The organism is Rhodococcus sp. NyZ502 (genome assembly GCF_041464245.1).
Taxonomy (GTDB): Bacteria; Actinomycetota; Actinomycetes; order Mycobacteriales; family Mycobacteriaceae; genus Rhodococcus_F; species Rhodococcus_F qingshengii.
In genome coordinates, this window is record NZ_CP167155.1 from 4,230,001 (window position 1) to 4,287,671 (window position 57,671).

44 protein-coding genes and 1 rRNA gene (2 of these 45 only partly in view) are annotated in these 57,671 nt (G+C 63.3%); 19 read left to right on the forward strand and 26 right to left on the reverse strand.

Annotated elements, in window-relative coordinates:
- Positions 1-174, reverse strand: a 16S ribosomal RNA gene (locus tag ACBG85_RS19325); it reaches 1,344 nt to the left of the window's first position.
- A gap of 637 nt (positions 175-811) precedes the next feature.
- Between ACBG85_RS19325 and ACBG85_RS19330 the strand changes: the two genes are divergently transcribed.
- Positions 812-1,222 (forward strand): VOC family protein, encoded by a 411-nt coding sequence (locus tag ACBG85_RS19330; RefSeq protein ID WP_042923411.1) that lies wholly within the window; start codon positions 812-814, stop codon positions 1,220-1,222.
- A gap of 92 nt (positions 1,223-1,314) precedes the next feature.
- Here ACBG85_RS19330 and ACBG85_RS19335 read toward each other — a convergent pair whose 3' ends face one another.
- Both ACBG85_RS19335 and ACBG85_RS19340 read right to left on the reverse strand, forming a co-directional pair.
- Positions 1,315-2,289 carry a sigma-70 family RNA polymerase sigma factor gene (locus ACBG85_RS19335; RefSeq protein ID WP_003945115.1) on the reverse strand — a complete coding sequence of 325 codons (975 nt, stop codon included), beginning with the start codon at positions 2,287-2,289 and terminating at the stop codon, positions 1,315-1,317.
- 53 nt (positions 2,290-2,342) lie between these two features.
- Positions 2,343-3,074 (reverse strand): GNAT family N-acetyltransferase, encoded by a 732-nt coding sequence (locus tag ACBG85_RS19340; protein WP_003945124.1) that lies wholly within the window; start codon positions 3,072-3,074, stop codon positions 2,343-2,345.
- 215 nt (positions 3,075-3,289) lie between these two features.
- On the opposite strand from ACBG85_RS19340, the gene ACBG85_RS19345 reads away from it, so the two are divergent.
- Both ACBG85_RS19345 and ACBG85_RS19350 read left to right on the forward strand, forming a co-directional pair.
- On the forward strand, positions 3,290-4,063 hold the full coding sequence (locus tag ACBG85_RS19345; RefSeq protein ID WP_242430627.1) for a hypothetical protein: 774 nt from the start codon (positions 3,290-3,292) through the stop codon (positions 4,061-4,063).
- Between the two features lie 542 nt (positions 4,064-4,605).
- Positions 4,606-10,089, forward strand: a complete 5,484-nt coding sequence (locus ACBG85_RS19350; protein WP_081558839.1) for a carboxyl transferase domain-containing protein — start codon at positions 4,606-4,608, stop codon at positions 10,087-10,089.
- Between the two features lie 69 nt (positions 10,090-10,158).
- Here ACBG85_RS19350 and ACBG85_RS19355 read toward each other — a convergent pair whose 3' ends face one another.
- The 3 genes from ACBG85_RS19355 to ACBG85_RS19365 are packed head-to-tail and all read right to left on the reverse strand — an operon-like array spanning position 10,159 to position 14,980.
- Complete coding sequence (locus tag ACBG85_RS19355) at positions 10,159-10,440, reverse strand: hypothetical protein (RefSeq protein ID WP_165639647.1); 282 nt, start codon at positions 10,438-10,440, stop codon at positions 10,159-10,161.
- 11 nt (positions 10,441-10,451) lie between these two features.
- The gene (locus ACBG85_RS19360) at positions 10,452-14,555 is read right to left on the reverse strand and encodes a cation-translocating P-type ATPase (RefSeq protein ID WP_165639646.1); all 4,104 of its coding nucleotides are present in this window, start codon (positions 14,553-14,555) and stop codon (positions 10,452-10,454) included.
- Positions 14,555-14,980 (reverse strand): hypothetical protein, encoded by a 426-nt coding sequence (locus ACBG85_RS19365; protein WP_064075510.1) that lies wholly within the window; start codon positions 14,978-14,980, stop codon positions 14,555-14,557. The genes ACBG85_RS19360 and ACBG85_RS19365 overlap by 1 nt, the downstream gene beginning before the upstream one ends.
- Before the next feature lie 183 nt (positions 14,981-15,163).
- On the opposite strand from ACBG85_RS19365, the gene ACBG85_RS19370 reads away from it, so the two are divergent.
- A complete protein-coding gene (locus ACBG85_RS19370; RefSeq protein ID WP_007732210.1) occupies positions 15,164-16,111 on the forward strand; it encodes an aldo/keto reductase in 948 nt (315 codons plus the stop codon).
- Between the two features lie 2 nt (positions 16,112-16,113).
- Here ACBG85_RS19370 and ACBG85_RS19375 read toward each other — a convergent pair whose 3' ends face one another.
- Together ACBG85_RS19375 and ACBG85_RS19380 are read right to left on the reverse strand one after the other, a co-directional pair.
- The gene (locus tag ACBG85_RS19375; RefSeq protein WP_003945109.1) at positions 16,114-16,884 is read right to left on the reverse strand and encodes a hypothetical protein; all 771 of its coding nucleotides are present in this window, start codon (positions 16,882-16,884) and stop codon (positions 16,114-16,116) included.
- 136 nt (positions 16,885-17,020) lie between these two features.
- Positions 17,021-18,232: a hypothetical protein gene (locus tag ACBG85_RS19380; protein ID WP_209447794.1), complete on the reverse strand. Its 1,212-nt coding sequence runs from the start codon at positions 18,230-18,232 to the stop codon at positions 17,021-17,023.
- Positions 18,233-18,336: 104 nt separating this feature from the next.
- Here ACBG85_RS19380 and ACBG85_RS19385 point away from each other — a divergent pair, with 104 nt between their 5' ends.
- Positions 18,337-19,683, forward strand: a complete 1,347-nt coding sequence (locus tag ACBG85_RS19385; protein ID WP_021344957.1) for a DUF5691 domain-containing protein — start codon at positions 18,337-18,339, stop codon at positions 19,681-19,683.
- 58 nt (positions 19,684-19,741) lie between these two features.
- Here ACBG85_RS19385 and ACBG85_RS19390 read toward each other — a convergent pair whose 3' ends face one another.
- From ACBG85_RS19390 to ACBG85_RS19410, 5 genes are all read right to left on the reverse strand, one after another.
- Positions 19,742-20,872, reverse strand: coding sequence for an acyl-CoA dehydrogenase family protein (locus tag ACBG85_RS19390; protein ID WP_030536908.1), 1,131 nt, complete (start codon positions 20,870-20,872; stop codon positions 19,742-19,744).
- Between the two features lie 8 nt (positions 20,873-20,880).
- On the reverse strand, positions 20,881-22,056 hold the full coding sequence (locus tag ACBG85_RS19395; RefSeq protein ID WP_007736177.1) for an acyl-CoA dehydrogenase family protein: 1,176 nt from the start codon (positions 22,054-22,056) through the stop codon (positions 20,881-20,883).
- A gap of 107 nt (positions 22,057-22,163) precedes the next feature.
- Entirely contained in the window at positions 22,164-22,610 is a 447-nt protein-coding gene (locus ACBG85_RS19400; protein WP_007736175.1) for a hypothetical protein, read from the reverse strand.
- A gap of 67 nt (positions 22,611-22,677) precedes the next feature.
- Positions 22,678-25,212 (reverse strand): ABC transporter permease, encoded by a 2,535-nt coding sequence (locus ACBG85_RS19405; RefSeq protein ID WP_019749299.1) that lies wholly within the window; start codon positions 25,210-25,212, stop codon positions 22,678-22,680.
- A 4-nt stretch (positions 25,213-25,216) separates the two neighbouring features.
- Positions 25,217-25,990: an ABC transporter ATP-binding protein gene (locus tag ACBG85_RS19410; protein ID WP_003945134.1), complete on the reverse strand. Its 774-nt coding sequence runs from the start codon at positions 25,988-25,990 to the stop codon at positions 25,217-25,219.
- 262 nt (positions 25,991-26,252) lie between these two features.
- Here ACBG85_RS19410 and ACBG85_RS19415 point away from each other — a divergent pair, with 262 nt between their 5' ends.
- The 4 genes from ACBG85_RS19415 to ACBG85_RS19430 all read left to right on the forward strand — a co-directional run bounded on the left by ACBG85_RS19415 (position 26,253) and on the right by ACBG85_RS19430 (position 30,892).
- Entirely contained in the window at positions 26,253-27,815 is a 1,563-nt protein-coding gene (locus ACBG85_RS19415; RefSeq protein WP_312639370.1) for a long-chain-fatty-acid--CoA ligase, read from the forward strand.
- 22 nt (positions 27,816-27,837) lie between these two features.
- Positions 27,838-28,248, forward strand: coding sequence for a YchJ family metal-binding protein (locus ACBG85_RS19420; protein WP_312639369.1), 411 nt, complete (start codon positions 27,838-27,840; stop codon positions 28,246-28,248).
- Between the two features lie 56 nt (positions 28,249-28,304).
- Complete coding sequence (locus ACBG85_RS19425) at positions 28,305-28,901, forward strand: hypothetical protein (RefSeq protein ID WP_007736169.1); 597 nt, start codon at positions 28,305-28,307, stop codon at positions 28,899-28,901.
- A 92-nt stretch (positions 28,902-28,993) separates the two neighbouring features.
- The gene (locus ACBG85_RS19430; RefSeq protein WP_019749303.1) at positions 28,994-30,892 is read left to right on the forward strand and encodes an ABC transporter ATP-binding protein; all 1,899 of its coding nucleotides are present in this window, start codon (positions 28,994-28,996) and stop codon (positions 30,890-30,892) included.
- Between the two features lie 123 nt (positions 30,893-31,015).
- Here the strand turns inward: ACBG85_RS19430 and ACBG85_RS19435 are convergent, their stop codons facing one another.
- A complete protein-coding gene (locus tag ACBG85_RS19435; RefSeq protein WP_003945121.1) occupies positions 31,016-32,791 on the reverse strand; it encodes a DEAD/DEAH box helicase in 1,776 nt (591 codons plus the stop codon).
- A 102-nt stretch (positions 32,792-32,893) separates the two neighbouring features.
- Here ACBG85_RS19435 and ACBG85_RS19440 point away from each other — a divergent pair, with 102 nt between their 5' ends.
- The 4 genes from ACBG85_RS19440 (at position 32,894) to ACBG85_RS19455 (ending at position 37,155) form a co-directional block, all read left to right on the forward strand.
- Positions 32,894-33,721, forward strand: a complete 828-nt coding sequence (locus tag ACBG85_RS19440; RefSeq protein WP_064444040.1) for a carbon-nitrogen hydrolase family protein — start codon at positions 32,894-32,896, stop codon at positions 33,719-33,721.
- 55 nt (positions 33,722-33,776) lie between these two features.
- Entirely contained in the window at positions 33,777-34,403 is a 627-nt protein-coding gene (locus ACBG85_RS19445) for a phosphoribosyltransferase (protein ID WP_007736162.1), read from the forward strand.
- 126 nt (positions 34,404-34,529) lie between these two features.
- A complete protein-coding gene (locus ACBG85_RS19450) occupies positions 34,530-35,228 on the forward strand; it encodes a hypothetical protein (protein ID WP_030536916.1) in 699 nt (232 codons plus the stop codon).
- Positions 35,229-35,367: 139 nt separating this feature from the next.
- Positions 35,368-37,155 (forward strand): long-chain fatty acid--CoA ligase, encoded by a 1,788-nt coding sequence (locus tag ACBG85_RS19455; RefSeq protein WP_042450345.1) that lies wholly within the window; start codon positions 35,368-35,370, stop codon positions 37,153-37,155.
- A gap of 56 nt (positions 37,156-37,211) precedes the next feature.
- Here the strand turns inward: ACBG85_RS19455 and ACBG85_RS19460 are convergent, their stop codons facing one another.
- The 3 genes from ACBG85_RS19460 to ACBG85_RS19470 form a co-directional block, all read right to left on the reverse strand.
- On the reverse strand, positions 37,212-38,207 hold the full coding sequence (locus ACBG85_RS19460) for an NAD-dependent epimerase/dehydratase family protein (RefSeq protein WP_082845821.1): 996 nt from the start codon (positions 38,205-38,207) through the stop codon (positions 37,212-37,214).
- 78 nt (positions 38,208-38,285) lie between these two features.
- Entirely contained in the window at positions 38,286-39,656 is a 1,371-nt protein-coding gene (locus ACBG85_RS19465) for an FAD-binding oxidoreductase (protein ID WP_372024435.1), read from the reverse strand.
- Positions 39,653-40,354, reverse strand: a complete 702-nt coding sequence (locus tag ACBG85_RS19470) for a FadR/GntR family transcriptional regulator (protein ID WP_073513009.1) — start codon at positions 40,352-40,354, stop codon at positions 39,653-39,655. The genes ACBG85_RS19465 and ACBG85_RS19470 overlap by 4 nt, the downstream gene beginning before the upstream one ends.
- Before the next feature lie 92 nt (positions 40,355-40,446).
- On the opposite strand from ACBG85_RS19470, the gene ACBG85_RS19475 reads away from it, so the two are divergent.
- Entirely contained in the window at positions 40,447-41,064 is a 618-nt protein-coding gene (locus tag ACBG85_RS19475; RefSeq protein ID WP_030536921.1) for a cysteine hydrolase family protein, read from the forward strand.
- A gap of 5 nt (positions 41,065-41,069) precedes the next feature.
- Here the strand turns inward: ACBG85_RS19475 and ACBG85_RS19480 are convergent, their stop codons facing one another.
- Positions 41,070-41,711, reverse strand: coding sequence for an alpha/beta hydrolase (locus ACBG85_RS19480; protein ID WP_003945142.1), 642 nt, complete (start codon positions 41,709-41,711; stop codon positions 41,070-41,072).
- Between the two features lie 83 nt (positions 41,712-41,794).
- Here ACBG85_RS19480 and ACBG85_RS19485 point away from each other — a divergent pair, with 83 nt between their 5' ends.
- Positions 41,795-45,238 carry a TM0106 family RecB-like putative nuclease gene (locus ACBG85_RS19485; protein ID WP_341513607.1) on the forward strand — a complete coding sequence of 1,148 codons (3,444 nt, stop codon included), beginning with the start codon at positions 41,795-41,797 and terminating at the stop codon, positions 45,236-45,238.
- Positions 45,239-45,266: 28 nt separating this feature from the next.
- Here ACBG85_RS19485 and ACBG85_RS19490 read toward each other — a convergent pair whose 3' ends face one another.
- Both ACBG85_RS19490 and ACBG85_RS19495 read right to left on the reverse strand, forming a co-directional pair.
- On the reverse strand, positions 45,267-46,442 hold the full coding sequence (locus tag ACBG85_RS19490) for an amino acid deaminase/aldolase (RefSeq protein WP_003945107.1): 1,176 nt from the start codon (positions 46,440-46,442) through the stop codon (positions 45,267-45,269).
- A 70-nt stretch (positions 46,443-46,512) separates the two neighbouring features.
- Positions 46,513-47,160: a TetR/AcrR family transcriptional regulator gene (locus ACBG85_RS19495; protein WP_020908434.1), complete on the reverse strand. Its 648-nt coding sequence runs from the start codon at positions 47,158-47,160 to the stop codon at positions 46,513-46,515.
- Between the two features lie 78 nt (positions 47,161-47,238).
- Here ACBG85_RS19495 and ACBG85_RS19500 point away from each other — a divergent pair, with 78 nt between their 5' ends.
- A complete protein-coding gene (locus ACBG85_RS19500; protein WP_341513608.1) occupies positions 47,239-48,552 on the forward strand; it encodes a D-arabinono-1,4-lactone oxidase in 1,314 nt (437 codons plus the stop codon).
- Between the two features lie 3 nt (positions 48,553-48,555).
- Here the strand turns inward: ACBG85_RS19500 and ACBG85_RS19505 are convergent, their stop codons facing one another.
- The 4 genes from ACBG85_RS19505 to ACBG85_RS19520 all read right to left on the reverse strand — a co-directional run bounded on the left by ACBG85_RS19505 (position 48,556) and on the right by ACBG85_RS19520 (position 52,413).
- Positions 48,556-49,521: an adenosine deaminase gene (locus ACBG85_RS19505; protein WP_311093730.1), complete on the reverse strand. Its 966-nt coding sequence runs from the start codon at positions 49,519-49,521 to the stop codon at positions 48,556-48,558.
- A 7-nt stretch (positions 49,522-49,528) separates the two neighbouring features.
- The gene (locus tag ACBG85_RS19510; RefSeq protein ID WP_058037437.1) at positions 49,529-50,290 is read right to left on the reverse strand and encodes a crotonase/enoyl-CoA hydratase family protein; all 762 of its coding nucleotides are present in this window, start codon (positions 50,288-50,290) and stop codon (positions 49,529-49,531) included.
- A gap of 35 nt (positions 50,291-50,325) precedes the next feature.
- The gene (locus tag ACBG85_RS19515; RefSeq protein ID WP_030536925.1) at positions 50,326-51,519 is read right to left on the reverse strand and encodes a class I adenylate-forming enzyme family protein; all 1,194 of its coding nucleotides are present in this window, start codon (positions 51,517-51,519) and stop codon (positions 50,326-50,328) included.
- Between the two features lie 93 nt (positions 51,520-51,612).
- A complete protein-coding gene (locus ACBG85_RS19520; protein WP_007736151.1) occupies positions 51,613-52,413 on the reverse strand; it encodes an enoyl-CoA hydratase/isomerase family protein in 801 nt (266 codons plus the stop codon).
- On the opposite strand from ACBG85_RS19520, the gene ACBG85_RS19525 reads away from it, so the two are divergent.
- Positions 52,412-53,812: an FAD-binding oxidoreductase gene (locus tag ACBG85_RS19525; RefSeq protein ID WP_372024442.1), complete on the forward strand. Its 1,401-nt coding sequence runs from the start codon at positions 52,412-52,414 to the stop codon at positions 53,810-53,812. The two genes, ACBG85_RS19520 and ACBG85_RS19525, sit on opposite strands and share 2 nt — an antisense overlap.
- Here the strand turns inward: ACBG85_RS19525 and ACBG85_RS19530 are convergent.
- Entirely contained in the window at positions 53,772-55,256 is a 1,485-nt protein-coding gene (locus ACBG85_RS19530) for a DHA2 family efflux MFS transporter permease subunit (protein ID WP_003945132.1), read from the reverse strand. The genes ACBG85_RS19525 and ACBG85_RS19530 overlap by 41 nt on opposite strands.
- Positions 55,257-55,258: 2 nt before the next feature.
- Positions 55,259-55,882 carry a PadR family transcriptional regulator gene (locus ACBG85_RS19535; RefSeq protein WP_007736146.1) on the reverse strand — a complete coding sequence of 208 codons (624 nt, stop codon included), beginning with the start codon at positions 55,880-55,882 and terminating at the stop codon, positions 55,259-55,261.
- A 126-nt stretch (positions 55,883-56,008) separates the two neighbouring features.
- Here ACBG85_RS19535 and ACBG85_RS19540 point away from each other — a divergent pair, with 126 nt between their 5' ends.
- Positions 56,009-56,698: a hypothetical protein gene (locus tag ACBG85_RS19540; RefSeq protein WP_007736143.1), complete on the forward strand. Its 690-nt coding sequence runs from the start codon at positions 56,009-56,011 to the stop codon at positions 56,696-56,698.
- Positions 56,699-56,721: 23 nt separating this feature from the next.
- On the forward strand, positions 56,722-57,671 hold the 5' portion of the coding sequence (locus ACBG85_RS19545; protein WP_372024445.1) for a glutathione S-transferase family protein. It continues 85 nt past the right edge of the window; only the first 950 of its 1,035 coding nucleotides appear in the window; its start codon is at positions 56,722-56,724; its stop codon lies beyond the right edge, outside the window.

A 57,671-nucleotide genomic window follows, 5' to 3' on the forward strand; every position in this document is an offset into this window, starting at 1 on the left:
CATATCCGGTATTAGACCCAGTTTCCCAGGCTTATCCCGAAGTGCAGGGCAGATCACCCACGTGTTACTCACCCGTTCGCCGCTCGTGTACCCCGAAAGGCCTTACCGCTCGACTTGCATGTGTTAAGCACGCCGCCAGCGTTCGTCCTGAGCCAGGATCAAACTCTCCGTTGAAGACTCTAGATTTCGCGGGCAAGCCCACTAATCAGTCATAGACAAAAAGAGTCAAATCACTAGCAAAAAACTCAACTAGCAAAAAATGTGTCGGCAACCATTCAGACGGAAGAATGAACAATCACCGACGAAAAATACTCACACCACACACAAACCAACCAAACCCCAAGAGGCGGTTGATCATTCGCGGATGTGAAGTACCAAAAAAATTTTGGCACTGACATTCATCGACACACTGTTGAGTTCTCAAAGAACACGCACACACCATCACCACGACCCTATGGCCGCCGCTCCGGGGCAACTTTTCCAGCCTATCCCAACCAAGTCACCGGCGCAAACCGGAACCCCGTGAAGAAAAACTGGATTGTGTTCGCCAGGCACTTCGTACAACCTCGTGTCACTCACCCTCGCAGGTGGGAGTCGGTGTCCGTGTCGCTCTGACCTGGACAAAGTTACGCGAAGATCAACACAACACCAAATCGCCAGGTCAGAGCACTGACGCCGGTTAACAGGCGATACTTTTCTCGAATTTTTACTTCTCGCGATGACTTTCTGCGCCCACTGCGGTCTGTATGAGCAGGAACCAACAGGAACCGAAGCGTTCAGTAATCAGTCAACCGAGTTCAAGGAGCACCCAATGTCTCGTCTTCTCTTCGTCAACATGCCTGTCAAGGACGTCGTCGCTACCCGTGCATTCTTCAGTGGCCTCGGCTTCGAGTTCAACGACATGTTCAGTGACGAGAACACTGTCTCGATGATCGTCAGCGATTCCGCCACCGTCATGTTCCTGAACGAACCGCGTTTCGGGGACTTCATCGCCGACGACATCTGCGACACGTCGAAAGCTCGTGAAGCACTGATGTGTGTGTCGGCCGACAGCAGGGAGGAAGTCGACACCTTCGTCGACGCGGCGATTGCTGCCGGCGGCAGCAAGTGGATGGAGCCCCAGGATCACGGCTTCATGTACGGACGCGCATTCCGCGACCTCGACAATCACGTCTGGGAGGTCATGTGGATGGACCCGGCTGCGACTGTTCCCCAGCAGTAACGCACAGCAACAGCAGTAACGAGCAGTCGCGCGGGTCCCTCCATACTGGGGGGGCTCGCGCAACTCCTTGCCCCTACAACTCGGCAGGGCCCCTACAGCTCGGCAGGCAATCCGAACCGTGCGAACAGACTCAGATCGAAGAAACACGTCACGTGCGAGATCCCGGACTCGGTGACATCGAGAACGTGCAACTGGAAAGCGCGGTGAACACCATCGGGCTCGCGCATGTAGAGGCCGAACGCCGGCTGTCCGTTCGCAGCGGTCGGAAGCAGGCGCATCGCTCCTGGTCCGTCGGCCGGGCATTTGGTTCCGATGAGTTGCCCGATTGCCTCGGGGCCCTGGTACCAACCCTCGAACGGAGGCATCTCCCAGATGGCTTCGCGCGTGAACAGTTCGACGATGGCCTCGACGTCGTAGCTCTCGAAGCTGTGCACGTAGTCGCGAAGCAACTTCCGGGCAGCCTCGGTAGTCGGTTCCACGAGATCGTCCTCGGTGGGTCCGATGTGATTGATCTGCGCGCGAGCCCGCTGCAGCAGGCTGTTTACCGCAGTGGTTGTGGTGTCCAGCGCCTCCGCAACTTCCGACGCCTTCCACTGGAGAACGTCACGTAGAACCAGAACCGCACGTTGGCGCGCGGACAAGTGCTGCAAAGCGGCAACAAGCGCGAGCCTGACCGAATCGCGATTGACGACCATGACGGCCGGATCATTGACGTCGCCCAACGCAGAATCGGCGATCGGTTCCAACCAGGCAATCTCGTTGCGCTCGATCAAATCGTCGGCCGGGTCCGAACTAGGTGCGCCGAGGCCGGTCGGGAGGGGACGCCTCGATCTCCCCTCCAGCGCGGTCAGGCAGGTATTCGTCGCGATGCGGTAGAGCCAGGTCCTGAGAGATGACTGGCCCTTGTAACCGTCGAACCCGCGCCAAGCCCGGATGAACGTCTCCTGGACCTGGTCTTCGGCGTCGTGAATCGACCCCATCATGCGATAGCAGTGCGCCAGCAACTCGCGGCGGTACGGATCGGCAAGAGTGAGGAAATCACTGTCCAACGCCTGATCGACTGTCATTTGTTCAGACTAGTGGCCGAGCGCCCGAAACACAGGCGTCGGCGAGAATTCGATCAGGCAGGCGCCTGCACCGCAGTCAACCTGGATCTCTTCCGGAGAACGAACCCCAGTGATTCGTAGAGTCTGATCGCATTCGTATTCGATTGCACTGCATGGAGAAATGGCAGCTCGCCGCGCTCGCGAATCCCGGCAGCGACGGCACGGATCAGCGTCGTACCCAGGCCTCGCCCCCGAAAGTCGCTGTCAGTGCACACCGCACTGATTTCCGTCCATCCCGGAGGGTGCAACCGCTCCCCCGCCATGGCAACAAGTCTTCCGTCGACGCGAATGCCGTAGTAACTGCCCATCTCGACGGTACGAGGAAGAAACGGTCCTGGCTTGGTGCGCTCGATCAATGCCAGAATTTCGGGAACGTCGCCCGTTCCGAGAAGTTCGACCGACGGATCAACGGAGACTTCGAGTGCGGATCCGTCCATCTGCACCGAGCCGAACTGATCCACAACGCGCCACCCTTCCGGCGGGCGGTGATCAAATCCTCGCAAACCTACTGTGCCGCCAGGACCTACGAGCGTGAGTAGGTTCTCCCAGTCCTCGGCGTCCAACTCGGGCGGATGACCGACAAACGGCGCGACCGTCGGGTCGTATCGCGCAACTCTCCCTGCCCAGCGAGCGAATTGCGCATGATGTCCGCGAAGTCCTTGTCGCACAGGATCGTCCAGCGGATGGGTGTCGACATCCGTGTCAACTGTCTCGACAAACGACGCCAGGGTCGCCTCCGTGGTCATCGAACCTCTTCCTGCCCTATTTGCCTGTGATGGAGGCGAACGAACCTCCCCGCCCACCTCTATGACAACGCTAGGAACACTTGCTGTCGTAGTCGCCGGATAGAATCAAGATGATTCTGACCTCGACCTGTATTTCCGGCGTCAATCAGGGCTCGATTGCAGATCTGCACCAGGACATTCGTCGCGACGCCTCACCAACCGGAAGGCTATTTGGCATGAGCAACTCCGACCCGATCAGGTCTGCATTCGACCAGTTGCCCCTGAAGGAGATGGACGCTGCAACGCTGGTCTTCGCCATCGAGAGCGCCGTCGACGAGCTGGCGATCTCGGGTGAAACCCTACGGCTCGCCATGGAGGTCGCGACCCTTGCGCACCTCGATCAGTTCAGAAAGAACGGGATCAAGTCCGACGAGGATCCCTACATCGTTCATCCCCTACGAAATGTATTGCGGCTGCTTCGGTACGGGTGCTCCGATGTCGAGATCCTGAGCGCAACCGCGCTTCACGACACGGTCGAAGACCGACCACACGCCGTCATCGCGCTCCTCGGTGGCCAGACTGCAGACGACATGTCCGCATCCGAAGCGCAGGAACGTGCGTCAACACTCATCGCCTCGCGCTTCGGCCACAGAATCTCCGAACTTGTTGAGGCAGTGACCAATCCAATCGACTACCCATGCGACAACACCACCGCCGGATATCAGGATCACGTCATCCGCGCGATAGCGGATCCCGCAGTGTTCCTCGTGAAGTTCAGTGACTTCGTCGACAACGCGGGAAGCGTGAAGTACCTGAGCCAGACCGACAGGCTGAGACTGGTCACGAAATACGAACCACTCGTGGAGCACTTCAAGCGGACTTCACTTGCTCTCGGCAACGGATTGCACCTCCCCCCCTCAGGACTCGACGCGATCGCAAAGCACATCGCAACCATCGAAGGCGATTTCTCGAATACGGTCCGACCGGACATAAAAAATACTCGCCAGTAGTACCGATCAGTAATAATCGAGCAACCCAGAGAATTCTCCGAATATGCGATTTTGTTACCAGTGAGTATTCACTTTCTTGCCGATTTCATTACCATCGTGATCCGTGTCACAAGTCCGAATTCGATTGCACCGCAATGATTTAACGCCATATGTGTAACCGTGGTTCACGTTGACTAATATTCTTCAATTCGCCCAGGTGACATGAGCGTCGACATACTGCATTCTTAGATAAACCAGGGATTCCCTGGAAGCAGACACAATATGTTGCTGATTCGTGATTGGAGCGGTTCTGAGTCCACGCCTGCAGGGTGGCGCACAAGGCACACAGTGTCTCAGCGCACACAGCGCCTCGGTGCACACAGTGCTTCAGCGCAGGGGACTCGACGAACCGGAAGGGCAATCACTTGCCGACGCGCAACCGGGGGAAACACAGCGCATCGCGGCGTAGTTCACGAACCGGGGAATCCGGGTATGTGGGACACGGTCGGCTCATATCGCAACGTACGTGACGAAGAATCTCATCAAGGACGGTGGCAGTGACAATGTTCAAACGAATCGCAGTGGTCAATCGAGGTGAGGCCGCGGTCCGGCTGATCAGGGCTGTACGCGAACTGAACGCCGAACACGACTACGGCATTCGCGTCATTGCACTGCACACCGAGGCCGAGCGCCGCGCCATGTTCGTCCGCCAGGCCGATGAGGGCGTGACCCTGCGCAGCACCGGCACCGGTAGCCCGTACCTCGACTACGCCGAACTCGAGCGAGCACTGCTCGCAGCCAAGGCCGACGCAGTCTGGGTCGGCTGGGGCTTCGTGGCCGAGGATCCCGCCTTCGCGGAGATCGTCGCGAAACTGGGCATCACGTTCATCGGCCCGAGCGCCGACGCGATGCGCCTGCTCGGCGACAAGGTTGCCGCCAAGATCCTGGCCGAGAAGGTCGGCGTACCGGTCGCCCCGTGGAGCGGCGGACCGGTCGAAACGCGCGCCGACGCTCGTCGTCATGCTCAGTCCATCGGATATCCCCTGATCATCAAGGCCCGAAGCGGCGGCGGCGGACGCGGTATCCGCAAGGTCTGGGCCGAAGACGAACTCGAAGTTGCACTCGAGCGCACGCAGGGCGAAGCAGAGCGGTCCTTCGGCGACCCCGTCGTCTTCCTCGAACGCCTTGTCACCGATGCACGCCACGTCGAGGTACAGGTCATCGCCGACAACCACGGCAATGTCTGGGCTCCGGGCGTTCGCGACTGCTCGATTCAGCGTCGCAACCAGAAGGTCATCGAAGAATCCGCCTCCCCCGTCCTGACCGAAGAACAGTCGGACCACCTCAAGAAGGTGTCGGCCGAACTGGTCAAGGCAGCCGGATACCAGGGCGCAGGCACGGTCGAATACCTCTACCAGCCCGAGAACAAGCTCTTCACGTTCCTCGAGGTCAACACCCGTCTGCAGGTCGAGCACCCGATCACCGAGGTCACCACCGGAATCGATCTCGTCAAACTGCAGATTCTGGTCGCCAGTGGTGACGAATTGGTCGGTGACTGCCCGCCCGCATTCGGCCACGCCGTCGAAGCCCGCCTCAATGCCGAGGACGCGGACAACGATTTCGCGCCGGCACCCGGCACCGTTCAACTCCTCAAGTTTCCGCTCGGCTCCGGCATCCGGGTCGACACCGGTATCGCTGCCGGGGACGTCATTCCGCCCGACTACGACTCGATGGTCGCGAAGGTCATCGCCTGGGGCCGCAACCGCTCCGAGGCACTTGCGCGCCTGCGTACCGCCCTTCGTGAAACCACTGTCGTACTCGACGGCGGCACTACCACCAAGTCGTTCCTCCTCGATCTACTCGATCGCGACGAGGTCATCTCGGCATCCGCGGATACCGGCTGGCTCGACCGCACAGGCGCCCTGACCGGCACCACTCGTCGCGCGGACGTCGCACTGATCGCCACCGCCATCGATGCTTACGACGCCGAGGAGTCCCTCGAGCGTGCGGCCTTCCTCGCCTCGGCACGCGGCGGCCGTCCCCGCGCCAACCACGCGATCGGCCGTACCGTCGAGCTCAACTACCAAGGTCAGGCATACAAACTGACCGTCGGGCGTATCGGCCCGCACCGCTACCGCGTCGACGGAGACGCCGGCGACATCGAGGTCGACGTCGATCGTCTCGGCGACTTCGAGTCACGGCTGGTGATCGGTGATCGGCGCTTCCACGTCGTTTCCGTCGTGAGCCCGGCTCGCTATCTCGTCGAGGTCGACGGCATCAGCCACCAGATCAGCCAGGACGACGCCGGAGTGGTCCGCGCGCCGGCTCCCGCCGTCGTGGTGGCTGTACCGGTCGCGGTCGGCGACGACGTCGAAGCCGGCTCCACCCTGGTCGTACTCGAATCCATGAAGATGGAGACCGCCGTTCGCGCACCGTACGCGGGCAAGGTGCGTGAAGTTCTCGCTACCGTCAACTCTCAGGTCGATGCCGGCGCGCCGCTCCTGCGCGTCGACCAGGTCAGCGAGGAAGCTGTCACGGAGAAGGCTCCGCGAGTCCAATTCGATCTTCCGGCGGCAACTTCCGGTTCCGATACCCGCGCAGATGCATTGGCACAGCTGGAAGCACTGACCGCGATGATCAGTGGCTACGACGTCAGCGGTAAGCACGCAAATGCTGTTCTGGCCGAGTACGACGCACTTCGCAGCGCACTCGAATCCGAGGACCGCGAACTGGTACAGGCCGAACTGGCTGTGCTGACCACCTTCGCCGACATCTGCGAACTCTCGCGCAACAAGCCCACCTCGGGTGAGTCCGCGAAGGACGAATCCGTCCACAGCCCCCGCGAGCACTTCCACACCTTCCTGCACTCACTCGACTCCGAGCGCGAAGGTTTGCCGGCGTCGTTCCGCACGAGACTCGAACGGGCACTTCGCCACTACGACGTCACCGATCTGGAAGATCGCCAGGCCGTCGAGGAAGCGGTGTACCGACTCTTCCTGGCTCTGCAGCGCATGGAAGCCCAGATCCCCGTCATTGCAGCACTTCTCGAAGGCTGGCTCGTCGGCGACAAGGCTCCCGGTTGCTCGGCGCAGGAGCTCAACGAGGTTCTCGATCGACTCATCGTCGCGACGCAGGTCCGCTACCCCGTCATCGGCGACGTCGCCCGCAACCTTCGCTTCCGGTTCTTCGACGAGCCGCGCATCCGCAAAGTTCGCGAAGACGTCTACGACGGAGTACGCGGCAACCTCGCCTACCTCGAAGAGCAGCCGGACGCTGCAGATTTCGACGAGCGAATCGCCAATCTCGTCGCCACTCCCGAACCGCTCCTGGACCTGTTGGGTCGAAAGATCGGCCTCGGCAACCGCGATGGCGGCCCTCTGCTCGAGGTCATCACGCGTCGCTACTACAAGATTCACTCCTTCGAAGACGTCCGCGTTTTCGAGCACGTCGACCGCCGTTTCGTGACCGGCAACTTCGACCTCAAGGGCGACGGGCTACATCTGGTCTCGACGGTGGCCGAATTCGACGCTCTCGGAACGGCTCTCGACGATGTCGCAACAATCGCGCAGGATGCTCCATCCGGTCGCGGCCTGGTAGTCGACATCTACCTCGACTGGCCGAATCAGCCCGCCGACGGCGACACGCTCGTCGAGACGCTGCGCACCGAACTCTCGCGCAACGAGACGATCACCCGGTCCCGCCGCGCGACTGTGATCATCTGCAATCCGAATGGGGAGCCGGTCCGCTGGGTCACCTTCCGCCCGATCGACGGTGAACTGGTCGAGGACAACATCATCCGCGACATGCATCCGCTCACGGGTCAGCGTCTGGACATGTGGCGTCTGAAGAACTTCAACGGCAAGCGTCTGCCGGCTCCGGAGAACACCTACCTGTTCCACCTCTCCGCCAAGGAGAACCCGAAGGACGAGCGCCTGATCGCTCTCGCGGAAATCCGTGACGTGACACCGCAGCTCGACGACGAAGGCCAGATGGTTGCGCTTCCGGCCATCGAGCGCACACTTGCCGCGTGCCTCGACGGCATCCGCCGTGCGCAGTCCCAGCGCGGAGACAAGCGTCGACTGGCAGCCAACCGCGTCGTGCTGTACGTGTGGCCGGTCGCCGACGTTCCCAGCGAACGCTTCTCCGTGATCGCTCAGAACGCAGCCCGACTGACCGTCGGCGCCGGGCTAGAAGAGATCACACTCATCACCCGCCTGAAGGACCGAAAGGGCGGCGCGCCCAAGGAAGTTGCGCTGCGATTCTCCTACCGCGCAGGTGCCGGTGTGGTCATCAACAAGACCACGCCTCCCACTGAACCGCTGCTCCCCCTCGACGCGTACGCCCAGAAGGTCCAGAGTTCGCGGGCACGCGGCACGGTGTACCCGTACGAGCTGATTCCGCTCCTGACCGGCACCAAGGGCACCTTCGTCGAGCACGACTTCGACGAAGCGGGCGTCCTCTCACCTGTCGAGCGTCCGTACGGGCTCAACAAGGCCGGCATCGTCGTCGGCCTCGTGAACACTCCGACGCCGCGCTATCCCGAGGGAATGACCCGTGTCGCGCTCTTCGGTGACCCCACCAAGGCGCTCGGTACCGTGGCCGAGGCCGAATGCTCACGCGTGGTCGCTGCCATCGACCTGGCCGAGAAGTTGAACGCCCCGGTCGAGTGGTTTGCACTGTCCTCGGGTGCCACCATCTCGATGGAGAGCGGCACCGAGAACATGGACTGGGTCTCCCGTGGCCTGCGCCGGATCATCACCTTCACCCAGAACGGCGGTGAAATCAATATCGTCGTCACGGGAATCAACGTCGGCGCTCAGCCCTACTGGAACGCCGAAGCCACCATGTTGATGCACACCAAGGGCATTCTGGTGATGACCCCGGACAGCGCGATGGTGCTGACCGGCAAGCAGTCTCTCGACTACTCCGGTGGTGTGTCGGCCGAGGACAACTTCGGTATCGGTGGTTACGACCGCGTCATGGGCCCCAACGGCCAGGCGCAGTACTGGGCACCCGACCTCACTGCGGCGTGCGAGATCCTGTTCCGTCACTACGCACACTCGTACCTCGCTCCCGGCGAACGGTTCCCGCGCCGCGCAGCGACGACGGACCCCGTCGATCGCGACGTGCGTAGCTTCCCGCACACCCACCCGTCGAGCGACTTCGAGACGGTCGGCGACATCTTCTCCTCGGCGAAGAACCCGGATCGCAAGAAGCCCTTCGACATTCGCACCGTGATGCGTTCGGTGGTCGACCAGGACCACTCTGTTCTCGAGCGTTGGGCCGACATGGCCGGCGCCGACACGTCGGTCGTTCTGGACGCGCACCTCGCCGGACATCCGGTCACAGTGGTGGGCATCGAATCCCGCGCGATCCCACGTAAGGGGCACTTCCCCGCCGACGGTCCCGACACTTGGACGTCGGGAACGCTGTTCCCGAACTCGTCGAAGAAGACTGCCCGCGCGATCAATGCTGCGAGCGGCAACCGTCCGATCGTGGTGCTGGCCAACCTGTCCGGCTTCGACGGTTCCCCGGAGTCGCTGCGCAACATCCAGCTCGAGTACGGCGCCGAGATCGGCCGCGCCATTGTCAACTTCGACGGACCGATCGTGTTCTGCGTCGTCTCCCGCTACCACGGCGGCGCGTTCGTCGTGTTCTCCGGTGCGCTCAACGACAACATGGAAGTTCTTGCTGTCGAAGGCTCGTTCGCGTCGGTACTCGGCGGCGCCCCCGCCGCCGCAGTGGTCTTCACCCGTGAGGTGAACACCCGCACCAACAACGACCCGAAGGTGCAGCAACTGGAGGCAGACTTGGCAGCAGCCAAGGATGACACGGAGAAAGCACATCTGCGCGTAGAACTGAACGCTCAGCGCATCGCCGTCCGCTCCGACAAGCTCGGCGAAGTGGCATCCGAATTCGAAGCGATCCACAACATCCAGCGGGCCCGAGAGGTCGGCTCGGTGGATGAGATCGTCCCTGCCGCAGAACTGCGTCCGCAGATCATCGCAGCAGTCGAACGCGGCATGAAGCGCGCACTCGCGCAGTAAGTTTCTCCGCACGTCGAGCGGTCCCGCGAAATGCGGGGCCGCTCGATTTGTGTCCAGGCAGCGCCTGCGTCAGACGCCCTCGAGCGCCTCTCCGATCTCTTCGAGGACGTGATTGTGCTGCTCTGTTGCGAGCAGATGCCCCGCTGCAATGGTGACTGCCACGGGCCACTCGATGATCTCGAAGGCGACCATCAGTCCCATCACCGCAAAGTAGGCGATCTGCTCGGGTCTCGGAACAGGGATGGCACCGACGATCGGTAGCTCCAACTCGATGCTCCGTGCCGAACGGACGGATTCGACTACCGCGCGGTGATCGACGGGGTTCGTGTGGTCGACGGTGTTCTGGGACATGTCACGATTCCTCAGGATTCATCTCGGGTCGCCCGGGAGTTCGGCGACGTGTCACTTCCAGCAGCGACGCTCACAAGCGTGTCCGATTCACCGGTTTCCGCTTCTTTGATTTCCACGTCGCTGATTTCCACGCTGTCGCGGGCGCTGACTCCCCCGGTTCGGGAGGTGTACGCAGTGCTCGTTCGCGTCGGGATCTTGCGAATCGTCGACTGACCGTTCGCGTTCTCCTCAGTTGCGGCAATCCGCTCCAACGCCCGCGGGGCCAGCGCCGCGAGCAGCGTCGCCGCCGACGCGCAGACCACCGCTTGGCCCCAGGCGATGGGACCAAGCGGCGTGCAACCGAGAAATTGGCTCACCACGGGTGTGCTGACGAGCGTCGCCAGCGCCGCAGCGGATCCGGCAACGGTTGCGACCACCAGCGGACTGCGTGATTCGAGCAGCGTCTGCCCCAGTTGGGTGCCCACCAGGGCAACCAACGCCACCGTCGACGCTCGCCGCCTCCTACCGCTCGCCCGGGCCAGAAGCCACGCTGCCAGCGCACCGATTGCCGTGGCACCGCCGCGGACAGCGATCGTCTGCCACAACGCATGAGCGTCCATCTGTTCGGACTTCTCGGATCCGTTCTCGGACGGGGTGCTCACCGCAAGCGCGGCAGCGGGCAAGGCGTCCGTCATCAGATTGACCAGTAGCAACTGCCTTGCGTTGAGCGGTGATTCGCCGGACAACGCAGAACCGATCAGCGCGAATGCGACTTCACCCGCGTTGCCTCCGAGCAAAACCCCTACCGCTGATCTGACCCGCCGCCACAATTGACTGCCCTCGTCCAATGCGTCGGTCACTCCGCCGACACGGCCGTCGAGGAGCACGATGTCTGCGACGCCGCGCGCCGGATCACTGTCGGTCGACGCCACCCCGATTCCCACGCTGGAAACTCGGATCGCCGCAGCATCGTTCGCGCCGTCACCGACCATGGCGCACACCCGCCCGTCGGTCTCCAACGCTTGCACGATCTCGACCTTCTGCTCGGGTGTCACGCGCGCAAAGACGCTGCTGCCGCGGACCGCATCCCGTCTTTCGGCGCGAGAGAAGTTCTCCCAGTCAGGACCGGTGACAACATCCTCGCGTGCGACGTCCAACCCCAGTTCGGTGGCGACCGCGGCCGCTGTTGTCGGATGATCCCCGGTCAGCACGCGCACTTGCCGTCCGTCGCCTCGAAGTTCTCGAACAAGTTGCGTTGCTTCGGGTCTGAGCGTGTCCGAGAGTCCGAGAAGGCCGACCGCTTCCAACCCCTCGGAGCAACACTGTTCGAGAAATTGCGAGTCTTCGCCTGCGCGTCGCGCGTCGTGTTCCGACAACTCGCGCTGGGCGACGGCAACCACCCGCAGTCCGCGTCCGGCCATGCTTTGAACGTGCTTCGCCGACACAGCATTCGGATCTCGTCCTGCTTCGGTCACGAATTCCGGCGAACCTTTGAGTGCGATCCGCCTGCCGAGCAAAGCTGCCGAGTACGGCCGCCCCGACCTGAACGGAACGAGGTTGTTCGCCTCGACGTCACCGAAAACCGAAGCATCGTCCAGAGCTTGCTGGGCTGCATCGACGACGGCGGCATCCGTCGAATGAAACACGCGATCGTCGCGACTTCCCAAGGCACTGCGCGCCGCAACTTCCAGAATCTCGCTTTCGTCCCAGCCGTCGACGCGTTCGACCGCGGCCACCCGTAGCTTGTTCTCGCTGAGGGTTCCGGTCTTGTCGAAGCAGACCACGTCGACACGACCGAGCGCTTCTATCGATCGTGGCGCACGAACCAACACTCCTGCTGCAGTGAGCCTTCGCGCTGCGGCCTGCTGAGCCAGAGTGGCAACCAGAGGCAGCCCCTCCGGCACGGCAGCCACAGCTACGGCCACACCTCCGGTGACGGCGCGGCGCAGACCGGTACCACGAAGCAGACCCGCGACTGTCACCAACGCCCCACCGCCGATACTGGCCGGCAGGGTCGCCCTCGTGAGTTCGCGAAGTCTGTTGGTCAGGCCCACAGCAGGTCCGGATCGGGACACACCGACATCGGCACGCCTGGTCACCGTTCGGGCTCCGATGGCCGTGACCACGCCACGACCGGATCCGGCAAGCACTGTTGTCCCTGCGTAGGCCATGCACCGTCGCTCGGCCAGTGGCATCCCAGGGGTCGGGTCGGTCTGCTTGTCGACGGGCAGGGACTCTCCCGTCAACGACGACTCGTCGACTTCCAGTGATTCGACGCTCAACAGGCGACAATCTGCGGGCACGATGTCCCCGGACTCGATTGCCACGACGTCACCGAGTTCGAGCGCGTCGGCCGCTGTCTCGACCGTGCCGTCGTTGGTTACTCGCCGAGCTACCGGTTCCTGAGTCCGCAAGAGCCGCTGCACCGCCCGCTCCGAATGAAGCCGTTGAACAGCGGACATCGCGGCATTGCCGACCAAGACCGAGCCGACCAGGACGGCGTCTACCGGTGAACCGAGGACTGCACTGGCAGCGGAGCCGGTCGCCAACACAGGCGTCAGTGGATCCGCCAATTCTGTTCGCAACGCCGACAATCCGTCACGGATCAACCTGAACCGTGCGGGCGCTCGCACACGAGCTTCCGCACGGTGCGGTGTATGTCGGATGGATTCGGATAGTTCGCGAACGACAGCATCACCGTCCATCTCATGCCAGGTATCGCTCGGAGTACCGACAGGGACGGGCGCTTGAATCACAGATCGGGACAGGGTGTATCCGGTCCACAGTCCCGCGGCCGAACCAGCCGTGACCGGCCCCGGCCCTGCCCCTCGAACTCCCGGAAGCATGATCAAGGCACCCAATGCCGAAGAACCTGAGGAGAGTTCGACACCGCGCCTCGTCGCTGTTCGAGCAGCCGGGAGCGCATGGACAACCCGCCACGCCCCGGCCAAGTCGGTGTGGATGTCGGCACTCACGTGCTCGCCACTCGGTGGTGAAATCCCGATGCGTAGCACTGCCTGCCCCGCTATCGCCCTACTCGACACGATCGCAACTGTCCGACCCTCGGCCACCAACGCCGAGAGAGCCTCGCGCAGGCCGGCTTCGGCAGTCGATTGCGCCGGATAGAGCTCGTCGAATCCACTTCGCAGTGATCCGAGCCCGTCGTCGTCGATCGTGACGGCTGCGACCCCGGCCGCACGTATTTCGCCTATCAGTTTTTCCGCCAGACCTTTTCGCACGGGTCGCACGACCACTTCGGCGCCGCCGATGCGGTGCCTTCCCACTCCGACAGTTCCGTCGTTCAGAGCTTTCCTGGCTTGTTCCCACACTGCGACGCGATCCGACTCGGCCACCTCTCGTATGTCGGAAACCCGGAGCGAGTCGTCGAAGAGGACGCTCGGATCGACGAGGACGGTGTCAATACGATCGAGCATGCGTAGAGCCGCAGAGTCCGAAACGGCGGTGTGGTGCGTCCGACACAGACCGTATGACACACCAGCAGCGAATGATTCGCGCGACATCCGAAGCGGCCGCGGCGCCGAAACCTTGATACTCGTCGCGACGGTGTCACCGCCGGCGGACACGGTAGCCAGTGCAGCCCCGGCCGCCAGCTGAACCCCAGCGATCCTGTCGGCATAACGCTCCCCCGGACCACTCGGGTCAGGCCTCGTGGAAGCACCGCGACCGCCAGGTTCGAATGACCACACCCGCCGAGAGTTTCGCGCCGCCAGAGTTTCGCGCAGCAGCATCGTCCGCAGCCCGAAATCCACGCCCAATGACGCAGGCGCATAGGTCAGAACATCCGCGAACGACGTCGCCGACTCCAATGCGAAGTCGGTGAGCGAACGGCCAAGGCGCTGTTCGATTCGCCGACGCACCCGGGGTTGATAATTGATCGCCGACGCGGCCGCCGAGACATAGGCGGAACCTGGGATTCGCGGGGCACCGAATATCGATCCCGCTGCTGCAGGAATCATCCCCACACCCGCCAACGCGAGGGTGCCGGTCCGCAACGCCACGTCACTGACAGCGGTTCGCGGAATCGTCGAACCGCCCACCAACGCGAGTCCCGACAACGCCAGGCGCGGCGGCAAAGTTGCCACCGACACCGCACGCCGGGCCATCGCTGAGAACATCAGTGAGAGGATCGAGTGTGCGAAGAACTGTGAGTTCGATCCTGTGACCGGCCGGCCGCCTTGTGGGAGTTTCCGCTCGATTCCTTCTTTACCTGTTCCGGCTTGCTCGTGCGGCCAACCGCCTTGACCTCGCGATCCGGCCGACCGCTCTTGCGATCCCATTCGTGGAGTACCAGGGCCGTGCCGCCGACTGCCAAGAGCACCGGCCATTCCACCAATCCCGCCGCACCCACGGCCGCCATCGTGAGAACCGCCGTCGGCGTCGAGGAACTACCCGCACGAATTCCGTCTCGGACACCCTCCGCCGATCCGCGTATCCCGCCCGTCACTCCACCGATCACTCCACCACCGACGGCTCCGGCCACCGTCGTCGTTGCGTCTGCCACACCACGAACGACGCGGGTGGCTTCGTCCACAATCATCATCGGACGCTCCTATCAGCAGTCCATCGAAGAATTCAGTATTTGAGGCCATACCCAACACCGACGGCGGCAATCACGATCCGATACATTTTTCGGCGAACCTGGCGAGGGCGCGCCATCGCCAGCGCCGTGAGAGGGTACGGTGCGGGATGCAGCGACCACCTTCATCGACGGGAGTTCCACACAGTGGCGATCATCGGAAATTCGGACCTCGACATCTTCCGACTTAGCTTGGGCGGCAACCCTTTCGGATGGACAGCAGACGAGAAGACGTCCTTCGAGATCCTCGACTCGTTCGCCGAAGCCGGTGCAAACTTCATCGACACCTCCGACTCGTACACGGCGTCGGCTCCCGGCAATTCCGGCGGGGAATCCGAAACGATCATCGGGAAATGGATCACCGATCGGGGACTGCAGAACGACATCGTCGTCGCCACCAAGGTGGGTAGCCATCCCGATTTCAAGGGCCTGAAGGCCGACAACATCGCGGCCGCAGCTGAGGCGTCGCTGCAGCGACTGCAGACGGACTGCATCGATCTGTACTACGCACATTTCGACGACCCGCAGACTCCGCTCGAAGAAACGCTCGAAGCCTTCAACGCGTTGGTCGTCGCCGGCAAGGTTCGCTATCTCGGAATCTCCAACTACAGCCCCGACCGCGTCCGGGAGTGGCTGCGGATCACCGAGGAGAACGGTTACGCCGCGCCCATCGCGCTGCAACCGCACTACAACCTGGTTCACCGCAAGTCGTACGAACCCGAACTTGCCCAGATCGCCACCGACAACAACATCAGCGTCTTCCCGTACTTCGCTCTCGCTTCCGGCTTCCTGACCGGAAAATACAAGACCCGCGCGGACATCGAAGGCAGCTCCCGCGAACGACTGACCGCCGGATACTTCAGCGACGCCGGACTCGACGTCGTCGCGGAACTGGCGACAATCGCGCAGGCACACGACAGCGAGATCTCGACCGTCGCGCTGGCCTGGTTGCTGACTCGACCGGGCATCACCGCACCGATCGCGAGCGTCAGCCGGCCCGAGCAGCTCCCGGCGCTACTGGATGCCCCGAATCTGGTGCTCTCGTCGAATGAACTGGACACTCTCGAACGGGTGTCGGCGGCAGTCGGAGCCTGAGATCAGGCAGTTTTGAGATGAGCGCCGAGGGCCGTGTTGTTGATCGTCCAGAACGACCAACCGTCATGGCTCTCGGTGTCGCCTGAGATGTGACCGGTGACAGCATTTGCGGCCGCGGTCGGATCTGGGAATCGGCGGCCTTCCATCGGTCCGCGCATGATCTCGACGACCTCGGTGGTTTCGTCGAAGCGCCCGACCCAGCGATATCCGTGGCAATCGGCTGTCATCTCGAGGCGATTGTCGACGACTTCGATCTCCTCGACACCGCTGGCGCGACGCTTCTTCGCGGCAACTGGCGACGTCTTACGCTTGGTCGCAACCGGGGTCTCGACGTAAATGCTCGGATCCTTGACCGCGGCCAAGCCCAGCGCATCCCAACGATCGTGACCGTGCACGACGCGCCCACGCGGAATCGCGTGATGGCCGGTGCGATTACGTCCGGGGCTGTCCATGATCCACAGGTCGACCTCGGCGCGGATGTCGTCGGCGACCTCGTTGGAGGGCAACATGTAGAACTCGTGCGGATCTGCTGCCAGATCGACGAACACCCAGAACTCGGAGCGGGTGTCGTCACTCTCGAGCGACTCGTCCTGACGCCTGGCCTGCCAGTCACCGTCGAGCTTGGAACGCACGCGGACGATTCGGCTGACACCGTCAGCGCCCGTCACCTCGACGGGATTACGACGTGAGTGCGTGAGACGGACAGCCTTGCCCCCACGCTGCGTAGCTTCGGAAATGAACGCATTGATGCCGCGGCTTGCGGTGTCTTCCATGATCGACCTGTCTCGAGCGGGTACGCCCGCATCACCGGATCGGCATCGGGGTCGAGCATTGAGCGAAATCCCGGCCCTTACTTCGATCGTGTGGCCGGTCAGTACCCCCGACCTTACAGCTCCGGCGACGGCCTGACTACGGCGCCCGACGCTCGTTCCCAGAGGTCAGCAGTGCAATGTCCCCGTAAAGCGCCGCCCGGTGAGCGAACATCAGCTCTTCCACACCGTCGAATTGATCCCCGACGTAGTGCGTGTTTGCAGCCGAAAGTTCACGTGATCCCGAGCGCGCAAGTAGGTCGTCGATCCGGCTGTCGAGGCTCGCTGCATGCGCAACCGCGCGCTGCGAACTCAACTGATCCTCGGCCCGTGCGACCAGGTCACCGATCCGCGCGAGGGCCGCCACGCGCTCGACCAGCTGGTCCCAGACCGCGCCGAGCGCTTCCCTGCGCGAAGCGATTCCGGCTCGGGTTCCCTCGTCGCGTGCCAGTGCAGCCGCGTCGTCCAACTCCGCAAGAATCGAACGCAGCGCGACGGTGTCGACCGCGATCTGGGTGATCTCGTCGGCCAGGTCGAGTTGGTTGCGTTGAATGACGAAGTGGTCGGAATGCCACGCGCTGGAGCTTTCGATCCGGTCGAACAGATTCCCGGCGAGGTAAAGCAAGGCGTCGTACTCACCGGCGCGTCCCTCGGGTTCTGAATCGACCAGTCCGTCGAGGACTTCCGCGATGCGCCTTCCGGCATCGGCGATGACACCGGTTCCCTGGACCTTCCCGAACTGGGCGGCGAGTTTGTCGAGTGCTGCGTTTCCACTGCTGGCCACGACACCGAGCCCCACCGGCAGCTTGGCTGGAACCGGTGTACGGGTGAGCCCGGCAAAGAGAGCCTCGCGTTGCTCGACGTCGAGATGCAGGCCGTCGCGCCGGTCCTTGCGGATGGCACGGACACTGCTCGCGAAGTGACGATTGGAATGCACGATCGCCGACCGCATCGACTGAACGCGCTTCTCGAGCGCCTGCACCCGTCGTTCGAGGACAACCTGAACAGGGCCGATGCGAGTTGCGAGCAGTCGACGCCTGGTGCGGGCCAGCTCGTCGGTGAGATACCGCAACGCCGAGAAGCCGCCGATCTCCGGGAACGAACGTCCGACACTGCGCCGGTTCGCCAGGATCGATCGCGTCGACTCGTCCCCATACCCCCCGGCAATCAGCAGCGCGACATCATCGGACAACTCCGGCCGGTTCGACTCGACTGTCCCCGCCGCACACCACTCCCTCACTCGGGTGGAGATGAGCGTTCGCCGTTCGGTCACCGACGCCACGACAAAGACGTCATCAGTTCCGTCTGTCATCTCACGCCTCCTTGTGGTCGCCGGCTACCACTGTTCCAGAATCTGCCGACACGCGCCCGACCCCTGCGACCCAGCTCGACGCACCCCTGCCATACCGTAGGCGGGTGACCTCCCTGCGATCAGACGCGCACGCAGGTCACTCGCGCGCATCGAAGACTGATCCAGCAGTTCAACCGCTGCTTCCCGACCTCGCGATCGAACAACTTCAGTCCTTGTTGCAGGTTCGTTCCTGGACTCTCGCGGAATGGTTCGCGATGGCCGACCAACGCGGATTCCTCGCGCCCGCTGCCAGCGTTCCGCTCTTCATGGAAGCCGCGCTGAAGTATCCCGAGCACCGCGAGGCGCTACTTCGCCTCGCCGGTCGACGCGGGCAGTACCTGGCGGAGCAGAACCCGGATTGGGCCCAGCTACGAAGAATCGGATCACGCCGGGACGAGCTGTGGCTTTCGCCCGATCCGGACGACCGCACGGCCTGGTTCGATTACATACGTACGGTCGACCCGGAACTGGCGAGCGAAGAGCTCGAGATCGCTTGGGACGACGAGGCCACGGCAAGCCGGCTGCACTTCCTCGACCATCTCGACGTCGGGCTGGGTGAACACGACTACGCACTCCTCGAGCGTGCACTCGACGATCCAGCCGTGCGGGTCCGTGAGCGTGCAATTCAACTACTACGGCAACTCCCCCGATCTCCGTTTGCCTCTCGAATGGTCACTCGGGCTCGGTCCTGGGTGCGGCTCGAGACGAAGCCCTTGCGGCCGCGCCTTGCCGTCCGATTGCCCGGCTCGCTCGACGACCTCGCATTTCGTGACGGCATCGAAGACGTCCACTACAAGAACAAGGGCATCCGGCGCTGGTGGTTACGGCAAGTCGTGACCGCCACTCCGCTGACGCTGTGGGAATCTATGGCCGGTTCGCCACGCGAGGCCCTCACCATCCCCATCGAGAAGCAATGGCGCGCAGTGATGATCGAATCATGGACTGCTGCAACCGTTCTCCAGAAGAACACCGCGTGGGCGTCGGCATTTCTGGAGCGGGACGGGCGCACGACCGACCGGAGAATCGTCGCCATCGCGGACCCACGCGAGCGCGTCGAGTACATCGTTGCCGGCCACGCGGACGAGTACCTTCTGGGCGTCGACGGCAGCGCACTACTCGACGGCATCGACCGCCCATGGCCCCTGGCCGTCGCCGAAAAGTTGTTGAATGCCTTGGAGAACGAAGCGATGGAGCATGCTGCGACGGGTGAGGACTTGGGCATCCACTCGCGTCACAGTCACTTTTCCACCCTGCGAAGCGTGCAGGCGCGCTTCCCTTTCGACGCCGTACCGCTTCTGCAGGACGCGGCGGCCCGAACGAGTGACCCCGGGTGGCAACACGCATTCACCGACAGCGCCGTCAACATCGAGCAGCGCCGACTCCGCTTGGACGTCCTGCGCAATCACCGCTGAACGACGAAGGGGCCGCATCCTTGGAACGGAATGCGACCCCTTCGTCGTTCGTGAAAGATCAGACCACGCTGACCATCTCGTGATCAGCCACACCGGCGGCCAACACCCGAAGGTGATCTTCGGTGCTGCCGAGGGTGTGCTCGATGGCGACGAGTCGGCTCACGTAGTGCCCCACCGGGTACTCTGCGGTCATACCGATACCACCATGCATCTGGATCGCCTCCTGGCCGATGAGCCGAGCCGAACGCCCGATCTGCAACTTCACCCGCGAAGCGATCACTGGATCGACGACGCCGTCGGCAAGGGACATCGTTGCGTACAGACTCATGCTGCGTGCCAACTCGAGCGAGACGTACAGGTCGGCGGCGCGGTGTGTCAGTGTCTGGAACTTTGCGAGGGGAACCCCGAATTGCTTACGCGTCTTGAGGTATTCGGTGGTCAGGCGTAGCGCCTCTTCCATCGCTCCGACAGCCTCGGCGCACAGCGCGGCCTGCTCACGGATCTGCGCGGCCTGGATCAGAGCAGTAGCGTCACCGCCCTCACCGAGTGCTTCGGCCGGCGTATCGGTGAACTCGATCTGCGCCCCGCGCAACCCGTCGTGAGTGGCGTAGGACTTGCGTACCAAACCGGAGGCATCGCTCTTGACGAGGAACAGTCCGACGCCACCGCCGGGGAGCGCAGCGCTCACGACCAAGATGTCCGCCGTCGCGCCGTGGCCGACGGGATTCTTGATACCGGTGATGGTCCAGCCGCCGTCGACCTGCGCCGCCGCGGTGGCCCGTTCGGTTGCCGGCCAACGGATTCCGGGTTCCTGATCGGCGAACGCGAGGAACGTGGTGCCCTCGGCCACTCCGGGAAGAATCGACGAGCGCTGCTCTGCACTGCCACCTTCGGAGATGAGGCCGCCCGGCGTCACGACCGCGTCGAGTAGCGGCTCGGGTGCCAAGCGTCGACCGATCTCGGTCATGACCGCGCCGATTTCCACTGGGCCGGCGTCCATGCCGCCGTCGTCCTCGGAGAATGTCAGGCCGAGCAAGCCGACCTCGGCCAACTGCTTCCAGACCTGCGGGCTCCACCCGGGATCGGAGTCGATGATCGCGTTGCGCTTCTCGGCGTCGTAGCTACGCGCGAGGAGATCCTTGGTGGTGTCGCGGAGAAGTTTTTGTTCGTCGTTGAGTTCGAAGTCCATGCCACGCCTCACAATCCGAGGATCGAGGAGGCGATGATGCTGCGCTGCACTTCGCTCGATCCGCTGTAGATGGATACCTTGCGGTAGTTCAGGTACGTCGGGGCAGTGTGCTGTGCCCAGCTCGCGGAGGCGATGTCGCTGCCCGCGTCGTACGGCAGTGAATCAGGGCCGGCCACGTCCATCAGCAGTTCGACGCTCGCCTGCTGCAATTCGGAGCCACGAAGCTTGAGCAGCGACGACGCCGGGTTCGGCTGGCCGTCAGCGGAACTGGCGACCACCCGGAGCTGAGTGAGCTCGAGGGCAAGCAATTCGTTTTCGAGTTCGGCGAGGCGAGCAGCGAAGAGCGGATCTTCGAGCAGTGTTCCGTTACCGACCTTGACCTCGGCAGCGCGAGCCTTGGCCTGGGCCAGACGAACCTTCGAGAAACCGACGCGGGTGACACCGGTTCGCTCGTTGCCGAGCAGGAACTTGGCGTAGCCCCAGCCCTGGTTCTCTTCACCGACCAGGTTCTCTCCCGGAACGCGGACGTCCTCGAAGAACACTTCGTTGACCTCGTAGCCGCCGTCGATCAGCTTGATCGGGCGGACCGTGACGCCAGGCGTCTTCAGATCGACAAGGATGAACGAGATGCCGGCCTGACGCTTGGGCGCATCGGGATTGGTGCGCACGAGGCAGAAGATCCAGTCGGCGTACTGTCCCAGCGTCGTCCAGGTCTTCTGACCATTGATGACCCAGTCGTCGCCGTCGCGGACCGCACGGGTCTTGAGCGAAGCGAGATCGGAACCGGCCTCGGGTTCGGAGAATCCCTGGCACCACCAGATGTCGAGGTTGGCAGTCGCCGGAAGGAACTTCTCCTTCTGCTCCTGCGAGCCGAAGGCCGCGATGACCGGACCGACCATGTTGGCGTTGAACGCCAAAGGTTCGGGAACCGACGCAAGCTGCAGTTCGTCGAGCCAGATGTTGTGCTGGACCGGGGTCCAGTCCTTGCCGCCCCACTCGACCGGCCAGTGCGGTACCGCCAGACCGTGAGCGTTGAGGATCTGCTGCGCCTCGACCATACGGTCGCGCCCCAACTCCTCGCCGTGGGCGTACGCCTCCCTGATGTCCGCGGGGATTTGCGTACGGAAGAACGTCCGCATCTCGTCGCGGAACGCTAGTTCCTCGTCGGTCAATGCCAGGTTCATCGGGATTCCTTCGCACTCGAAACCGGATTCATGTTCGGTTCGACCGTACCCCGACAGCTATGGAGGCGGAACAGGTACCGCAAAAGACGGCACTCGGGGCCGACCTCCTACACGGTTTTCAGGACCAACAGGTAACCCCCGCCCGCGGCGTCGATGCTTGTTTCGACATTCAACGCGGGAGCCAGACGCGACAACCGATCGATCAGCCAATCCGACGCTTCCTGGGCGTCGTCCTTGCCGGGGCAGCGAGCGACGGCGACGCGGCCACCCTTTCGCTCGAGCTGCTCCACGACCCCGATAATCGGGGCGGGATCCACGACGAACAGCCGATCCGGCCATTCCACAACAGGTTTGACCGCACCCTTCTTGGTGTTGCATGCGCGGTGCGCCAAGCGTTCGACGCCACCTTTGGTCTTGCCACCCTTTTTTGCGGTATTGATGCTGTCGATACTCGGGCCGCGCGGATCATTGACGGACATGTCGGGATCGACCGGTTCGTCACACAGCCAGCAGCGCCAGGATTCACGTTCGCCGACTTCTTGAAGGGTGCTCATGTGGCAACGGTACCGTGCGCACTTTCGGCTGTTACCGCTACCAAAAGTGCGCACGGGGCTGAAGGCCCTACATGTCTGCAATCGCCTCGAGCGGCTTTGTCTTGGCCGCTCGGTTGGCCGGCCACAGCGCCGCCAAGACACCCACCACACCCGAGCCGATCAGCATTCCGACCACCTGACCCCACGGGATCGTGATCTTGTCGAGGCCCTGATCCGCGAGAGTGCTCACGAAGGCCCAACCGAACGCGATGCCGAGAACAACTCCGACCGCCGCGCCGTACACCGCGATGAGGACCGACTCGAGGTAGATCGTGCGTCGCATCTGTCCTCGCTGCATGCCGACAGCTCGCAGCATTCCGATTTCTCGTCGCCGCTCGACCACCGAGAGTGCCAGGGTGTTGATGATGCCCAGGATTGCGATCACGACCGCGAGTGCAAGCAGTCCGTAGAGGATCGCCAACAACGTGTTGATCTGCTGGCCCTGAGTTCCCTTGAACTCCTCACGATCCTGCACCTGGACGACGACGTACTTCTCCGTGGCCGTTTCGAGCTCGGATCGCAGCGTTGTCAGATCCGCGCCAGGCTTCGCCTTCACCAGCACCACGAAGTCCGGCAGACTCTCGGCCGGCATCAGCTTCCTGTACGCCTCGTCCGAGACGATCCACGAGCCGATCAGCTGGTTGTCCTCGAACACTCCCGCGACAACGGTCTGGTACTCGACGCCGCCAGGACCGGTCAACGTCTGGGTCGAGCCGACAGTCCAGCCCTTGTCATCCGCAGTCGACTTCGAGACGAGCATGTTGTTGCCGGTCAGATCGACCGTGCCCTCGAGGATCTTGTACTCGAGCACGCCTTCGATCGGGCCGTCGAACGAAGCGCCCTGCTCGTCCTCACCGTCGACCTTCGCACGCACTCCGTGCAACGACGTCGCGCTCTGCACGTCGGGCACCTGTCGGACCGCGTCGGCCGCACCTCGCGGCACGCCGATCGCGTTGGGACCGGTCAGGATGTAGTCGGCCGAAACACCCACGTCGACAAGAGCATTGATGCTCGCCTTGGCCGAAGAACCGAACACTCCGATGACCGTCACCAGCATCAGACCGAGAGTCAACGCGAATGCCGTTGCGGCCGTGCGACGGGGATTGCGCACCGCATTGGTACGAGCCAATCGCCCGATGGCACCGAACGGCTTGGCGAACACGGCACCGAGCGCGCCGACGATCGGCCGCGACAGCGCGGGAGCCCCGAGAAGCACCGCGATGATCAACGAGAACGCACCGAGCCCGACGATCAGCGCCGCGCCACCACCGGTACCGCGAGAGCCGAACACGAGCAGTGCCACACCGATCACGCCGAGAATCGCACCGATCAACGTCCGCACTCGCAGTGAGTCACCGGTAGAGGCGAACTCCTCACGCATGGCCGCTACCGGCGGGATCTTCGACGCACGACGAGCCGGGGCGTAAGCGCTGAGCGTCGTGACGACGACGCCGACCACCAACGCGACGATGATCGTGCGGGCACCCACCTGGAGCGGGCCTTCCGGCAGACCGACGTCGAATGTGTTGAGGAGACTGCGCAATCCGTAGGCGAGACCGATACCGCCGAGCAGACCGATGATGCTGCCGATGAGTCCGACCACGAGCGCCTCGGTGACCACCGAACGGCCGACCTGCGCTCGGCTCGCACCGATCGCACGCAGCAGCGCCAGCTCACGAAGACGCTGCGCCACGATCATCGAGAAGGTGTTGTAGATGATGAACGTTCCGACGAGCAGAGCAATCGCGCCGAACGCCAACAGGAAGTAGTTAATGAAGCTCAGCGCCGAGTCGACCTCGGCCTTGGTCTCCTCACGAACCTGGTCGCCGGTCTGCACCTTGAGATCGGGGAAAACCTGCTCGACGCGTTGCTGCAGTTCCGTCTGCGACACCCCGTCGCCCGCGACGTCGATGTACTCGACGTGTTGGCCGTCGGTGAAGAGTCCACGGGCCTGCTCGTCGGTGAAGAGCGCGCCGATGAACCCGCCGGTGTCACTGCCCGCCCCCTCGTATATGCCGGACAACGTCACGTCCACGATTCCGCGGGCCGGTGCCAGAACCTTGGCGGAGTCCCCCACCTTCAGTCCGGCTCGCTCGGCGGCGCTGGTGTTCAGCGCGACCTGACCGGTCTGCGTCGGAGGCGCGCCCTCGACGAAGGTGTCGGGTTCGGCAATCGCCTGGCCCGGCGGTAGGTAGGACTGACCGATACTCGGCGCGCCGCCGGTCTGAACAGCGCCGCCGTCTGCGTTGATCAGGACGATCTGTCCACTGACGGCCGGGGCTACCGCTCGGACACCGTCGACTGCGGCAAGTTTGTCGACATCCTCGACCGGAACGCCACTGGTGTTGCGCTCTTCCATCGATACCCGGACGTCGACGCCCTGGGCGGTGTTCTCGAAGATCGAATCGAAAGTCTTCTGGAGGGTGTCGGTGAAAACGAACGACCCCGCCACAAAAGCCGTGCCGAGCACCACGGAGAGAACCGTCAGCGCAAGTCGCACCTTGTGTGCCGCCAGGTTGCGCAGGGAAACCTTGCGCATCGGCGAGTTACTTACCGAAGCCATGTGCTCAAGCCCCGGCTTCCACGTTCACGACCGCCTGCGGAGCGTCGAGCCGCTTCATACGATCAAGGACCGAATCCGCCGTAGGCTCACGCAATTCGTCGACGATCTTGCCGTCCGCGAGGAACACGACACGATCGGCGTACGCCGCTGCCCGCGGATCGTGCGTCACGATCACCACGGTCTGGTTGAACTCGTCCACGGCCGCCCGCAGGATCGAGAGCACCTCACCGGAGGACTTCGAATCGAGGTTTCCGGTCGGCTCGTCGCCGAAGATGATCTCCGGCTGACCCGCCAGCGCACGCGCACACGCCACACGCTGCTGCTGACCACCCGAGAGCTCTCCCGGCCGATGATCGAGGCGATCCCCGAGACCCAGCTTGGTCAGGACGCTGTTCAACCAGGTCGGGTCCGCTTTGCGTCCCGCGATGTCGAGCGGCAACGTGATGTTCTCGAGCGCGGTCAGGGTCGGCACCAGGTTGAACGCCTGGAAAACGAAACCGATGCGATCGCGTCGCAATTGGGTCATCTGTTTGTCGGAAAGCGTCGTGAGTTCCGTGTCACCGATGAGAACGGAACCCGAACTTGCGGAATCCAGACCGGCGAGGCAATGCATCAGCGTCGACTTACCGGAACCGGACGGCCCCATGATCGCCGTGAACTCACCGCGGGCGAAATCTGCGGACACCGAACTGAGGGCGTGCACCTGGGTATCTCCGGTGCCGTAGGTCTTGGACAGGCCGACTGCGCGGGCCGCGACATCCTGGGCGTGCGAACTCATGATCGCCTTTCCTGTTCACTTCGGTGCTACTTTGCGGGCGTGACGGGCGCCCGTGAAAACACGGACGCCCGCAATGGTTGGTTCCATCCTGTCGGGTGGCGGGCGCGCCCGCCATCGGGGACCACCCTGATATCTGCGGCCGAGCCGGTCAGGGTCGGGGGAATGCGACCCCTCCTGCTTGTGCGCATTGACTGGAAACAGCGATACGAAGACCGGGCGCACATTAACCTTGTGACACCAATCACACGAGAGAGGCGGCCGAATGTCCGACGCCACCGCTGGAATCATTTTCGATCGGCTAGAGCACTGGGCGACGGTCAAGCCTGATCAAGCAGCGATGACCTTCCAAGGGACCGAATTCACGTGGGCTCAGTGGCGGGACCGCATCTTGCGTATCGCCGCCGCCCTCGCCGAATCAGGCATCGGTGCCGGCGACACTGTCGCGTTCGTCGACAAGAATCATCTGTCCTGTCTCGAAGTCACCTACGCCGCCTCACTACTCGGCGCCGCGAATGTCGTTCCCAACTGGCGACTTTCGAGCGAAGAGCTGGATTACGTCCTCGCGGACTGTGGCGCTCGCATTCTGTTCGTCGGCAGCGAACTACTCCCCCAGGTCGTCGCGATGCGAGACCGCTTGACGGCCGTCGAATCGATCTTCGCCGTCGGCGGTGAACACGACGAATTCGAGCCGTGGATCGACGAGGTCACACCGCTGCACTCCCGCCCCGAGGTGAGCCCCGATGCCACCGCTCTGGTTCTCTACAGTTCCGGGACGACCGGTCGCCCCAAAGGTGTCCAGCTCACGCATCGAAACCTGTTCGCGCACAGCAACAATGTCCTCGAAATCCTGCCGGCCCACGAGGATCACCGATTCTTGATCGCGATGCCGATGTTCCACGTCGGCGGAACGTGCTACGCCATCATGGCAATTCACACCGGTGGCCGCTGTTACTTCACGAGAGAAGCCGACGGACCGTCGATCTTCGCCGGTCTCGCCGCCGGAGCCAACATCGCCTTTCTCGTCCCACCGGTCATTGCCGGAGTCCTGGCCGCAGGCGAGCAGGCGGTCGCCGCCTTCAAAGCATTCAAACGCATCACCTACGGCGCCGCCCCCATGCCGCTCCCACTGTTGCGCGCGGCACTCGCAGCGTGGCCGGACACCGAATTCGTGCAGGTCTACGGCATGACCGAAATGGCAGGCGTCATTACCGCGTTGATGCCGGACGTTCACCGCGACGAGTCGCAGGTCGAGCGCATGGCATCGGCAGGTACGGCGATCCCCGGCGTCGAGATGCGCGTGGTGGACCCCGTCACGCTCGAGGACGTGCCCACCGGAACGACCGGTGAGCTGTGGTGGCGATCCGAACAGTGCACACCCGGATACCTGAGTAAGCCCGAGGCGACGGCCGAAACGATTACCGCAGACGGGTGGCTGCGTAGCGGCGACATGGGCCGCGCCGACTCCGGCGGGTTCGTCTTCATCGAGGACCGCCTCAAGGACATGATCATCACCGGCGGCGAGAACGTCTACTCCCCCGAGATCGAACGAGTACTGGTGGAGCATCCGGCAATCGCCGAGGTCGCGGTCATCGGCGTTCCCGACGACCGTTGGGGTGAAACCGTCAAGGCTGTCGTGGTTCTCACTGCCGAAGCGCAGATCGACGAAGCCGAACTGATCACCTATACACAGGAACGCCTCGCAAAGTTCAAGTGCCCGACCAGTATCGACGTCGTCGAGATTCTTCCCCGCAATCCCACCGGAAAGATCCTCAAACGCGACCTCCGCAAACCGTACTGGGAGAACCGCGAACACAAACTGGTCTGAGTTCGCGTGCTGTAATGGGGCGGTGACTTCGCGCCGCCCCACCACACCCAATCCGACCGATCCGTGCCCGTGCGGCAGCGGCAACGCGTTGGCCGAATGCTGCGGCAAGTACATCAGCGGAGTAGCGCACGCACCGACCGCCGAAACCCTGATGCGTTCGCGTTACACGGCTTTCGCTGTGATGGACGACGAATATCTCACGCAGACTTGGCATCCCGACCATCGTCCAGCCCAACTCGATCTCGACCCCGACCAGAAATGGCTCCGGTTGGAGATCCTGGACACCGAACGGGGCGGGCTGTTCGATTCCGACGGCGTCGTGGAATTTCGCGCTCACTACACATTCGGACGCGAGCGGGGAATGATCCACGAACGCAGTCGATTTGCGCGAACAGAGGGTAAGTGGCTCTATGTCGACGGCGATATCGGTTAGGTAACTCCGGGCACCGCCGCCGCGGATCCCGATAACGCGAGCCCTACGATCGAGTCATGACAACGAACCGGACGAGATCATTTGCCGCTGTCGCTGCCATCGCAGTGGGCGTGAGCCTGACTGCCTGTTCGCAGGACGCGGAGACCACTCCCACGGCAGCCACCTCGGCCGTCACCTCGACCTCGACCTCGAGTGCAGCAGCGTCGACCACAGAACCAGTCCCGACGGACAGCTCCGACAAGACGTCGGCTGCGGGCACCGAATCCAAGCTCACCGTCGTCGACATCAGAGTGGGCGAGCACGACGGATTCGATCGTGTCGTCTACGAAATGGGCGGAACCGGCACACCCGGTTGGCGCGTCAAGTACGTCGACGCGGCGACGCAGGAAGGCAGCGGTAAGCCCGTGGACATCAAGGGTGCCGCAGTGATCCAGGTCCTGATCGACGGTTCCGCATATCCCTTCGACAGCGGAGTCGAGCAGTACTCCGGCCCCAACCCGGTCCCCGGCGTCGGCGGAGTCGTGACCGAGGTCAACGGGTCCAACGTCTTCGAGGGAGTCACGCAGTCGTTCATCGGCGTGACCGAGAAGCAGCCGTTCACGGTCACGACGCTCAGCGACCCTCCTCGCGTGGTGGTCGACGTGGCCCGCTGAGGCCGCACTTGACCTGAAGTTTGGTTGAGGTTCTACCTTCGTGTCGTACCGGCCACGTAATCTTCGTGGCCGGCGACCGGAGGGGCGAAGTCATGAGTATGGAAGTCACCGCGTGGAACGCGATGTACAACGCGATGCACGCGCAAGAAGATCGGCGCCCGTTCTCGAAGGCGACACTGAAGCGGATCGCGACGTTCGCAGTTCCACAGAAACGCAACCTCAGCTGGTACCTCGTACTGAGTGTCGTCACTGCTGCGCTTGCCGTGGCAACACCTGTCCTGGCCGGGCGTGTGGTCAACGCGATAGTCGGCGGCGACGCCGTCGACGTGGTCGTCAAACTTGCCGCCCTGATCGCACTGGTAGCACTTCTCGAAGCCGCTCTGGGCCTGTTGACCCGGTGGCTCTCGGCCAGCATCGGCGAAGACCTGATCCTGCATCTGCGCACCACCGTCTTCGATCACGTCCAGAAGATGCCCATCGCGTTCTTCACCAGAACTCGAACCGGAGCACTGGTCAGCCGTCTCAACAACGACGTCATCGGCGCTCAGCGCGCCTTCAGCGACACCTTGTCCGGAGTGGTCAGCAATCTGGTCACCCTGGTGATCACGCTGATCGTCATGCTCGGGATCTCCTGGCAGATCACCGTCCTCGCGCTGCTACTTCTCCCGATCTTCGTCATCCCCGCACGGCGCATGGGCGCAAAACTTGCAGCACTCAATCGTGAAGCAGCCAACCATAATTCGCTCATGAGCACCCAGATGACGGAGCGGTTCTCCGCTCCCGGCGCGACTCTGGTCAAGCTGTTCGGCCGCCCGTCGCAAGAATCTGCGGAGTTCGCGGTTCGCGCCAGGCGTGTGCGCAACATCGGAGTCCGGACCGCAATGCTGCAGTCCGTCTTCGTCACAGCGCTGACGCTGGTCTCGGCCCTTGCTCTTGCCCTCGTCTACGGACTCGGCGGTTTCTACGCGCTGCGCGGACAGTTGGACGCAGGCGCCGTCGTGGCGATGGCATTGTTGTTGACGCGGCTGTACTCGCCGTTGACCGCACTGGCCAGCGCCCGGGTGGACGTCATGAGCGCCCTGGTCAGCTTCGAGCGGGTATTCGAGATTCTCGATCTGGCGCCGCTCATCACCGAGAAGCCCGATGCACGCACGGTGCCGCAGGGCCCGGTGTCCGTCGAGTTCAAGAACGTCACTTTTGCTTACCCATCCGCGGACAAGGTGTCTCTCGCGTCCCTGGAGGAAGTCGCGATCCTCGACACCCGCGGCGGCGAGGACGTGTTGCACGACCTGTCGTTCCGCACCGAAGCAGGACAGATGGTCGCCTTGGTCGGCACGTCCGGTGCCGGAAAGTCGACCGTGGCGCAGATGATTCCGCGCCTCTACGACATCGACTCCGGTTCGGTCGAGTTGGGCGGCGTCGACGTCCGCGACCTCAGTGCCGATTCCATCCGGGAGACCGTCGGCATGGTCACGCAGGACGGGCACCTGTTCCACGAGAGCCTTCGATCCAACCTGCTCCTTGCACGACCGGATGCCACCGAAGAAGATCTGCGTGAGGTTCTGGAGCGCGCACGGCTCACCGACCTGGTTGCGTCGCTGCCCGACGGACTGGAGACCGTGGTGGGTGAACGCGGTTACCGCCTCTCGGGCGGCGAGCGTCAACGCCTGACCATCGCACGCCTGCTCCTGGCCCAGCCTCGCGTCGTCATCTTGGACGAGGCCACCGCGCATCTCGACTCGACGTCGGAAGCTGCGGTTCAGGAAGCACTCGGCGAAGCACTCGCCGGGCGGACTGCGGTGGTGATCGCTCACCGATTGTCGACGATCCGTTCCGCGGACCTGATCCTTGTCGTCGAGGCAGGCCAGATCGTCGAGCGCGGCAACCATGAGGAACTGCTCGCGCGCGGCGGCCGCTACGCCGAGTTGTACCGCACGCAGTTCGACACCAACGCCCGGAAGAACGGCGCCCTCGCACCGACGCCGATCTGATACCGCGCAGCGCCTTGCCCCCCACACAGAAAAGCCTTGCCCCCCACACAGAAAACAGGCGCTGTCCTCCTCGCGGAGGGCAGCGCCTGTTTCAGTCTTCATGACAGTCGTTGAAGCTGTATGTCAGTCGTTGTAGCGATCGCGTCCGCCACCGCGGCGGTCGTCACGTCCACCACGATCGTCCCGGCCACCACGGTCGCCACGGCCACTCGGACGACCCTGCGGCGGCCCGAAATCAGGCTGCAGCTGGATCAGGACGCCGGAGATGCGTGTGCGACGCAAAGCTTCGAGAGTCTCGTTGGAGAGGTCGGCCGGCAGCTCGACGATGCTGTGATCCGGGCGAATGCTGATGTGCCCGAAGTCGCTTCGACGAAGCCCACCCTCGTTGGCGATGGCACCGACGATGGCACCCGGAACGACGCGGTGACGCTTGCCGACTGCAATGCGGTACGCGGCCAGCTCCTGGCCCTCGGGCCCACGCGAGCGCGGGGCCGGGCCATCGTCGAAACGACGGGGAGGACGTGGTTCACGAGGCTCGCGCTCACGACGCGGCGGTGCCGGCGGCTCGGGAGAAAGCAAGAATGCTTCGCCGTCGCGCGACTGCAACGCCAGAGCGGCAGCGATGTCGATGAGCGGAACGTCGTGTTCCTGGTCGTAGTCCTCGATCATCTTGCGGAACATCGCGAGATTCTCCGAGGCCAGGCTCTCGGTGATGGAGTCACCGAACTTGGCCACGCGCTGGGCGTTGACGTCGTCGACACTGGGAAGCTGCATCTCCGCAAGCGGCTGACGGGTCGCCTTCTCGATGGACTTGAGCAGATGACGCTCACGCGGGGCGACGAACAGCAACGCGTCACCCTGACGACCGGCGCGGCCGGTACGACCGATGCGGTGGACGTACGACTCCGTGTCATGAGGGATGTCGTAGTTGACGACGTGGGAGATTCGATCCACGTCGAGGCCTCGAGCAGCAACGTCGGTCGCGACGAGGATGTCGAGGGCGCCGTTCTTGAGCTGACCGATGGTCCGCTCACGCTGGGCCTGGACGATGTCACCGTTGATCGCGGCAGCCGAGTGCCCGCGGGCGCGCAGCTTCTCCGCCAGGTCTTCGGTGGCCTGCTTGGTACGGACGAAGATGATCATCGCCTCGAATGCCTCGACCTCGAGGACTCGGGTCAGTGCATCGAGCTTGCGCTGATGAGCAACCTGAATGTAGCGCTGCGTGATGTTCGAGGCGGTCGACGTCTTGGACTTGACGGTGATCTCGACCGGATTGTTCAGGTACTGCTTCGAGATCCGGCGAATCGAGCCGGGCATCGTTGCGGAGAACAGGGCGACCTGCTTGTCGCCGGGGGTGTCGCGGAGGATGCGCTCGACGTCCTCCTGGAACCCCATCTTGAGCATCTCGTCGGCCTCGTCGAGAACGAGGTACTTGAGATTGGTCAGATCCAGGGTGCCCTTTTCGAGATGGTCGATGACACGACCCGGGGTACCGACGACGACGTGTGCGCCGCGGCGCAGGCCCGACAGCTGGACGCCGTAGCTCTGGCCACCGTAGATCGGCAGGACGTTGAGTCCGGGGATGTGCGCGGAGTACTTGCCGAAGGCCTCGGCAACCTGAAGCGCCAGCTCACGCGTGGGAGCAAGCACCAGCGCCTGGGTCTGCTTGATCGACGTGTCGATCCGCGACAGAACGGGAACTGCGAAGGCTGCGGTCTTGCCGGTACCGGTCTGTGCGAGGCCGACGACGTCCTTGCCTTCGAGCAGTGGCGGAATGGTGGCAGCCTGAATGGGCGAGGGCGACTCGTAGCCCACGTCTGACAGTGCCTTCAATACCCGATCATCGATGTCGAGGTCGGCAAATGTTGGGGGTTCGGGGTCACGCTCAATATCACTCATTTGACCAGCAGTTTAGCGGATAGAGTATAGACACGACGACATACCGGGGGTGCTTTTACGACAGATCCACCCTCCCAGCGGGTTTCGCCTAGCGTAGGAAGCATGACCGAAGCCACCGCAGCCACCCCCTCCCAGACCGTTGTCGCGATTGCCCAATTCGCCCCGGGGACGGACAAGAAAGCCAACCTCGAATCACTGCGATCACTGGCTTCCGATGCAGCAGCACGCGGCGCGAAAGTTGTCGTGGCGCCGGAATACTCGATGTTCACCGCACCGAAGACGGATGAGCGTTTGATCGAGTCCGCGGAGGACCTGGACGGCGAATTCGGTTCGGCGCTGGCGTCGGTCGCCGCGGAGTTCGGAATCTTCCTCGTGGCAGGAATGAACGAGCGGATCGACGACGTGAGCAGAATCTCCAACACCCTCGTCGCGATGGACCCGAACGGCGAACTGGTGGCGACCTACCGGAAACTGCATCTCTACGACGCTTTCGGTTACCAGGAGTCGGCCGTGATCCGCGCGGGCGAGATCACCGAACCGCAGACTTTCGGGTGCGACGGCCTGACCTTCGGCCTCCAGACCTGCTACGACCTGCGCTTCCCGGAAGTCACCCGGCGCATCGTCGACGTCGGCGCAGACATCTTGCTCCTGCCCGCCCAGTGGGTGCCGGGGCCGCTCAAGGAAGACCACTGGACCACTCTCGTGCGCGCCCGGGCCATCGAGAACACGATGTACATCGCAGCGGCAGATCAGAGCGCGCGCGGCGGCGCGGGTGCCAGCATGATCGTCGACCCGATGGGCGTCGTGATGTGTTCACTTGGCGAGCAGGTCGGGGTCGCCACCGCACTCGTTTCGGCTGCTCGCATCACCGAGGTACGCGAGAAGAATCCCGCTCTCGCGCTGCGGAGGTTCACAGTCTCGTCGCGGTGACCTGCAGCGAGTAGCGTCGAACTGGTCGGGGTTCGAGCTTCTCGAGGACAACGCAGTGACCCAGTATCGGGATCGATCTTCCGCCGGCAAATTTCTGGCCGGGCGGCTCGAGACCTTGCGTATCGACAAGCCCGTCGTTCTCGGACTCCCGCGCGGCGGAGTTCCGGTCGCAGCCGAGGTGGCTGCGGCACTGAACGCTCCGCTCGACATCGTGGTGGTGCGCAAGCTCGGCAGTCCGTACAACCCGGAACTGGCGATGGGCGCCATCGGTGAGGGCGGCGTGCGGGTCCTCAACCACGACGTCATCGCAGCGGTTCGCGTCTCGAAAAGAGAACTCGTCGCCGTCGAACGCGACGAGCGAACCGAATTGGAACGGCGGGCGCATCTCCTGCGCGAGGGGCGGACCCCGGTTTCCCTCCACGGACGCACTGCGGTGATCGTCGACGACGGAATGGCTACGGGCGCGAGTGCCGCCGTTGCCTGCCGATGCGCGCGCACCGCGGGTGCTGCCGCCGTGATCGTCGCTGTCCCAGTAGCGTCCCCCGAAGCCATGAGAGTGATCGCGTGCTCCGCCGATCGGGTCGTCTGCCCCTTCGTTCCTGCCCTGTTAGGCGGCGTCGGTGCTGCATTCGAGGACTTTCATCAACTCAGCGACGACGAAGTGCTGTCCTTCCTCGCCTGAGTGCACACCTCTCCAGCCTGAGCACAGTCCAAGAGATCTCTGAGAATTTGTGATGTATGCAACATTTCGCTCCTCGGTGCCGATAGCCCAAATGGAACAAAAAGAATTCGGCTTTCTGGAGGAACCGTGACCATCTCGACCGATACCGTCGACGCCGTCGCAGCTGCGTGCCGTGACCGCCTGGGCGACCCTTCCGCCTGGGTTGCGTCAGACGCTTATCGACAGAGCCTCGCCCTGTGCATCATCGAATCCGTTCAGTCCACGTCGGGTCACAGCGAAGTGACCGTCGTCGATCGCTACCTGGCGTACCGGAAAGCCCGCGAGGACAAACCCGTCACGGATGGCGCACGTGAACTACTCCGCACCTTCGAGGAAGCCGGCAGTTCGGACCAGTGGGCAGGCAAGATCGGCTCGTACAAGCGTCGCTACACGGCGACGGGTGTCCCGATCGAGGCACGGCACATCCAACAGGTCGCCGAGAAACTCCATCACTTGCGGATCAACAGCGTCGAGGACCTGCTGTCGGCCGCCGATTCCGACAACGCTCTCGAAGCCGTTCACCATGCCTGGGTGGACGCGTGCGGAGACGGTTCCGAAGTGACCTGGGCCCACCTGTTGATGTTGGCCGGAATTCCGCACACCGATCTGGGGACCGCTGCCGACACCTTCATCAGCGCGACACTCGGCACCACCGAGTTGCCGGGAGACACCTCGGAGATCCTTGCAGCTACTGCAGAGCAACTCGCAGTGGATCCGGACCGATTGGACTACGCAATTCGGCGGTGGCTGTCCGTGCACGGTCGCACGCTCCAACACGTCGCCTGAGTACCTGTAAACAGGCGGTCACACTAAACTGCAGGTCAGCGCCCGACCAGTTCTACCGAATAGTAACGACAGTGCAAAATGACGACTAATGTGATGCAATGCACATCAGAAATGTCAGTAGTCACTGGAGGGGTCAATAGTGCGCGAGTTCTCAGTTCCACAGTCGTTCTCAATTCCGGAGAACGTATCCATGGCCGACTCCGTGTTCCGTCACGCCGAAGAAGACCCCACATTCGTGCCGTTCAAGAGGCCGTCGAACGGTGGATGGGTCGACGTCACTGCAGCTGAATTCGCGAAGCAGGTCTCCGCAGTTGCCAAGGGCCTGATCGCTTCGGGCGTCGAGCTCGGCGACCGCGTCGCTATCCTGTCCGCGACTCGCTACGAGTGGGTCGTTCTCGACTACGCCATCTGGACTGCCGGCGGATGCACCGTCGCGATCTACGAGACCTCCTCCCCTGATCAGGCGCAGTGGATCCTCGAGGATTCAGCGACGACACTTCTGGTCGTCGAAACGGCCAAGCACGCGGAGACTCACAAGGAAGTCACCGACGGCGCAGAAGCCCTCCGCGAGGTTCTTGTCATCGAGTCGGGTGCGATCGACGAGCTGTCCAGTCGCGGTTCGGCAATCACCGACGAAGAACTGCACACTCGTCGTCACCAGGTCACCGCTGCCTCGCCCGCGACCCTGATCTACACCTCCGGAACCACCGGACGCCCCAAGGGTGTCCAGCTGACGCACTCCAACTTCTACGCCGAGTCCAACGCCTGCCGCCTGGCGATGCCGGAGTCCATGGTCCCCGGCAAGAAGACTCTGATGTTCCTGCCGCTTGCCCACGTATTCGCGCGAGCGATCTCCTTCGGCGCTTTCGACGCCAAGGTCACCGTCGCCCACACGTCGGACCTGACGACGCTGCTCGAGCAGTTCGCCGGCTTCAAGCCCAACTTCATCCTCTCGGTGCCCCGCGTGTTCGAGAAGGTGTACAACTCGGCTCGCCAGAAGGCAGTCGACGGCGGTAAGGGCAGCATCTTCGACAAGGCTGCTGCCACCGCCATCGAATACAGCGAATCCCTCGAAAAGGGTGGCCCCGGACTGGCACTCAAACTCAAGCACGCGGTATTCGACAAGCTCGTCTACTCGAAGTTGCGCGCAGCTCTGGGTGGCGAGTGCGAGCGTGCAGTCTCCGGTGGCGCAGCCCTCGGCGCGCGCCTCGGCCACTACTTCCGCGGCGTCGGCATCCCGATCTACGAGGGCTACGGACTCACGGAGACCAGCGCCGCAATCACCGTCAACACCTCGAGCGCGCAGCGCGTCGGCACCGTCGGCAAGCCGATCAACGGCCATGCAGCACGGATCGCAGAGGACGGCGAACTCCTCCTGCAGGGCCCGGTCGTGTTCGCCGGCTACTGGCACAACGAGAAGGCCACCGCCGAATCCATCGTCGACGGCTGGTTCCACACCGGCGACCTCGGCTCGATCGACAACGAGGGCTACGTCTCCATCACCGGACGCAAGAAGGAAATCATCGTCACCGCGGGCGGCAAGAACGTCGCACCGGCAGGCCTCGAAGATTCCCTGCGCGCGCACGCTCTGATCAGCCAGTGCCTCGTCGTCGGCGACGGTCAGCCGTTCATCGGTGCACTGATCACCCTCGATCCGGAGACTCTGCCCGGTTGGGTCGAGCGCAACGGCCTGCCCGCCGGCACCCCGATTGCCGATCTGGTGAAGAACGCCGACCTGATCGCCGAGATCGACTCGGCCGTTGCCGACGCGAACAAGAAGGTCTCCAACCCCGAGCAGATCAAGAAGTACACGATCCTCGAAGTCGACTTCACCCAGGAGACCGGTGAATTGACGCCGACGCTCAAGCTCAAGCGCAACATCATTCACGAAGCTCACAAGACCAAGATCAGCGACCTGTACGCCTGATCGATCGTCTTTCACGAGTCTGGCCCGGTTCGAATGCGAACCGGGCCAGACCCGTTTCACTGTCCGGCGGAGAGTAGTTCCTTTTCGATCTCGGATGGAAGGCCGTGCACCGCACGATCCTCCCGCTGAGTCGGCAGAGTTTCCCGCTGCATCCACTCCCAGGTATCGCGCACGGTGTCTTCGACGGGCCGGCACCGCAGCCCTGCTTGCCCCGCCTTGGCGGTGTCGGCTTCGAGGAAGCCCGCGAACTCACCCTCCTGCGGCACCCAACACGGAAGTTGTGTCCACGGCTGCGCTCCAGCGGCCGCCAGCCTGTCCTCGTCGATCCACACGAGTTCAGCGTCCGAACCGGTGGCAACCACGCACGCCTGGAGGAGTCCGGAGGTAGTGGTGTGGCCGGACGGGCTGATGACGTCGTATGCCCCGCTGATCCCGGCGGCCAGTCCGGACAGGACAAAGGTTGCGATGTCGCGGGCATCGACGTACTGCAACGGTCTGGTCGGCACTCCGGGAGCAACGACACGTCCGCCCGCCGCGATACGCTGCAGCCACCACGGCAACCGCCCGATGTCCTCGCGCGGGCCGAGGATCAACCCTGCCCTCGCGAGTAACGCGTCCGGAAAGGATTCCAGGACAGCGAGTTCGGCCCCGCGTTTGGCGGACGCGTAATCGCTGTAGTCATCGGAGGTCGCAGATGCGGCCACCACTGGTGAGGTCTCGTCTACGTGCAAGCCCCATTGGTAGACGGATCCACTGGAGATGTATGCGTACCGGTCGACGTGACCGAGTAAGACGCGCGCATTTTCCCCGATCACTCGGGGGCTACCCGACCAGGTGTCGACGACAAGATCCCATCGACGATCACCGAGCGCATCAACCATCGCACGCTGATCGGTGCGATCCGCGAACAGGACCTCCGCTGTAGGTGGTGGCGCTCCGGTGAGCCCACGATGGAGCACTGTCACCTCCCAGCCCCGAGCCAAAGCGGCATCGACGAGAGCGTGGCCGAGGAACCGTGTTCCTCCGAGCATCAACAGCTTCATGAGGGCCATCGTCACTTGAAAAGCGTCGTGCGGCAACACGTTCGTCTGGTAGCGCAATTTCCGGCGACTGGGGCACGGACGAACCGCTCAGATACCTCGTCCGGGATTGAGAACGTTCTTCGGATCGAATGCGGCCTTGACTGCAAGCATCATTTCGCGTTCGGTCTGGCCGACCATGTCCGCCATGTACGGCGCTTTGAGAACCCCGATACCGTGTTCACCGCTGATCGTTCCGCCCAACGCCAGTGCGCCGGCAACGATGTCGTCGAAAGCTCCGCGCGCACGATCCTGCGCACCCGGTTCGGCAGCGTCGAACACGATGGTCGGGTGGAGATTGCCGTCGGCGGCGTGACCGAAGGTTCCGATCGTGACGCCGTGGCGATCGGCCGCTTCACGAATGCATTCCAACATGGACGGCAACGCCGGCACCGGCACCGCGACGTCGTCGAGAAGTACCGTGCCCAACGCCTCGAGAGCCGGCAAGGCCATGCGGCGCGCGGCGGTGAACTCTTCACCTTCCACCGGATCGTCGGTGTGGAAAACCTCTCGGACCCCGGCACTTTCGCACGCCGCGGCGCAGTCCGCTGCCTCGGCGGCCGCCGACCTACCGTCGCACTGGATGAGCAGCATCGCCCCGGCCGATTCGTCCAGCCCCATCTTGGTCAGCCGATTGACGGCGCCGATGGTGACGTCGTCCATCAACTCCATCTGACACGGTTCGGCCACTGCCGACACGGCGAGGACGGCATCGATCGCGGACTCCGCGGAATCGAAGAAGGCGACCACAGTGGTCGCGGCAGTGGGCGCCGTACGCAACCGCATCGTGGCTTCGACGATGACCGCGAGAGTGCCCTCCGACCCGACGAGCAGATGTGTCAGGTCCAGCCCCGCAACGTTTTTGCGCGTCCGTGCACCGGTACGGATCACACGCCCGTCGGCGAGTACCGCCGTCAGGGCCGCAACGTGATCACCGGTGACGCCGTACTTGGCGCAACAGATGCCGCCTGCATTTGTCGCCAGATTGCCGCCGATACTCGAGATGGACCGGCTTCCCGGATCCGGTACGTACCAAAGACCCTGCTGTGCAACAGCTTCCGCCAGGTCACCGTTGATCACTCCGGGCTCCACCGTGGCGGTGCGCGCGGCACGATCGATCTCGAGAATGCGATCCATGCCCGCGACGCTCAAGACGATGCATCCGTCGAGTGCGTTGGCGGCGCCGGCCAACCCGGTACCTGCCCCTCGTGTCACCACCGGAACGGCGAGTTCGTGGGCCACCGTCATGACCGCAACGACGTCGTCGACCGTCTTCGCCTTGACCAGCGCGGCGGGCCTTCCGGCTGCGGTGAGCAGTGATTGATCCCGGACGTACGCACCCATTCGGTCGGGATCGGTTGTCGCCCTGTCCCCCACCGCTTTCTGCAGACGCTCGCCCAACAGATCGATACTCGTGGTCATTGCGTTCGTCCTTCGTAGAATCCGCGCACATGGCGCTCGACCAAAACGGCAGCCTCGTCAACTGCACCGCGCTCGATCGCGTCGGCGATACCCTCGTGCTCTGCCAGCAGTGCGCCGAGCGTGGCCGCCGAGTTCTCGCGCGAGTCGAGTTCACTCAGCAGGTAGCCGGCGATGCTGTCGCGGAGAACCGTCATGACCAACCCGAACGCCTTGTTCCCGCCGGCTCCGGCCAGCGCAACGTGAAAGTCGACATCGGCGTCGTGGAATGCGACCGAGTCGTCGGCAAGGGTTGCGACGCGCATCCGCTCGATCGCAGCCCGGGCGCCGTTCGGCACCGCGACGACAGTGCGCAGCGCAGCAGCTTCGAGCAGCACTCGCAATTCGACAAGATCGCCCAATGGAACTGCACCCACCTGCAACGCCGTGCTGAGAGCTGTGGCTGCGGAATCGGCCGTATGCTCGTGCGTCACCCGAGGCCTGGCAGTAGAAGTGGTGTCCGCGCCGGTCAACAATCCCTGCGCTTGCAGGACCCGAAGGGCCTCACGGACCGTCGATCGCCCCACCGAGAACGTCTGCGCGAGTTCCTGTTCGGTCGGCAATGCCTCGCCGACGGGAAGCGAGCCGTCGAGTATGGCAGCACGGATTCTTCCCGACACGGCAAGGCTGAGCGGCATGCGCGACAACGGAGTCGTATCCATGCCGCGACGCTACCACCCCTTGCCTGCTTGTCTGACAAACTGTTTAATTGAGGAGATTCGTGACCCGGACCACAACAGAGAAGGTGTCGACCATGACCGACAAGCTCGAATTGGATCCCGCGACCACCGCCGTCGTGCTCATCGAGTATCAGAACGACTTCACCACCGAGGGCGGTGTCCTCCACGAGGCCGTCGCACCAGTCATGGAATCGAACGGACTCCTCGCGAACACCGCCGCGCTGGTCGATGCGGCCCGGGCGGCGGGTGTCACCGTGATGCACGCACCGATCACCTTCGCCGAGGGGTACAACGAAATCACCTCGCATCCGTACGGAATCCTCAAGGGCGTCGTCGACGGAAAGGCCTTCGTGAAGGGTTCGTGGGGCGCCGCTATCGTCGACGACCTCACTCCGAAAGACGGCGACATCGTCATCGAGGGCAAGCGTGGACTCGACACTTTTGCCAGCACCAACCTCGATTTCATTCTGCGCAGCAAAGGAATTCGCACGATCCTTCTCGGCGGTTTCCTGACCAACTGCTGCGTCGAATCGACCATGCGCACCGGATACGAGAACGGTTACCGGGTCATCACACTCACCGATTGCGTGGCAGGCACTTCGGTCGCCGAACACGAGAACGCGATCACCTACGACTACCCGATGTTCTCGCACCCCGTCACGTCGAAAGAGGTGCTCGGCGCGCTCTCCTGAGAGGACTACCTGGAATGCGCGAGAAGGAATTCACGGCTGACGTTGGTGACACTGGCGTGAACCTTCTCGTGCAGCAGGTCGTGACCGGCGTCCTCGAACTCGCGCATCTCGACGTTGCGCAGCGTCCGCGCCCAGTCCCGGACGGGATCGACCGGGGCGATCCGGTCGTCGGTACCGTGAACGACCAGGACTGGGATGCCCGCGTCGGAGAGTTCCGCCCACCCGTGTTGCTCGACCGCACTGCGCGGGATGCCGCACAGCACTGCGGAGGCAAAATCGTGATCGCGATGAGCCAGCATCGTCAGCGCCGTCACGGCACCTAACGAATGACCCATCACCGCCTGCGGAACTTCGGGCAGTTCCGCCAAGGCGATGTCAGCCAGCGCGGCTGCATCGGCAGCAAGATCGGAGAGCGGAGCCCCGACTCCCGGATCACCCTCCGACAAACCGTGCCCGGTGTGATCGATCGCCCACACGTCGATCCCCGACGCCGTCATTGCGCCCGCGAAGCGGTGATACTGGCCGCTGTGCTGGCCGAGACCGTGCAGAAAGACCAGTGACACCGTGGGCACCGCACCCCCTGCCGCCGGCCAATGCCGAAAGTGCACCTGACCGGTTCGTCCGTCGAAGAAAGGCATGATCGTCATTCTGCACGCCGCTACCGATATCCGCGGCTCGTGAGCGATTACTGGTGGGTTGCCTTGTCGGTGAGCGATGGCACAATCGCCCTGTGTTCCTACTCGATGATCAGATCGTCTACAGCGCCAGCGACCTCTCGGCTGCGGCCTCGTGCGAGTTCGCACTGCTGCGGCAACTCGACGCCCGAACCGGTCTGATCGCGGCCGAGGCCGCCGAGGCGGATCCGATGCTCGAACGGACGTCGAGCCTCGGCGACTCGCACGAGCGCGAACAGCTTCAGAAGTTCATCGATCACCACGGAGACGGCGTCGTCGTCATGCCGCGACCGGAACACTCACGCGCAGGCATGACCGCTGCCACGTTGGCCACCGTCGAGGCAGCACGATCGGGCGCGCCAGTCATTTATCAGGGAACCTTTTTCGACGGCCGATTCCTCGGGTTCTGCGATTTCCTCGTCCGCGAAGGCGACACCTACGCGGTCTACGACAGCAAGCTCTCCCGGCACGCCAAGGTGTCGGCACTTCTACAACTCGCCGCATACGCGGATGCGTTGGAGCGCAATGCAATTGCCGCCTCCGATCAAGTTCATCTACTGCTAGGCGACGGCAGCACGTCGTCGCACGACATCGGAGACATCGCGCCGGTATTCGCGGCACGTAGAGCTGAACTCGAACGAGTCCTCGACGAGCACCGCGCCGAGGGGAAACCGACACAGTGGCTCGACGATCGGTACCTGCGTTGTGGTCGATGCGACACCTGCAGCGTCGAGGTCGAAAGCCATCGAGACCTGCTGCTGGTTGCGGGCGTCCGCGGCAATCAGCGTGAACAGCTGATCGTCTCGGGGATCACGACAATCGACGAACTCGCCGCGAGCACCGGCCCAATCGAGGGCATCCGCCGGGAAACACTCGACAAACTCCGTGCACAGGCCGCGGTTCAACTACGCCAGGAACTGTCCGGCGACGCCGAATTCGAGGTCTACGAACCCTCGGCGCTCGGCGGACTCCCCATCCCCGACGACGGCGACATCTTCTTCGACTTCGAGGGCGATCCGCTCTGGGCCGAGGACGGGTCCACCGATTGGGGGTTGGAGTATCTGTTCGGTGTGGTCGAAGGGCCTGCGGACGACTACGTGTTCAAGCCGTTCTGGGCACACGATCGCGAGGGTGAGCGCCAGGCGCTCCTCGACTTCCTCGATTACGTCACCGCGCGTCGAGAAGCTCATCCAGGCATGCACATCTACCACTACGCCGCGTACGAGAAATCGGCGCTGTTGCGCTTGGCCGCACGTCACGGTGTCGGCGAGCAGACCGTGGACACCCTGCTCAGCGAGAACGTGCTCGTCGACCTGTACCCGATCGTCCGCGCGTGCCTGCGGATCGGACAACGCTCGTACAGCATCAAGAAACTCGAGCCGCTCTACATGGGTGAGCACGGCCGCGACGGCGACGTGACCAATGCCGCCGCTTCGGTTGTCGCTTATGCCGACTACTGCGAATTGCGCGACGGCGGACAAGCCGACCAGGCCAGGGAACTTCTTCAGGGCATCTCCGACTACAACGAGTACGACTGCGAATCCACTCTGCGCCTGCGCGATTGGCTTGCCGAGCGCGCCGCAGAACACGGCGTCGAACTTCGTGAGCCGACCGGGCAGATCAAGATTCCACTCGAGGAGCTCACCGAATCGGAGATCGCGCTCCGCGAATTCGCAGGACACAAGGCAGGTTCGGCGCGTACCCCCGATCAGCAGGCAGCTGCTCTACTGGCTGCTGCGGTGGGGTACCACAATCGTGAGCGGAAGCCGTACTGGTGGGCCCACTTCGACCGATTGGTCACACCGATCGAAGACCTGGTGGACATCCGCGACGTCATGGTGGTCGAACAGTCCGAAATCGAGGCGGACTGGCACAAGAGCACTCCACGTCAGAAGAAGTTCCGTCGACACATTCAGCTGACCGGAAGTTTCGGCACCGGAACGTCTTTGAGCCCGGGCAGTGATCTGTTCGCTCTCTACGCAACCCCCTCCCCCGATGCCGTTGCAAGCGAGAACCCCACCCAACGCGGCACCAGCAGCGTCAAGGTCACGGCCGTGGTCAAGTCCGAAGGACTCGACGTGGTCACCGTCGAAGAACTGCTCGGCGGTGACGAATACATCGATTCCCCGGTCGCGTTGGCACCTGGTCGTCCGATTCCCACCGGACGCATGGAGAAGTCCATCGCCGCTGCCGCGTCCGACGCCAGCGAGAGCCTGCCCGAACTGCCACACATCGCGGCAGTCGACATTCTCAGGCGCAGCACCCCGAGAACCCTCTCGGGTTCACCGCTGCCACCTGTCGGCACCGACAACAACTACGCCGACGCCATCACCGCCGCACTTCTCGACCTCGACGATTCCTACGTGGCGGTGCAAGGTCCTCCCGGTACCGGCAAAACCTACACGGGCGCTCGTGTCGTCAAGACACTGATCGAACAACACCATTGGCGAATCGGCGTGGTGGCACAATCACATTCGGTGGTCGAGAACATGCTTGGCGGCATTCTCAAGGCCGGCGTGGACCCTGCACTGGTCGCGAAGAAGGGCAGCCGCAGCAAGACCGCAGAATGGCAGGACATCGCATCCGAAGAATATGCGAGATTCATCGCCGAGGCCGAAGGCGTCGGCTGCGTCATCGGCGGCACTGCGTGGGACTTCGCGAACACCGATCGTGTTCCGGCGGGCAGCTTGGACCTGCTCGTGGTCGACGAGGCGGGCCAGTTCGCGCTCGCCAACACCATTGCCGTCGCGATTTCCGCGCGAAACCTGTTGCTGCTGGGCGATCCGCAGCAGTTGCCGCAGGTGAGCCAAGGTACTCACCCCGAACCTGTCGACGAATCGGCGCTCGGTTGGCTCGCCGAGGGACACGGCGCACTGCCACCCGAACTCGGCTACTTCCTCGAGAAGACTTGGCGGATGCACCCGGATCTGTGTGCGCCCGTGTCCGCATTGTCGTACGAGGGCAAGCTGCATTCCCAGGAAACCGTGAGTGCGGCAAGAAAACTCGACGGACTCGCTGCCGGAGTGCACACGGTGTTCGTCGATCACCGCGGCAATTCCACGTACTCCCCGGAAGAGTCCCACGAAATCGTTCGCCAGATCCAGGGCCTTCTCGGTACGCCATGGACCGACCCGAGCGAGTTCGAGGGAACCCGGCCCCTGGAGCAGGCGGACATCCTCGTGGTCGCGGCATACAACGCCCAGGTCGGTACCGTTGAGCGCGATCTCACCGAAGCCGGTCTCACGGAGGTCGAGGTCGGGACCGTCGACAAGTTCCAGGGCCGCGAGGCCGCGGTGGCAATCGTGTCGATGGCCGCATCTGCCGTCGAGGACGTCCCGCGAGGGATGTCGTTCCTGCTGTCGCGAAACCGTCTCAATGTTGCTGTCTCACGCGGCAAGTGGTGCGCGATCATCGTCCGATCACACGCGTTGACGCAGTACATGCCGAGCACGCCCGCAGGATTGGTGGAGCTGGGCGCGTTCATGAGGTTGACGAGCTAGCCAAATATTTTCACACCCAAAGCCTGTCCTACCCGAAACACTGCCCTTCGCCGCGGTAGGTGGGAACCGAGGTTCGGGTGCCGTCGGCTTCGACCACATACACGCGGTCGAAGCGCTCGCACAGCTCGCCGGCCTTGGCGTGACGGAACCATACGCGGTCGCCGATCGCGATGTTTCCGGCTTCCTTCCCGGTGACCGGCGTCTGGACTTCGCCGGCACCTTCGTTGCGGAGCAGTTTGAGACCAGCGGGCCAGACCGGTGACGGAACGCGGGTGGCTCCGGCAGGTCCCGACGCGATGTATCCGCCGCCGAACAGGGTCGTGACGGACGGCGTCGGCTTGCGCACGGCCGACAGTGCGAAGAACAGCGCCGGATCGGGACGGAAGGCGCGGTAGCGGTCGAACAGGGTCGGTACGTACAGTCCGGAGCCTGCTGTTACCTCGGTCACCACAGGATCGGCCGAACTGACCTCCAGCGACCCCGTACCGCCGCTGTTGACGATCTCGAGTGCACCCACGGCATCGGTGACGGCCGCGACCACAGCGCCCCTTCTGGACGCCAGTTCGCGGGCAGAGGCCTTCTTGACCCAACCGATCGGAGCGCTGGTGTCCGGGAGGCCGGCGATCTGGGCTTCGTAGAACATCACTCCGACGACGGAGAATCCGCGCTGACGAGCACGCGCCGCGAGTGCGGCGACCGCGGCAGGTTCGCGCAGCGGCGAGCGTCGTACGCCCAGATGGATCGGGCCGATCCGCAGTGACGCGTCGACGTCGAGACACACGCGGACAGGCGCATCCCCCGTCGACGCCGAACGAATGAGGTCCAACTGCGCATCGTCGTCGACCATCAAGGTGATCGATGCGAGAGCGGTGTCGTCGGCAGCGAGATCCGCGATGGCGCCACGATCGGCGGTCGGGTACCCCATCAGGATGTCCCGTGCGCCGAGCCCGACCAGCCACAGAGCCTCGCGCAGTGAGTACGCCATGATTCCGCGGAATCCGCCGGACGCGGTCAGTGTGTCGCCGAGAGTTTCAGCCAGAACCGTCCGACAACGAACCGATTTGCTCGCCACTCGCACCGGGGTTCCACCGGCGCGGCGCACCAGGTCGGCTGCATTACTGCGCAGTGTGGTCAGATCCAGAGCAGCCAGAGGCGGGTCGAGTTCTCGCGTGGCAGCAGTGAGTCGATCAAGGGTCCTGGTCACAGATGATCCAATCGTCGCGGCGTGCGACCAGTCAATCACCAATCCTGGACGTATGTCCAGGATGGCGGTTCTACTGAGGCGCGACCACGGCTTTGTTGGCGATTACCTGAACCATTTCTCCGAACTCGGCAATAGTCGCGTCGGAGTCACGATCGACCAGCCATCGCAGAACAAGGCCGTCGATCATCGCAAGACTCAGTCGCGCAATCGAACTCAACGGCTCCGTCCACACCGTGCCCGATATCTTGGCGCACTCTTCGAGAAACGACACCGCGAGCTCATCCATGATTCGGTACTGCTCAAATGCAACCGCCCCAGCACGTTCGGCTCCGAGATTGCGACTACGCAGTGCCTGCGCAGTAATTTCGTAGGTCAACAACTGGCGATCCGGGGTTGCCTCGATGGTCGGCCACATTCCGGTCAGGCCGATGTGCAGCAATTCCCTGAGCCCCTGCACGCCACTGAGATCCGGCGCATGGCGGACCTGCGCGAACGCATACTGCATCGACGCACTGAGCTGCAGAATGAGCGTTTCACCCATTGCCGCGATCAGCGCTTCCTTGCTCTCGAAGCAGTAATGAACGACGCCGAGCGATACCCCGGCCTCCTCTGCCACCGCCCTTACCGTCACAGAACTGACACCGCGCTGTTCCGCAATAGACAAGGCGGACTCGACCAATTGTGTGCGGCGTTCGTCCGCCGGGAGCCTGTTCAGCATCCAATGATCGTAGAACGCAAATGACAAAATCTTCGCGCAATACTTGCCTGGACGACCGTCCAAGTACATTATTGCGTAATGGCTTCGGACACTTGGCAGAACTGGGCGGGCACTCAAAGCGCCGCGCCGCGTCGCTTTGCGACGCCGACAAATACCCGTGAACTTTCGTCGTTGGTCGCCGAGGCCGCCTGGCGTGGCCAACGTGTGAAGGCCGTCGGCGCCGGCCACTCGTTCACCGGTGTCGCGGTCACTGACGGTGTCCTCGTCAGCCTGGACAACTTGAGCGGAATCGACTCGATCACACCGACCGACGACGGTGCGCTGGTCACTGTTTTTGCAGGCACTCGCCTTCATGCTCTCAACGACGCCTTGTGGCAACGCGGATATGCGATGGCCAATCTCGGTGACATCGACGTCCAGTCACTGGCCGGCGCGACGTCCACCGGCACACACGGCACCGGCGCACGATTCGGCGGTATCGCCACGCAGATTCGCGGAATCGAGATCGTTCTCGCCGACGGATCCGTCGTTACCGCAAGCGCCGACGAAAACGTCGAATTGTTCGAAGCAGGCCGCCTCGGATTGGGCGCAATCGGCATCATTTCGAAGATCACTCTCGCCTGCGTCCCGCGATTCACACTTCGCGCAATCGAGGAACCCGACACGCTGTCTCACATACTGGACACCCTCGAGAGCGATCGTCTGGGCTTGGACCACTTCGAGTTCTACTGGTTTCCGCACACCGACCGTGTCCTGACGAAGAGCAATACGCGACTGCCCGGAGATACCGAACCCGATCCAGTGGGCAAGGTCCGCGCGTTCGTCGACGACGAACTCCTCTCGAACACACTCTTCGAAGGCGTCAACCGCGTTGCCACCCTGGCGCCGGCCGCGATCCCGAGAATCAACAACGTGTCGTCTCGATTGCTCGGCGCCCGGGAGTTCACCGATCGCAGCTACCGAGTATTCGCGTCTTCGCGCCGGGTGAAGTTCAAGGAGATGGAATACGCGATCCCCCGCGAACACGTCACCGAGACACTCCACGAAATCGACCGCTGGATGAAGAAGTCCGGAACTAACGTCGCATTCCCCGTCGAAGTACGTTTTGCTGCCGCCGACGACCTCTGGCTCTCCACTGCTCACGGACGCGACACCGCATACATCGCCGTACACCAGTACCACCGACGCCCCGAAACCGAATACTTCGCCGCAGTGGAGGCAATCGCGCGCGCCGTCGACGGCCGGCCGCATTGGGGAAAAATGCACAACCGGACCGTCGACGACCTGCGTCCTACGTACGACCGACTAGACGACTTTGTCGCCGTTCGAGACAAGTACGACGCGAATCGTGTGTTCGACAACGAATACTTGCGTCAGGTACTCGGCGACTGACGGTCAGTACCGCAGTAGTTCCGCTTTTCGCGCATCGCTCGCAAACGAGGCCTTGATCGAGTTCCGGGCGAGGGTGTCTCGCTCGGCCTCCGTCAGACCCAGGGCTCGGCCCAGTTCGGTGAAATTGTCGTCGACATATCCCCCGAAGTAGGCCGGGTCGTCGGAGTTGACCGTGACGATCAAACCCATCTCGAGCATCGATCGAAGCGGATGATCCGACAGCGAATCGAACACCCGCAGACGAACGTTCGACAACGGGCAGACCGTCAGTGGAATCTCCTCGTCGACCAGACGCTCGATCAGGGCAGGATCCTCGAGTGCCCGGACTCCGTGGTCGATCCGCTCGGCGCCGAGAATGTCGAGCGCCTGCCAGATGTACTCGGGCGGTCCCTCTTCACCGGCGTGAGCCACAACGTGCAAACCCTCGGCACGCGCGCGGGCGAACACGTCCTCGAACAGTGACGGCGGGTTGCCGACCTCCGCGGAGTCGAGTCCGAGCCCGACGATCGGAGCCTGCAGGCGAATTATCTCGGAGAAGATCTCCTCGGCGTCTTTGACGGGCTGATCTCGGAGGATGGCGGCGATTGCCGCGCTGCTGAGCCCGAACTCGCGCTCACTCGATGCCACCGCATCCATGATCCCGTCCAGGACCTCGGTCAGCGGAACACCACGGACCACGTGCGCCTGTGGATTGAAGAAGAACTCGGCATGCGCGACGCCGGCGGCAGCCGCGCGGCGGAAGTACGCTCGCGTCAGGTCGGCAAAATCCTCCGCGGTGCGCAGGACGGCCATGTTGGCGAAGTAGAGATCGAGGAACGACTGCAGATCGGTGAACTCGTACCTCGACTTCAGATCGTCGATATCCTTGTACGGCAAGTCCATTCGATTGCGCTCGGCAAGTCGGTAAATCTGTTCGGGTTCCAGAGAACCCTCGATGTGCATGTGCAGCTCTGCGACAGGTGTAGCCATGTCGGTGTTACCGCCCCTTCCAGACCGGGGCGCGCTTCTCGGCGAACGCCGTCGCGCCCTCGCGTGCATCTTCGGACGCGAACACCGGCGCCATGACCTGCAACTGCTTCGCGAAAGCTTCGTCGTCGGACCAACCGCCGGCCTTGACGATGATCTCCTTGGTGACCGCAACCGCGAGCGGTCCGTTGCGGGTGATGCGCTCAGCCAGCTCCAGCGCGCCTTCGAGCGCCTTACCTGGCTCGGTCAACGTGTTCACGAAGCCGTAGCGGTAGGCCTCCTCGGCTGTGAAACTGTCACCGGTCAGGGCCAGTTCCAATGCCTTCTGGTACGGAATCCGCTTGGGCAGGCGCAACAATCCGCCTCCACCTGCGACCAGCCCTCGCTTGACCTCCGGGATACCGAACTTCGCTTCGGACGACGCGACCACCAGGTCGGTGGCAAGCACGAGTTCCGTGCCGCCTGCCAACGCGAAGCCCTCGACCGCCGAAATGATCGGCTTACGCGGCGGCCCTTCCGTGAATCCGAGACCGCGTCCCGGCACGAGTACGTTCTCGCCGGCCACGAATGCCTTCAGATCCATACCGGCACAGAAGTTTCCGCCGGCTCCTGTCAGCACCGCCAAGGACAGATCGTCGTCCGCATCGAGCTCTTCGACCGCAGCGGCCAATGCGTGACTGACCGCCGAGTTGATGGCGTTACGCGCCTCGGGCCGGTTGATGGTGATGATCAGTGTCCGCCCGCGCCGCTCGGTGAGAACCTCGTCCGCCATGATGTCCCTCTCGTTTGTCGACCACGCTCGCGTGACTACGCGACGTTGCGTTCGACAATACGGACGAAGCCATCGGGGTCGATCTGCGCGGTGTCGTGAGTGCAGAACCACCCCTGGGTGAACCTCGTCGAGGTCGCTTGCGGCGAGTTCCAATACCGACGCGTGACACTCGGTCCACGGCACAGCAACTCACCGAAACCACCTGGAGCATCCGGGCCGTACAACGCCACTTCCATTCCACCGAAAGCGATTCCGACGCTTCCGAGGTGGGTGGGTGCCGACTCGGTTGGCAGAATGAGACCAGCCCCACAGGTCTCGGTTTTGCCCCACCCGATCACATGCCGAGCGGCCGGGAACAGGGTCAGCAGCTTGGATTCCTGTTCGGCCGTGATCGGCGACCCGCTGCAATCGATCCACTGAACCGACCTCGAACCGGCACGCGCCGCCGGTCCAAGGGTGAGCAACCGTGGCTCGAGCAGGTCCTCGGGCCGCCCGGTCACGATGTCGACGGTATGCACACTCTCACGCCAGAAGTCGCCGGCGAGGACCACCGTTCCACCGACCACCAACGTCGCGAGCACGTGCACGAACTGCCGCACCGACTTGAAGTCATTGTCCACCAACAGATTTCGCACACCTTCGACGCCGTAATCGCGCGAGTGCAGAATGCCGACGATGGCGGAGAGCACGTTCTCGTTGCTCAACTCGACGCCCAGCATTTCGCCCGAAGAATCGGCGGTGTACGCGAGGATCGCCATCTCCTCCGGGGCGGCACCGTCGTCGATGAACGGAACACCGTGTGGGAGTTCCCCGTCGAGCACCAACACCGAGCCACTGTCCGCGATGACGAAGTCCGCCGCGTCGTCGCTCAGATGAACACCCACGGAGACTGGAACACCGCCGGCGAGAATGACGCCGAGGCACGCCTCCATCCACCTCACCCCGGCGGCGACGCGAATGGCCACACGGTCCCCGATCTCGACGCCTCGCGACTTCAGCCCGCCTGCGACCCGCGACGCCTCGGCCCACAACTCCGCGAAGGTGACCTGTTCGCCGTCGACCTCCTCCACCGCGATGCGTGAGGAGAATCGATGAACGGCGATATCGAGGAGTTCGGACAGCGACGGGTCGAGTTGGCTGTACCGAAGCACCCCGTCACCCGCACGGGTGACACGGGCGTCGGCGAGGAGCTGAGTCGAACACGGGTATTCCACAAGCGTCGACCGCATCGATACCTCCACGTCACTGACAACCCACCGGCCATTCGACTATATGACGTGGATCACAGTTCGTGGAGGTCTCTGGCGATAATCGTCGCAAACTTACTTTCCGGAGTAGACCGCTTTGCCCGGTCCGACCTCGAGGAAACTGCGGACAGCGCCGCGTAGGTCATCGGTGGCGAACAGCGCACCGGACACCCCGGGAGTCACCGAATCCGCGTGGGCGATCCCGCCGGAACGCCAGGCCGCCACGATCTGCTTGGTGGCGTCGTGGGCTCGCGTGGGCCCGTCCGCCAACCGGGCCGCCAGGGCACGCGCCGCAGCATCGACATCGTCGTGAACGGCATTGACGACGCCCCACGAGTGCAGAGTTGCGGCGTCGTAGAGATCGCCGGTCATGACCAACTCCCGAGCCCGTCCAGAACCGGCGCGCTCGGCCAAACGCTGCGGTCCACCCATGGACGGCGTCAGACCGACCACTGTCTCGACCAGTCCGAACTTCGCCTTCGGCGCCGCGAGGATGATGTCGCAGGCCAAGGAGATCTCGAAGGCAGCAGTCAGCGTCAGCCCGTGCGCCGCGTAGATGACCGGGCACGGCAACGCCTCGAGCGGATGGCAGATCTGGGCGAACAGTTCGCGCCACAATTCCGCTCCCTGCTCCGGGTTCAGTCCGTCGAACACATGGACGTCGACGCCGGCCGAGTTGACCTTGCCCTCGGCGCGCAGAAGCACAGCGCGCGGTGGGTTTTCGGTCAGCGCTGCAACATCGGCGATGACGGCGTCGAACATGGCCTGATCGAACAGATTGAGTGGTCCGTGCGCGAACGTCAGGACAGCCACCTCGGCACCACCATCGGTGGTGAAGCGCTCGAGACGGGTGGGATGCGATTCGGGAGCAGTCATGCCGCCACACTGCCACATCGAACCGGCCTACGATCGTCGGGTGGACGGTCTGAGAAATGCACTCGCGGACGTTGTGGGACATCGGTTCGTCGTCGACGACGCCGACGTGTTGGCGACCCGTTCCACCGACCAGACAGGGCGCTACAGCGGGCGCGCCAGCGCTCTGGTCCGACCCGGAAATACCGCCGAAGTCTCGGCAGTGCTGAACGTGTGCCGCTCGCGCGGCGTACCGGTCACCGTTCAGGGCGGGCGAACCGGTCTGGTCGCCGGGACGGTGCCCGAGCACGACGACGTCCTGCTCTCCACCGAACGCCTCCAGGCCATCGGCGAAGTCGATGTTGCCGCCGGTCGGATCACCGTCGGTGCGGGAGTGGCACTCGCGCAGGTACATTCGGCGGCCGCTGCCGCCAGCCTGAAATTCGGCGTGGACATAGCTTCACGGGATACGGCGACGATCGGCGGCATGGTCTCCACCAATGCCGGTGGCCTGCACACGGTTCGATACGGGAACATGGCCGAACAGGTGCTCGGACTCGAGGTGGTACTCCCCGACGGGACCACGGTGCGCCGGTCACCGAAAGTGTTGTCCGACAATTCCGGATACAACCTGCCCGCACTGTGGGTGGGCAGCGAGGGAACTCTTGGGGTGGTCACTTCCGTCGACCTGAAATTACGGAAGATACCGACTCACCGCGTCACATCGCTGACCGGTTTCGACCGACTGCAAGACGTCGTCGAGGCGGGGCGAGTGTTGCGCACTCTCGACGGCGTCGACGCACTGGAGTTGGTGGACGGGCGCGGTCTCGAACTGGCCGCCCACCATTTGAACGCCGCGGTGCCGACGGGGCGACCGTGGTACCTGCTCGCCGAGGTGTCCGCGGCCCACGATCCGCTGGAAGACCTGGCCGAGCTGCTCGAACGCATCGACCCACCGCAGACCCCGGCCGTGGCGGTCGACGATCCCGGCTCGGCGCGTTTGTGGGCGGCGCGCGAATGCTTCGCCGAGGTGGTCGGATTGTTCGGTCCCCCACTGAAATTCGACGCGGCGCTGCCGCTGGACTCGCTTGCCACCTTCGCCGAGGACGCCGCGGCGGTGATCGCGAGTCGTGCCCCCGAGGCAATTCCGATCCTCTTCGGACATGTCGCCGAGGGAAATATCCACCTCAACGTCCTGAACTGCCCGAACGCCGACACCGTGTACCGCAGCGTCCTCGAACTGGTTCGCGATCACGGCGGAAACGTCAGTTCCGAGCACGGGGTGGGCTCGCTCAAACGCAACTATCTGGACCTGGCCCTCTCTGCGGAGGACATAGCCACGATGTGGGCGATCAAGCGAGCCCTGGACCCGAGCGACTATCTCAATCGTGCAGTGATGTTTCCCGACGCGCTTCGGCACTGACGGCCATCGCGTCGTCGTGTGCGTCGCCGCGCAGAGGCCGAGCGAAGCACACCGAAGCGACGAAGCCGATGAGCAGCACGCCTGCGGGCAGCCAGATCGACTCCGACATCGCCGTACTGAACGGTTCACGGACGAACTCGGGTAGGTGACCCACTCCGGCTTCGGAACTGCCGCCGGTCAGACCCTGTGCCGCCAATCGTGCGGTGATCAGTGCTCCGATCGCGGCACTGCCGAGAACCGCACCCACCTGCCGGGTGGTGTTGTAGACGCCGGCGCCGGCGCCGGCCTGCATCGGAGGCAGGTTGTGTGTGGCGGTGGCCGCGAGCGGTGACCAGATGCATGCGTTGGCGAAGCCGATCAGGCCGATCGGCAGGAGCAGTTCCCAGATCGCGACGTCGGGAGACATCACCAGTGCGAGCCAGCCCAGGGCGATCGCGAACAGCAGGAAGCCGGTGCCCGCGATGTAGCGCGGATGCGTCTTGTCGACGAGCTTGCCGATGATCGGCGCAAAAATGCCGGTCAGCACGGCCATCGGAACGAGGAGGAGCGCCGACTGCGTCGGGGAGAGTCCGCGAACTGCCTGGGTGTAGAACATCAGCGGAAGGACCATCGACGTGATCGCGAAGCCCATCGCGGTGATGGCGACGTTGGCGAGCGAGAAGTTGCGGTCCTTGAAGAGTTCGAGTGGGAGCAAGGGCTCGTTCTTGTTGCGCGACTGGTAGAACACGAACACCGCGAGCAACACCACACCGGCGCCGATCAGGCTCCAGACGAATCCGTTCCAGTCGTACGAACTGCCTTCCTGGATTCCGAACACGAGCAGGAACATGCCTGCGGCGCTGAGAATCACGCCGGGGATGTCGAACTTGTGCTCGCTGGTCGGCAACGACGGAACAAGCTTCCAGGCGAGGAGGAAGGCGATGACACCGACCGGGACGTTGACGATGAAGATCCATTCCCAGCCGAGATTGTCGACCAACACACCACCGGCAAGCGGACCGACCAGCGTCGCAACACCGGCAACCGCGCCCCACAGGCCCATTGCGGCGCCACGCTTGTTCGGCGCGAACGTGCGTGTGATGACGGCCATCGTCTGAGGCGTCATCATTGCGGCGCCCAGACCCTGGAAAGCCCTTGCCACGATGAGCATCTCGACGCTGCCGGACAGACCGCACCACAGTGAAGCGCCGGTGAACAGTACGAGGCCGATCATGTACAGGTTCTTCGGTCCGAACCTGTCACCGAGCCGGCCGGTGACGAGCAGCGGCACCGCGTACGCCAGCAGGTACGCGCTGGTGACCCAGACGACCTTGTTGATGTCGGTGCCGAGGTCCTCCATGATCGCAGGGTTGGCGACAGCGACGATGGTGCTGTCCACCAGAATCATGAAGAACCCGATACACAGCGCCCACAGCGCGTGCCAGGGATTGACCTGCTTTTCCATCTTCAGTCCTTAGGTAGTGCGGACGAGCCTGCGGAGCCGGCCAGCCGGTCGAGAAGTTCTTGTGAGAGCCAGGGCATTTCGCCGCTCTCGATGTCTGTCACCAACGCGCCGATCCACTCTCTTTCGGCGACGGTCAGTGCGTGGGCGTAGTCCGCGCCCACCGTGAAGATTCGTGGTTTTTCCGCCGCCTTCAGCGCTTCGTAGTCGGCCTCGAATTTCGCGATCGTCTTGTCGAGGTGCGCGAGACGAATTCGAAGCATCTGACACGCGGTGGACGCGGAGAGGTTGTGCATTTCGGCGAGCGCGAGCGGCAACCGCGGATACTCCCGCACCGGAACCGCCAACATCTCACGTAGTTGATGCTCGAGGGCCTCGCGGCCCCGGGCGGTGATCTCGTACGTCGTCCGTTCGGGCCGGTTGCCCTCACGATCGGTCCCGATCGAAGCCAGAAGTTCCTGCTTCTCCAACCGGGAAACCGTGTGATAGAGCGATCCCGGCTTGATCTTCACCAACTGATCGCCCCGGCGAACCGAGGCCAGTTGATACATCTCGTACGGATGCATCGAACGCTCGGACAGCAGGCCCAGAACGGTGATTCCCAGAGGCGTCAGTGACACGTCACCCATGAGTCCCCCTCCCTGACAAGCCGCAATTGACTATTTCTTGACTATTCCACCTGAAATAGTCCACCTGGAATATACGACCTCTGTCCATCTCGATCAACCCGTTCGAATCGGACTAGCCTGTAGCGAGTGGACGAACATCACCTCGACATCATCCGACTCGCTTGGGCACGTGAACTGGGCCTCGGCGACTCGGCACTTCGGCCGGCACACACGGCCCGCGTCGTCGGCGACGACATCCACGTTCTCGATCTGGCAGGCTCAGGTGCAATCGTCGGGCCGCAGTGGTTCATCGAGCGCACCGAGGACATCTCCGTCGACGCCCTGCTGCAACCGGCGCGTCTGCTCGAGATCGCCGGCGATCACGGCGGCCGAATCACCGGCCCCGTCGATCTCGCTTTCCTCGGCGACTACACGGACGCGCCACCCGACGAGCAACTACTGATTTCCCACGACATCGACGATGCCCTCGCCGTCGCTGCGCTGTGCCCACCCGACGACAGCACCACAGCCGACCTCGGGAACCGGACGCGGTGGTTCACCGCCCTCACCGATTCCGCCGAGGTGCTCGGATGCGCGGCATACTCCGAATTTCAGGGATTCGTGGCAGATCTCACGACCCTGACTGCTCCAGCGCATCGCCGTCACGGAATCGGCTGCGCAGTAACGCTTCTCGCTGCGGAGGACGCTCTCGATTCCGGATTGATCCCGCAGCTACGCACAAGTCGCGGCAGTGCGATCGGAGCGACGCTTCCACGTAAAGCCAAATTCGACGTTCTGGGGGCATACGCTCGGGTACACGTGCACCTGCCCAGTTGACACTCGAACGAGAGGGACCGCGGATGAGTACGGAAGACGGCGCGAGCGAACCGACATTCGTCGAAGAGGGTCGTGAATTCAAACGCGACACCAACTACATCCCGACCCGGATCACCGAGGGCGGCCGCGACGGGTACCCCGTCGAACCCGGGCGATACCGGTTGATCGTGGCACGTGCCTGCCCGTGGGCAAACCGCGCCGTCATCGTCCGCCGCCTACTCGGCCTCGAAGACGTACTGTCGATGGGCATCTGCGGTCCGGTTCACGACAAGCGAAGCTGGACTTTCGATCTCGACCCGGGCGGCGTCGATCCCGTACTGAAGATCCCGCGACTGCAGGACGCATACTTCGCCCGAGATCCCCACTACCCCAGGGGAATCACGGTGCCCGCCATGGTGGAGATCGCCACGGGCAAGGTGATCACGAACGACTACCCACAGATCACCCTCGACTTCTCGACGCAATGGAAGAAGTACCACCGCGAAGGCGCACCGGATCTGTACCCGGAGCCTCTGCGAAACGAAATCGACGAAGTGGCCGAGTACGTTTTTCGCGACGTCAACAACGGCGTCTACCGCTGCGGTTTCGCCGGTTCACAGCAGGCGTACGACGAGGCATACGACACGCTGTTCGCTCGCCTCGACTGGCTCACCGAACGTCTTGCCCGGCAACGTTTCCTGGTGGGCGACACCATCACCGAAGCCGATGTGCGCCTGTTCACCACGCTGGCGCGGTTCGATCCCGTCTATCACGGCCACTTCAAGTGCAACAGAAGCAAACTCAGCGAGATGCCGGTGCTGTGGGACTACGCGCGCGATCTGTTCCAAACCCCCGGATTCGGTGACACCATCGACTTCACACAGATCAAAGCGCACTACTACATCGTGCATTCCGAGATCAATCCCTCCGGAATCGTGCCCAAGGGACCGGAATTAACGCACTGGCTCGAACCGCACGGACGCGAACAGTTGGG

Coding starts and splice junctions, on each gene's coding strand:
- ACBG85_RS19395 (WP_007736177.1), bottom strand. CDS start 22,056: ATGAACCTGGCATTGACCGACGAGGAACTAGCGTTCCGCGACGAGATG.
- ACBG85_RS19535 (WP_007736146.1), bottom strand. CDS start 55,882: ATGGGTGACGTGTCACTGACGCCTCTGGGAATCACCGTTCTGGGCCTG.
- ACBG85_RS19510 (WP_058037437.1), bottom strand. CDS start 50,290: ATGGCGGACGAGGTTCTCACCGAGCGGCGCGGGCGGACACTGATCATC.
- ACBG85_RS19515 (WP_030536925.1), bottom strand. CDS start 51,519: ATGCGGTCGACGCTTGTGGAATACCCGTGTTCGACTCAGCTCCTCGCC.
- ACBG85_RS19430 (WP_019749303.1), top strand. CDS start 28,994: ATGAGTATGGAAGTCACCGCGTGGAACGCGATGTACAACGCGATGCAC.
- ACBG85_RS19355 (WP_165639647.1), bottom strand. CDS start 10,440: ATGTCCCAGAACACCGTCGACCACACGAACCCCGTCGATCACCGCGCG.
- ACBG85_RS19470 (WP_073513009.1), bottom strand. CDS start 40,354: ATGGATACGACTCCGTTGTCGCGCATGCCGCTCAGCCTTGCCGTGTCG.
- ACBG85_RS19435 (WP_003945121.1), bottom strand. CDS start 32,791: ATGAGTGATATTGAGCGTGACCCCGAACCCCCAACATTTGCCGACCTC.
- ACBG85_RS19495 (WP_020908434.1), bottom strand. CDS start 47,160: ATGCTGAACAGGCTCCCGGCGGACGAACGCCGCACACAATTGGTCGAG.
- ACBG85_RS19390 (WP_030536908.1), bottom strand. CDS start 20,872: ATGGACTTCGAACTCAACGACGAACAAAAACTTCTCCGCGACACCACC.
- ACBG85_RS19530 (WP_003945132.1), bottom strand. CDS start 55,256: ATGGAAAAGCAGGTCAATCCCTGGCACGCGCTGTGGGCGCTGTGTATC.
- ACBG85_RS19525 (WP_372024442.1), top strand. CDS start 52,412: ATGCCGCCACACTGCCACATCGAACCGGCCTACGATCGTCGGGTGGAC.
- ACBG85_RS19410 (WP_003945134.1), bottom strand. CDS start 25,990: ATGAGTTCGCACGCCCAGGATGTCGCGGCCCGCGCAGTCGGCCTGTCC.
- ACBG85_RS19500 (WP_341513608.1), top strand. CDS start 47,239: ATGGCTTCGGACACTTGGCAGAACTGGGCGGGCACTCAAAGCGCCGCG.
- ACBG85_RS19480 (WP_003945142.1), bottom strand. CDS start 41,711: ATGACGATCATGCCTTTCTTCGACGGACGAACCGGTCAGGTGCACTTT.
- ACBG85_RS19345 (WP_242430627.1), top strand. CDS start 3,290: ATGAGCAACTCCGACCCGATCAGGTCTGCATTCGACCAGTTGCCCCTG.
- ACBG85_RS19350 (WP_081558839.1), top strand. CDS start 4,606: ATGTTCAAACGAATCGCAGTGGTCAATCGAGGTGAGGCCGCGGTCCGG.
- ACBG85_RS19335 (WP_003945115.1), bottom strand. CDS start 2,289: ATGACAGTCGATCAGGCGTTGGACAGTGATTTCCTCACTCTTGCCGAT.
- ACBG85_RS19360 (WP_165639646.1), bottom strand. CDS start 14,555: ATGTTCTCAGCGATGGCCCGGCGTGCGGTGTCGGTGGCAACTTTGCCG.
- ACBG85_RS19330 (WP_042923411.1), top strand. CDS start 812: ATGTCTCGTCTTCTCTTCGTCAACATGCCTGTCAAGGACGTCGTCGCT.
- ACBG85_RS19440 (WP_064444040.1), top strand. CDS start 32,894: ATGACCGAAGCCACCGCAGCCACCCCCTCCCAGACCGTTGTCGCGATT.
- ACBG85_RS19505 (WP_311093730.1), bottom strand. CDS start 49,521: ATGGCTACACCTGTCGCAGAGCTGCACATGCACATCGAGGGTTCTCTG.
- ACBG85_RS19365 (WP_064075510.1), bottom strand. CDS start 14,980: ATGATGATTGTGGACGAAGCCACCCGCGTCGTTCGTGGTGTGGCAGAC.
- ACBG85_RS19340 (WP_003945124.1), bottom strand. CDS start 3,074: ATGACCACGGAGGCGACCCTGGCGTCGTTTGTCGAGACAGTTGACACG.
- ACBG85_RS19400 (WP_007736175.1), bottom strand. CDS start 22,610: ATGAGCACCCTTCAAGAAGTCGGCGAACGTGAATCCTGGCGCTGCTGG.
- ACBG85_RS19460 (WP_082845821.1), bottom strand. CDS start 38,207: ATGGCCCTCATGAAGCTGTTGATGCTCGGAGGAACACGGTTCCTCGGC.
- ACBG85_RS19380 (WP_209447794.1), bottom strand. CDS start 18,232: ATGACAGACGGAACTGATGACGTCTTTGTCGTGGCGTCGGTGACCGAA.
- ACBG85_RS19415 (WP_312639370.1), top strand. CDS start 26,253: ATGTCCGACGCCACCGCTGGAATCATTTTCGATCGGCTAGAGCACTGG.
- ACBG85_RS19465 (WP_372024435.1), bottom strand. CDS start 39,656: ATGACCACGAGTATCGATCTGTTGGGCGAGCGTCTGCAGAAAGCGGTG.
- ACBG85_RS19475 (WP_030536921.1), top strand. CDS start 40,447: ATGACCGACAAGCTCGAATTGGATCCCGCGACCACCGCCGTCGTGCTC.
- ACBG85_RS19425 (WP_007736169.1), top strand. CDS start 28,305: ATGACAACGAACCGGACGAGATCATTTGCCGCTGTCGCTGCCATCGCA.
- ACBG85_RS19375 (WP_003945109.1), bottom strand. CDS start 16,884: ATGGAAGACACCGCAAGCCGCGGCATCAATGCGTTCATTTCCGAAGCT.
- ACBG85_RS19520 (WP_007736151.1), bottom strand. CDS start 52,413: ATGACTGCTCCCGAATCGCATCCCACCCGTCTCGAGCGCTTCACCACC.
- ACBG85_RS19405 (WP_019749299.1), bottom strand. CDS start 25,212: ATGGCTTCGGTAAGTAACTCGCCGATGCGCAAGGTTTCCCTGCGCAAC.